The organism is Paractinoplanes abujensis (assembly GCF_014204895.1).
In the GTDB taxonomy this organism is placed as follows: Bacteria; Actinomycetota; Actinomycetes; order Mycobacteriales; family Micromonosporaceae; genus Actinoplanes; species Actinoplanes abujensis.
This window is the reverse complement of the sequence record NZ_JACHMF010000001.1, coordinates 1607716-1663156: the sequence shown is the minus strand read 5'-3', so window position 1 is coordinate 1663156 and position 55441 is coordinate 1607716. Positions and strand designations below refer to the sequence as shown.

Annotated in this window: 57 protein-coding genes (2 of these 57 running past the window's edge); 18 read left to right on the top strand and 39 right to left on the bottom strand. The window is 71.3% G+C overall.

From position 1 onward, the window contains the following. Window positions 1-234: the final stretch of a Kelch repeat-containing protein gene (locus tag BKA14_RS07055; RefSeq protein WP_184950101.1), read on the top strand. Its footprint begins 918 nt before the window's first position; only the last 234 of its 1152 coding nucleotides appear in the window; the start codon falls outside the window, past its left edge; it ends in the stop codon at window positions 232-234. On the opposite strand, the gene BKA14_RS07050 is transcribed toward BKA14_RS07055, so the two are convergent. After that, window positions 203-1279: an NAD(P)-binding domain-containing protein gene (locus BKA14_RS07050; protein WP_239092419.1), complete on the bottom strand. Its 1077-nt coding sequence runs from the start codon at window positions 1277-1279 to the stop codon at window positions 203-205. The genes BKA14_RS07055 and BKA14_RS07050 overlap by 32 nt on opposite strands. A 131-nt stretch (window positions 1280-1410) precedes the next feature. Between BKA14_RS07050 and BKA14_RS07045 the strand changes: the two genes are divergently transcribed. Beyond that, window positions 1411-2277, top strand: a complete 867-nt coding sequence (locus BKA14_RS07045) for an RpnC/YadD family protein (RefSeq protein WP_184950099.1) — start codon at window positions 1411-1413, stop codon at window positions 2275-2277. A gap of 137 nt (window positions 2278-2414) precedes the next feature. Then, window positions 2415-3554, top strand: coding sequence for an alpha/beta fold hydrolase (locus tag BKA14_RS07040; RefSeq protein WP_184950098.1), 1140 nt, complete (start codon window positions 2415-2417; stop codon window positions 3552-3554). Window positions 3555-3556: 2 nt separating this feature from the next. On the opposite strand, the gene BKA14_RS07035 is transcribed toward BKA14_RS07040, so the two are convergent. Then, window positions 3557-4555 (bottom strand): aldo/keto reductase, encoded by a 999-nt coding sequence (locus BKA14_RS07035; protein WP_184950097.1) that lies wholly within the window; start codon window positions 4553-4555, stop codon window positions 3557-3559. A 76-nt stretch (window positions 4556-4631) separates the two neighbouring features. Next, window positions 4632-5684, bottom strand: a complete 1053-nt coding sequence (locus BKA14_RS07030; RefSeq protein WP_184950096.1) for a hypothetical protein — start codon at window positions 5682-5684, stop codon at window positions 4632-4634. Window positions 5685-5888: 204 nt separating this feature from the next. Between BKA14_RS07030 and BKA14_RS07025 the strand changes: the two genes are divergently transcribed. Next, window positions 5889-6797, top strand: coding sequence for an AbfB domain-containing protein (locus tag BKA14_RS07025; RefSeq protein WP_184950095.1), 909 nt, complete (start codon window positions 5889-5891; stop codon window positions 6795-6797). A gap of 7 nt (window positions 6798-6804) precedes the next feature. Here BKA14_RS07025 and BKA14_RS07020 read toward each other — a convergent pair whose 3' ends face one another. From BKA14_RS07020 to lhgD, 4 genes are all read right to left on the bottom strand, one after another. Then, window positions 6805-7170, bottom strand: coding sequence for a CU044_2847 family protein (locus BKA14_RS07020; protein ID WP_184950094.1), 366 nt, complete (start codon window positions 7168-7170; stop codon window positions 6805-6807). Between the two features lie 16 nt (window positions 7171-7186). Beyond that, entirely contained in the window at window positions 7187-8797 is a 1611-nt protein-coding gene (locus BKA14_RS07015; RefSeq protein WP_184950093.1) for a putative bifunctional diguanylate cyclase/phosphodiesterase, read from the bottom strand. After that, window positions 8794-9657: an SAM-dependent methyltransferase gene (locus BKA14_RS07010; protein ID WP_184950092.1), complete on the bottom strand. Its 864-nt coding sequence runs from the start codon at window positions 9655-9657 to the stop codon at window positions 8794-8796. Before BKA14_RS07010 ends, BKA14_RS07015 begins: the two co-directional genes overlap by 4 nt. Before the next feature lie 198 nt (window positions 9658-9855). Then, on the bottom strand, window positions 9856-11046 hold the full coding sequence (gene lhgD / locus BKA14_RS07005) for an L-2-hydroxyglutarate dehydrogenase (protein ID WP_184950091.1): 1191 nt from the start codon (window positions 11044-11046) through the stop codon (window positions 9856-9858). A gap of 351 nt (window positions 11047-11397) precedes the next feature. On the opposite strand from lhgD, the gene BKA14_RS07000 reads away from it, so the two are divergent. Continuing rightward, a complete protein-coding gene (locus BKA14_RS07000) occupies window positions 11398-11667 on the top strand; it encodes a hypothetical protein (protein WP_184950090.1) in 270 nt (89 codons plus the stop codon). A 4-nt stretch (window positions 11668-11671) separates the two neighbouring features. Here the strand turns inward: BKA14_RS07000 and BKA14_RS06995 are convergent, their stop codons facing one another. Next, complete coding sequence (locus BKA14_RS06995) at window positions 11672-12127, bottom strand: NUDIX hydrolase (RefSeq protein WP_184950089.1); 456 nt, start codon at window positions 12125-12127, stop codon at window positions 11672-11674. Window positions 12128-12147: 20 nt separating this feature from the next. Then, a complete protein-coding gene (locus tag BKA14_RS06990; RefSeq protein ID WP_184950088.1) occupies window positions 12148-14061 on the bottom strand; it encodes a hybrid sensor histidine kinase/response regulator in 1914 nt (637 codons plus the stop codon). A 35-nt stretch (window positions 14062-14096) separates the two neighbouring features. Between BKA14_RS06990 and BKA14_RS06985 the strand changes: the two genes are divergently transcribed. Further along, window positions 14097-14288: a VOC family protein gene (locus BKA14_RS06985; RefSeq protein ID WP_203721959.1), complete on the top strand. Its 192-nt coding sequence runs from the start codon at window positions 14097-14099 to the stop codon at window positions 14286-14288. Here BKA14_RS06985 and BKA14_RS06980 read toward each other — a convergent pair. Then, the gene (locus BKA14_RS06980) at window positions 14281-15201 is read right to left on the bottom strand and encodes a S66 peptidase family protein (RefSeq protein ID WP_184950087.1); all 921 of its coding nucleotides are present in this window, start codon (window positions 15199-15201) and stop codon (window positions 14281-14283) included. The two genes, BKA14_RS06985 and BKA14_RS06980, sit on opposite strands and share 8 nt — an antisense overlap. A gap of 240 nt (window positions 15202-15441) precedes the next feature. On the opposite strand from BKA14_RS06980, the gene BKA14_RS06975 reads away from it, so the two are divergent. Then, window positions 15442-16545 (top strand): epoxide hydrolase family protein, encoded by a 1104-nt coding sequence (locus BKA14_RS06975; protein ID WP_184950086.1) that lies wholly within the window; start codon window positions 15442-15444, stop codon window positions 16543-16545. A 29-nt stretch (window positions 16546-16574) separates the two neighbouring features. Further along, window positions 16575-17165, top strand: coding sequence for a GNAT family N-acetyltransferase (locus BKA14_RS06970; RefSeq protein WP_203721960.1), 591 nt, complete (start codon window positions 16575-16577; stop codon window positions 17163-17165). Window positions 17166-17523: 358 nt separating this feature from the next. On the opposite strand, the gene BKA14_RS06965 is transcribed toward BKA14_RS06970, so the two are convergent. Next, the gene (locus BKA14_RS06965) at window positions 17524-17889 is read right to left on the bottom strand and encodes a hypothetical protein (RefSeq protein ID WP_184950085.1); all 366 of its coding nucleotides are present in this window, start codon (window positions 17887-17889) and stop codon (window positions 17524-17526) included. A gap of 373 nt (window positions 17890-18262) precedes the next feature. On the opposite strand from BKA14_RS06965, the gene BKA14_RS06960 reads away from it, so the two are divergent. Then, window positions 18263-18922 carry an alpha/beta fold hydrolase gene (locus tag BKA14_RS06960; protein ID WP_184950084.1) on the top strand — a complete coding sequence of 220 codons (660 nt, stop codon included), beginning with the start codon at window positions 18263-18265 and terminating at the stop codon, window positions 18920-18922. Here BKA14_RS06960 and BKA14_RS06955 read toward each other — a convergent pair. Genes BKA14_RS06955 through BKA14_RS06935 form a run of 5 tightly spaced genes read right to left on the bottom strand, consistent with a single transcriptional unit; the run spans window position 18895 to window position 24270 of the window. Then, on the bottom strand, window positions 18895-20421 hold the full coding sequence (locus BKA14_RS06955; protein ID WP_239092420.1) for a GGDEF domain-containing protein: 1527 nt from the start codon (window positions 20419-20421) through the stop codon (window positions 18895-18897). The genes BKA14_RS06960 and BKA14_RS06955 overlap by 28 nt on opposite strands. A 17-nt stretch (window positions 20422-20438) precedes the next feature. Beyond that, on the bottom strand, window positions 20439-21800 hold the full coding sequence (locus BKA14_RS06950) for a HAMP domain-containing sensor histidine kinase (protein WP_239092421.1): 1362 nt from the start codon (window positions 21798-21800) through the stop codon (window positions 20439-20441). Next, a complete protein-coding gene (locus BKA14_RS06945) occupies window positions 21797-22471 on the bottom strand; it encodes a response regulator transcription factor (RefSeq protein WP_184950083.1) in 675 nt (224 codons plus the stop codon). The genes BKA14_RS06950 and BKA14_RS06945 overlap by 4 nt, the downstream gene beginning before the upstream one ends. 15 nt (window positions 22472-22486) lie before the next feature. Beyond that, on the bottom strand, window positions 22487-22918 hold the full coding sequence (locus BKA14_RS06940) for an FMN-binding protein (RefSeq protein ID WP_184950082.1): 432 nt from the start codon (window positions 22916-22918) through the stop codon (window positions 22487-22489). A 14-nt stretch (window positions 22919-22932) separates the two neighbouring features. After that, window positions 22933-24270 carry a ferredoxin reductase family protein gene (locus tag BKA14_RS06935; protein WP_184950081.1) on the bottom strand — a complete coding sequence of 446 codons (1338 nt, stop codon included), beginning with the start codon at window positions 24268-24270 and terminating at the stop codon, window positions 22933-22935. A gap of 81 nt (window positions 24271-24351) precedes the next feature. Between BKA14_RS06935 and BKA14_RS06930 the strand changes: the two genes are divergently transcribed. Further along, window positions 24352-24642: a hypothetical protein gene (locus BKA14_RS06930; RefSeq protein WP_184950080.1), complete on the top strand. Its 291-nt coding sequence runs from the start codon at window positions 24352-24354 to the stop codon at window positions 24640-24642. Between the two features lie 244 nt (window positions 24643-24886). On the opposite strand, the gene BKA14_RS06925 is transcribed toward BKA14_RS06930, so the two are convergent. The 4 genes from BKA14_RS06925 to BKA14_RS06910 form a co-directional block, all read right to left on the bottom strand. Then, the gene (locus BKA14_RS06925) at window positions 24887-26311 is read right to left on the bottom strand and encodes an amino acid permease (protein WP_184950079.1); all 1425 of its coding nucleotides are present in this window, start codon (window positions 26309-26311) and stop codon (window positions 24887-24889) included. An 809-nt stretch (window positions 26312-27120) separates the two neighbouring features. Beyond that, the gene (locus tag BKA14_RS06920; protein ID WP_184950078.1) at window positions 27121-27732 is read right to left on the bottom strand and encodes a HEAT repeat domain-containing protein; all 612 of its coding nucleotides are present in this window, start codon (window positions 27730-27732) and stop codon (window positions 27121-27123) included. A gap of 136 nt (window positions 27733-27868) precedes the next feature. Then, window positions 27869-29359 carry a DHA2 family efflux MFS transporter permease subunit gene (locus BKA14_RS06915; RefSeq protein WP_184950077.1) on the bottom strand — a complete coding sequence of 497 codons (1491 nt, stop codon included), beginning with the start codon at window positions 29357-29359 and terminating at the stop codon, window positions 27869-27871. Window positions 29360-29548: 189 nt separating this feature from the next. After that, window positions 29549-30724 carry an NAD(P)/FAD-dependent oxidoreductase gene (locus BKA14_RS06910; protein ID WP_239092422.1) on the bottom strand — a complete coding sequence of 392 codons (1176 nt, stop codon included), beginning with the start codon at window positions 30722-30724 and terminating at the stop codon, window positions 29549-29551. Window positions 30725-30895: 171 nt separating this feature from the next. Between BKA14_RS06910 and BKA14_RS06905 the strand changes: the two genes are divergently transcribed. Then, complete coding sequence (locus BKA14_RS06905; protein ID WP_184950076.1) at window positions 30896-32677, top strand: peroxidase family protein; 1782 nt, start codon at window positions 30896-30898, stop codon at window positions 32675-32677. A 40-nt stretch (window positions 32678-32717) separates the two neighbouring features. Here the strand turns inward: BKA14_RS06905 and BKA14_RS06900 are convergent, their stop codons facing one another. Genes BKA14_RS06900 through BKA14_RS06890 form a run of 3 tightly spaced genes read right to left on the bottom strand, consistent with a single transcriptional unit; the run spans window position 32718 to window position 35164 of the window. Next, window positions 32718-33371 carry a hypothetical protein gene (locus BKA14_RS06900; RefSeq protein ID WP_184950075.1) on the bottom strand — a complete coding sequence of 218 codons (654 nt, stop codon included), beginning with the start codon at window positions 33369-33371 and terminating at the stop codon, window positions 32718-32720. A gap of 39 nt (window positions 33372-33410) precedes the next feature. Next, a complete protein-coding gene (locus BKA14_RS06895) occupies window positions 33411-34013 on the bottom strand; it encodes a response regulator transcription factor (protein ID WP_184950074.1) in 603 nt (200 codons plus the stop codon). Beyond that, window positions 34010-35164, bottom strand: a complete 1155-nt coding sequence (locus BKA14_RS06890; RefSeq protein ID WP_203721961.1) for a sensor histidine kinase — start codon at window positions 35162-35164, stop codon at window positions 34010-34012. Before BKA14_RS06890 ends, BKA14_RS06895 begins: the two co-directional genes overlap by 4 nt. A gap of 108 nt (window positions 35165-35272) precedes the next feature. Between BKA14_RS06890 and BKA14_RS06885 the strand changes: the two genes are divergently transcribed. Further along, entirely contained in the window at window positions 35273-36154 is an 882-nt protein-coding gene (locus BKA14_RS06885; protein ID WP_184950072.1) for an ABC transporter ATP-binding protein, read from the top strand. A 14-nt stretch (window positions 36155-36168) separates the two neighbouring features. Beyond that, complete coding sequence (locus BKA14_RS06880; RefSeq protein WP_184950071.1) at window positions 36169-36888, top strand: ABC transporter permease; 720 nt, start codon at window positions 36169-36171, stop codon at window positions 36886-36888. Between the two features lie 19 nt (window positions 36889-36907). Here the strand turns inward: BKA14_RS06880 and BKA14_RS06875 are convergent, their stop codons facing one another. Next, on the bottom strand, window positions 36908-37615 hold the full coding sequence (locus BKA14_RS06875) for a DedA family protein (protein WP_239092423.1): 708 nt from the start codon (window positions 37613-37615) through the stop codon (window positions 36908-36910). A gap of 103 nt (window positions 37616-37718) precedes the next feature. Here BKA14_RS06875 and BKA14_RS06870 point away from each other — a divergent pair, with 103 nt between their 5' ends. Next, a complete protein-coding gene (locus BKA14_RS06870) occupies window positions 37719-38369 on the top strand; it encodes a GNAT family N-acetyltransferase (RefSeq protein WP_184950070.1) in 651 nt (216 codons plus the stop codon). Here BKA14_RS06870 and BKA14_RS06865 read toward each other — a convergent pair. Continuing rightward, complete coding sequence (locus BKA14_RS06865) at window positions 38366-38815, bottom strand: 2'-5' RNA ligase family protein (RefSeq protein WP_184950069.1); 450 nt, start codon at window positions 38813-38815, stop codon at window positions 38366-38368. The genes BKA14_RS06870 and BKA14_RS06865 overlap by 4 nt on opposite strands. Window positions 38816-38817: 2 nt before the next feature. Beyond that, entirely contained in the window at window positions 38818-39879 is a 1062-nt protein-coding gene (locus BKA14_RS06860) for a spore photoproduct lyase family protein (protein WP_184950068.1), read from the bottom strand. A gap of 286 nt (window positions 39880-40165) precedes the next feature. Here BKA14_RS06860 and BKA14_RS06855 point away from each other — a divergent pair, with 286 nt between their 5' ends. Next, on the top strand, window positions 40166-41077 hold the full coding sequence (locus BKA14_RS06855) for an ion transporter (protein WP_184950067.1): 912 nt from the start codon (window positions 40166-40168) through the stop codon (window positions 41075-41077). Window positions 41078-41453: 376 nt separating this feature from the next. Here the strand turns inward: BKA14_RS06855 and BKA14_RS06850 are convergent, their stop codons facing one another. Next, on the bottom strand, window positions 41454-41591 hold the full coding sequence (locus BKA14_RS06850) for a hypothetical protein (RefSeq protein ID WP_184950066.1): 138 nt from the start codon (window positions 41589-41591) through the stop codon (window positions 41454-41456). Between the two features lie 415 nt (window positions 41592-42006). Here BKA14_RS06850 and BKA14_RS06845 point away from each other — a divergent pair, with 415 nt between their 5' ends. Continuing rightward, window positions 42007-42777: an RlpA-like double-psi beta-barrel domain-containing protein gene (locus tag BKA14_RS06845; RefSeq protein ID WP_184950065.1), complete on the top strand. Its 771-nt coding sequence runs from the start codon at window positions 42007-42009 to the stop codon at window positions 42775-42777. A gap of 51 nt (window positions 42778-42828) precedes the next feature. On the opposite strand, the gene BKA14_RS06840 is transcribed toward BKA14_RS06845, so the two are convergent. From BKA14_RS06840 to BKA14_RS06810, 7 genes are read right to left on the bottom strand one after another with little or no spacing between them, the layout of a single operon-like run. Then, window positions 42829-43284: a MaoC family dehydratase gene (locus tag BKA14_RS06840; RefSeq protein ID WP_184950064.1), complete on the bottom strand. Its 456-nt coding sequence runs from the start codon at window positions 43282-43284 to the stop codon at window positions 42829-42831. A 39-nt stretch (window positions 43285-43323) separates the two neighbouring features. Next, window positions 43324-44520, bottom strand: a complete 1197-nt coding sequence (locus BKA14_RS06835) for a sensor histidine kinase (protein ID WP_184950063.1) — start codon at window positions 44518-44520, stop codon at window positions 43324-43326. Window positions 44521-44523: 3 nt separating this feature from the next. Then, complete coding sequence (locus BKA14_RS06830; RefSeq protein ID WP_184950062.1) at window positions 44524-45201, bottom strand: response regulator transcription factor; 678 nt, start codon at window positions 45199-45201, stop codon at window positions 44524-44526. Between the two features lie 7 nt (window positions 45202-45208). Beyond that, window positions 45209-46057: a S1C family serine protease gene (locus BKA14_RS06825; protein WP_184950061.1), complete on the bottom strand. Its 849-nt coding sequence runs from the start codon at window positions 46055-46057 to the stop codon at window positions 45209-45211. A 25-nt stretch (window positions 46058-46082) separates the two neighbouring features. Continuing rightward, on the bottom strand, window positions 46083-47033 hold the full coding sequence (locus BKA14_RS06820) for a VWA domain-containing protein (RefSeq protein ID WP_184950060.1): 951 nt from the start codon (window positions 47031-47033) through the stop codon (window positions 46083-46085). Beyond that, entirely contained in the window at window positions 47030-47992 is a 963-nt protein-coding gene (locus BKA14_RS06815) for a DUF58 domain-containing protein (RefSeq protein WP_239092424.1), read from the bottom strand. Before BKA14_RS06815 ends, BKA14_RS06820 begins: the two co-directional genes overlap by 4 nt. Continuing rightward, window positions 47989-48999: an AAA family ATPase gene (locus BKA14_RS06810; RefSeq protein WP_184950059.1), complete on the bottom strand. Its 1011-nt coding sequence runs from the start codon at window positions 48997-48999 to the stop codon at window positions 47989-47991. The genes BKA14_RS06815 and BKA14_RS06810 overlap by 4 nt, the downstream gene beginning before the upstream one ends. 84 nt (window positions 49000-49083) lie before the next feature. On the opposite strand from BKA14_RS06810, the gene BKA14_RS06805 reads away from it, so the two are divergent. Next, window positions 49084-49566, top strand: a complete 483-nt coding sequence (locus BKA14_RS06805) for a cupin domain-containing protein (RefSeq protein WP_184950058.1) — start codon at window positions 49084-49086, stop codon at window positions 49564-49566. A gap of 1 nt (window position 49567) precedes the next feature. On the opposite strand, the gene BKA14_RS06800 is transcribed toward BKA14_RS06805, so the two are convergent. The 3 genes from BKA14_RS06800 to BKA14_RS06790 all read right to left on the bottom strand — a co-directional run bounded on the left by BKA14_RS06800 (window position 49568) and on the right by BKA14_RS06790 (window position 51945). Continuing rightward, a complete protein-coding gene (locus tag BKA14_RS06800; protein WP_239092425.1) occupies window positions 49568-51076 on the bottom strand; it encodes a GGDEF domain-containing protein in 1509 nt (502 codons plus the stop codon). A gap of 93 nt (window positions 51077-51169) precedes the next feature. Then, window positions 51170-51529 carry a DUF3817 domain-containing protein gene (locus BKA14_RS45660; RefSeq protein ID WP_260416423.1) on the bottom strand — a complete coding sequence of 120 codons (360 nt, stop codon included), beginning with the start codon at window positions 51527-51529 and terminating at the stop codon, window positions 51170-51172. Continuing rightward, on the bottom strand, window positions 51526-51945 hold the full coding sequence (locus BKA14_RS06790) for a hypothetical protein (RefSeq protein ID WP_184950057.1): 420 nt from the start codon (window positions 51943-51945) through the stop codon (window positions 51526-51528). Before BKA14_RS06790 ends, BKA14_RS45660 begins: the two co-directional genes overlap by 4 nt. An 86-nt stretch (window positions 51946-52031) precedes the next feature. On the opposite strand from BKA14_RS06790, the gene BKA14_RS06785 reads away from it, so the two are divergent. Further along, entirely contained in the window at window positions 52032-52985 is a 954-nt protein-coding gene (locus BKA14_RS06785) for a GlxA family transcriptional regulator (RefSeq protein WP_184950056.1), read from the top strand. Between the two features lie 80 nt (window positions 52986-53065). Here the strand turns inward: BKA14_RS06785 and BKA14_RS06780 are convergent, their stop codons facing one another. After that, window positions 53066-53740 (bottom strand): YceI family protein, encoded by a 675-nt coding sequence (locus BKA14_RS06780; protein WP_184950055.1) that lies wholly within the window; start codon window positions 53738-53740, stop codon window positions 53066-53068. A 1450-nt stretch (window positions 53741-55190) separates the two neighbouring features. Further along, window positions 55191-55441 carry the 3' end of an LLM class flavin-dependent oxidoreductase gene (locus BKA14_RS06775; protein WP_184950054.1) on the bottom strand. The gene runs 745 nt beyond the window's last position, so only the last 251 of its 996 coding nucleotides appear in the window; its start codon lies beyond the right edge, outside the window; its stop codon occupies window positions 55191-55193.

Here is a 55441-nt window from a genome sequence, read left to right as displayed (position 1 = left end):
CGGGCCGGCGGGGCCCGCACCGCCACGAGCGCGCTCTACCCCGGCCCGGCCGACGCCGTCCTCGACACCACCACCGGCACCTGGGACCGGCCCGGCGACCCCTCCAGCAAGAACGTCACCGGCCGCACAGTCGTGGCGGCGGGCCCCCGGATGCTGCTCTTCGGCGGCGCCCGGTGGAACGGCGACGACGACGCCGAGCTGCTCAACGAGACGTGGGTCTGGACGCCGGCCTGAGCTCCCTGACGATCGCGGCCACGGCGTCGCGGCCGGCTCGGTTGGCGCCCACCGTGGACTGGGAAGGGCCGAAACCGATCAGGTGGACGCGGGGGTCGGCGGCGACCTGGGTGTTGTGCATGCGGATGCCGCCGGTCTCGTTGCGCAGGCCCAGCGGGTCCAGATGCTGAAGCGCAGCCTTGAACCCGGTGGCCCACAGAATCGCGTCGACCGACGTGAAAGACCCGTCCGATTCCCGTACGCCACAAGGTTCGATCGCGGTGAACATGGGCCGGCGCTTCCCCGCCGCAACCGGGCTCCAGGGCAGGCCCGTGTACGAGACGACGCTGCCCGTGGGCCGGCCCGCCTCCACGTCAGCGGTCACCCGGGCGATGACCTCACGACCGGCCACCTCGGGATCGAACCCGTCCGTACGCCAGACCGGCACGCGGCGGGTGTACCAGAACGTGGTCGCCACCCGGTCGATCTCCTCGAGCTGCTGCAGCGCCGAGATGCCGCCGCCCACCACCGCGACCCGCCGGCCCGCGAACTGGTCGGCCGACACGTAGTCGTGGGTGTGCAGCTGCAGGCCGGCGAACGACTCCCGGCCCGGATAGTGCGACCGCACCGGGTTGGTCCAGGTGCCGGTCGCGTTGATGATCGCCCGGGTGTGCCAGCGGCCGGCGTCCGACTCGACCAGCAGCCCGTCGGCCCCCTTGTCGTGCACGCCGGACACCTGGACCGGGCGCAGGATGGGCGGGTCGAAGGTGCGCTCGAACGCCTCGAAGTAGCGCGGCACCGCCGTACGGCTGGGCTCGCCCGGGTCGACCGGGGGCTGGGCCAGGCCGGGCAGGTCGAAGATGCCGTTCACCGTGCCCATCCGGAGCGACTCCCACCGGTGCCGCCACGCCCCACCGGCCGCGGACTCGGCATCGAGCACCACGAAGGTCCGCTCCCCCACGGTCTCGAGGGCGCTGGTGAAGCCCCGCCGGGCCAGGTGATAGGCGGCGGACAGGCCCGACTGGCCGCCACCGATCACCACCACCGTGGCTGATCTCTCGCTCACAGCCAGCCCAACACCTGCCGCCGGACAGCCATTTCCTCCTGTGAGCCGCACCTCCGAACGGACGACTAGGGGTCGCTTGACTAGTAGTCGCACGTACGCAAAGCTGTCCATCAGGCCGGAAAGAGGAACCCATGACCGACAGCAACCCAACCACGGCACGCGACTTCGACGGTTTGTACAAAGCGCTGCTGGAGGCCCACCCCCGTGACGCACTGCGTCAGCTGTGCGGCGCCCGGCTGGTCGAAAGCGACTCAGTCGTCGACGGGCCGACCGAGCTGCCTCGGCAGCGCAACCGCCAAAGCGACAAGACGTTCCTGGTCCGGCACGCCGATGGCAGACCGACCGACGTTTACCACTTCGAGTTCCAGGTCCAGCGCACCGAGGACTTCCAAGAGCGAATGGTCTATTACTGGGCGTGCATGGCGCTCAAATACCGCCGCGCCGACCACCGCATCCACCAGTTCGTGCTGTGGCCGTTGGGGGGCGGGTTTTCGGGCCGCTTCCGTCGCGATCGGGCTCAGCTCGACTACCGGTCGGTCAACGTGCCCGACGATCTGGATCCCGCCACACTGCTGGACGGCCCCCTGGCGCCGCTTGCCCTGTGGTCCCAGAAACCCCCGCCCGACTTGGTCGAACGCGTCGTCGACCGGATCAAGGCAGCAGGCGCAGTCGAGGAACAGCTGGTCCAGATCGAGCTGAGTATGCTCGTGGAGGGCTCCCTGGCGGCCCAGGTCCTCGACGTATTGCAGAGGAGTGGCATGAGCAACGTTCTGGAGCAGTCGGAGATGGGCCGCGAGATCGGCCGCCGGAACCATGAGCAGGGTCTCGAGCAGGGGCGCGAACAGGCACGGTTCGAGAGCATGCGGACGGCTCTGCGGGCACGTTACGGCGACCTCGCCGACCTGGACGACCTGGCCCGGAGGCTGAGCAGTCAGGACCACGAGGGAAACATCGCTCGCATCGTCGCGGGCGTGAGCCTGGTGGAACTGCGGTCCTGAGCTGACTGCGGGCGCCTCACTGACGGCCGAGATCGGGCGCGTTGGATACGTGCGATGCATCATCCAGGCGTCACCATCACCCGATCGGGCCCGGAGCGCCTCAAGATTTGGGCCTTTTGTCGGGCTAAACCTTCGGTGTGCTGATCACTCGAATTCTCGCCGCCACCCTCAGCGGCGGCGTCGTCCTTACCGCTGCCGCGTCGCCCGCCACGGCTGCTTCGCCCGCCACCGTCGGCGAACCCGCCCCGCCCCACGTCTTCCAGTGGACCTCGCCGGAGCCGGGTACCGTGCTGAGCTCCCAGCCCCGCGCGCTGCCCGAGGGCCTGCGGCAGCTGGCCCGGGCCAAGCAGATCAAGTACGCCACCACCGACGTACGGGGAAACGGGATCTTCGCCTCGGGTCTCGTGCTCACGCCGCTGAGGAACAAGAAGAACAAGACCGTCGTCTGGGCCCACGGCACCACCGGCATCGCCGACAAGTGCGCGCCCTCGGTCAACGACGACGTCTTCTGGAACGAGGCCCGGATCGCGGTCGCGTCGCTGCTCGAACGGGGCTGGACGGTCGCCGCGCCCGACTACCCCGGACTCGGCACCGCGGGCCCGCACCCGTACCTGATCGGCAACAGCGAAGGCCGGTCGATCATCGACAGTGTCCGGGCCGCGCGCCGCCTCGACGACGACCTGTCCCGCCAGTACGCGGTGGACGGACATTCGCAGGGCGGCCAGGGCACGCTGTTCGCGAACCAGCTGGCCGGCACCTACGACAAGGAGCTGCAGCTGCGCGGCACGGTCAGCATCGCGCCGACCAGCCAGACCCGGGTGCTGGCCGAGGCCATCCCGAACACCGAGGGTCAGGGTTTCATGGCGATGGCCCTGTACGGCCTCAACGCGGTCGAGCCGTCGTTCAAGCCCGAGGCCGTGCTGACCGAAGCCGCCCTCGACAAGGGTGACGTGCTCAAGCAGGGCTGCCTCAACGAGGTGCTGGCGGCCTACGCCCCGCCGCTCAAGCTGCTCAAGGACGACAAGCTGCCCGAGGCCTGGGTCGAGAAGCTGGCCGAATACGTCGACCCGGCGCAGACGCCGCTCACCGCGCCCGCGTTCGTCGTGCAGGGCACCGACGACGCGATCGTACCGGCGGCGCTGACCGACATCCTCGTCGAGCAGCTCAAGGGCGCGAAGGTGCGCTACGACAAGCTGCCCGGCCGCGACCACGACCAGGCCGTCGTCGACTCGACCGACCGGGTCGCGGCCTGGATCGGCCAGCGCTTCGAGCAGTAACCCTAAGCCAGACGGGCCAGCTGGTCCTCGGTCAGCTTCACTTCGAGCGCGGGCAGCGCGTCCTCGAACTGCTGAACAGTGCGCGGGCCGATCAGCGGCAGCACGCGGGGTGTGGTCTGGTGCAGCAGCCAGGCCACAACCAGCTGGTTCGGGGTGACTCCGGCCTCGGCTGCGACCTCGGCCACCGCGGTCAGCCGGGCGTCGGCGTCGGGTCCGGCGTAGTTGGCCATCATCCAGTGACCGTCGCGCTTGGCCGCGCTGTCGTAGACGCCCTTGAGGATCGGTGAGTACGCCACCAGCGTCTGGTCGTCGTGCTCGGCCAGGTAGTCGAGCTGCTCGAAGTCGACGATGCCGGCCGAGTCCGCGCCCGCGTTGGGCCGCAGGTACGAGTGTTGCTGCTGGACGGCCACCGGCAGCGTCCACCCGTTCCGCGCGCACAGCTGGCGGATGCGCTCGAGCCGCCACGTACGCACGTTCGACCAGCCCAGATAGCGGACCTTGCCCTGCTGCACGAAGGAGTGCAGCGCCTCCAGGGTCTCCTCGAGCGGGGTGGCGCGGTCGTCGACGTGCACGTAGTAGAGGTCGACGTGGTCGGTGCCGAGCCGGCGGAGGCTGCCGTCGAGCGCCCTTCGCAGCGTGTCCGCGCCCGCGCCCTCGAACGTGCGCCGGGCCAGCTCCCAGTTCGGGTTGCCGTCGGCGTCCCACAGGTCGGGCGAGTGGACCGGCACGGCGCTGCCCTTGGTGGCCAGGAACACTTGGTCGCGCTTGTGGCCGTCGCGCAGCCAGCGGCCCAGCAGCTCCTCGCTCTGCCCGCCGGAGGTGCCGGGGTGCCGCCACCACTCGTAGCAGTTGGCGGTGTCGACGAAGGAGCCGCCGATCTCGAGGTAGCGGTCGAGGATGTGCACGGAGTCGCGTTCGCTGGTGGCGCCGCCCATCTGCATGGCCCCGAGCGCCAGCGCGCTGACCTGCTGACCGGTGCGGCCGAGTTCGATCGTCTGCATGAGCGGAACGCTAGGTCTTCGAGTGCCCTCGAAGTCAACTCCGGTCGAGCCCGGCCGGAGAAAAGCCGTTTCCCGGTCACAAAGGCGACACCTTCAGGGAGCCGATGCCGGCCACCGCCTCGATCGCCAGGCCACCCGACTTGTCGTCGCCGCCCCGCGAGCGCACCACCTCACCCCGGTCGACGCCCTCGTCGCGGTCGCCGTTGAGCGAGATCTCGCCGGCGCCCTTGCGCACCTTCACCTTCACCGGGAACTCGCCCTCGGTGCCGATCCGCCACTCGCGGACCCCGCCGGCCATCCGGATCTCGATCGTGCGCTCCTGACGGGGCAGAGCGAGCTCGAGCCGGTTGGCGCCGCCCTCGAAGTAGAAGTCGCGCACCGAGCCGTTCGCCATGTCGAAAGTGCCGCGCCGGACCCCGCCTTCCATCCGGATCGTCCAGGTGATCCGCTCGTCGAGCAGGACGTTCACGTCGCCCGTGCCCTTGTCGCCCTTGCGCTCGGCAGTCAGCCGCAACTCGGTGCCGTCGAGGTCGGCGTCGGGCACCACGCCGCTGCCGTCGGGCGAAGCCACCTTGGCGATGCCGTTGCGCGGCGGACGGCCCAGCGACACGTTGAGCTCGGTCAGGCCGGACGCCAGCACGAACGTGCCGGCCGCGAAGGCCGGGCCCGCGGGCGGCGGCGGTGAGGCCCGCGTGGGCGGGGCGCTGGTGGCCGGGGCCGAGGTCGGCGTCGGGGCGGGCTCGATGGCGACGGGCGGGTTGGGGGTGCCCTCGACGATGATCTCGGGGTCGGACGCGCCCGTCGGCGCGGGCTCGGCGTCGTTGCCGGCCAGGCGGGTCAGCACCACGGCGCCGATGCCGGCGAGGAGCAGGACGCCGGCCGCCACCGCGAGCAGGCGGACGCGGCGGCGGGGCAACTCCGGCGCTTCGGCAGGCAGCAGTGGGGGCGGCGGCTTCTCCGCATCGGGCCAGTAGTCCGAGATCTTCGGCAGCGACACCGTGCGGGGTTGCTCAGCCGACCCCGCGTACGTGCTGTTGTCGTACTCCCCGGTTTCGGGAACCAGGGCATACTCCCCCGTCGGGGGTAGTTCGACGTCGTCAGTCTGCGGAGGGCGGGCGGAGCCGTCCATCGCGCCTCCTCGGTGCGGCCGCGGCGGCCCGCTGATCCGGGGCGCCGTCACCGGGTGGTACGGGGCGGACCCGAGGAGAGTTCGATTCTGGTGGACGTCTTGTCGAAGCGCCCGAACCCTTGCCATTGGCCGCTTTCGCCGTAAGAATGCCTTTCCGACAGCTTAAGAGAGCCTTAGCCGGGCGCGCGCGGATCGGAAATTGACATGCCCGACGAGGATAAGCCGGACGGTCTGCGGATCGGCGGCTGGGTCCCGCCGTATCGCGACACCAACGGCCCGCTGAGTCCTCCCGTCCCACCCCGCCGGCGCGGGCCTGCCGCCGCCCTGTCGGCGGCGCTGTGGACCGGCCCGATCCGCCGCCACACCGGCTCCGGCCTGGGTCGCCGGGCGGTGGCCGCGCTGGCCACGGGCGCGGTGATCGCGATCGCGGGCCTCACGGCGCTCACCCTCGGCGGGGGTGACGACGACGCCTCGCTGTCGCAGCGGGTGGTGCTACCGCCCTTCGAGCCGTCGGCCCCGGTCGAGATCCAGCCCGCGCCCGGCGCGAGCAGCCCCGGCCCCGGCTCGGTGACCCGCACCCCCACGCGGGCCCGGGCCACCGAGGCCGCCCGCACGCGGCCGGCGACCCGGCCCGCCACCACCGCGCCCGCCACCACCGGGCCGGCCGGCCCGCCCCCGGCCCGGCTGGTGGCCGACCGCACGGTCGGGCTCGTGCCCGCCGACAACCCGGCCTACCGGCTGCGGCACCGCGACTTCACGGCCCGGCTCGACGACATCGACGCCCGCAGTTCCCGCGAGGCCCGGCAGGACTCCCGGTTCACCGTGCGGCGCGGGCTGGCCGCGCCGGGCTGCTTCTCGCTGGAATCGGCGAACTACGACGGTTACTTCCTGCGGCACCGCGACTACGAACTGCACCTCGACCGGTGGGACAGTTCCGAGCTCTACCAGAAGGACGCCACCTTCTGCGCCCGCCCGGTGCGCGGTGGCAACGCGCTGGTCCTGGAATCGGTCAACTACCCGGGCTTCTTCCTGGTCGCGCGGACCAGCGGCGTCCGCATCGAGCGGGTCGCCGCCGCGCAAGCCACAGCCTTCCTCGTACGGGAACCGCTGTGAACCCGCGTCACTCCGGCTCGTCGTCGTCGAGGTAGGGCCGGCCCACCGCCTGGCCGTCGCCCGACCACGACAGCCGCACGACCAGATGACCTTCGGTGGCCGTGCGGGCGAAGACGGCCGACTCGGCCTCGGCCTTGAACTTCACGCCGAACTCGAGCTCGACCGTGTCGGCGCCGCCGGCCCCGCCCCGGAACGCGTCGAGCGTCTTGAGGGCGATGCTGCGCACCCCGTGCAGAGCGTCCTCGAGTGTCTCGCGCGACTTGAAGACCTTGCCGTCGAACGAGACCTCGCCGAACCCCGCGTCCGGCGCGTCGATCTCCATCAGCACGGCGCTGCCGTCCTCGGCCTGCACCTGCATCAGCTCATTCGGCACGGTCGTCCCTCCCGGTTCACCAGGGCGCTGGTCGGCCCACATGGTAGCCCTGACCGTGGTCGCACCCGAGTTCGCGCAGGACGTTCGCCTGCTCGGCGGTCTCGATACCCTCGGCGGTGACAGTCATACCCATCGTGTGGCAGGCCTCGATGACATGGCGCAGCACCCCGCCGTGCCCGGCCCCCGCGAGGAACTCGGCGGCCAGCTTGGCCTCGGTGAACGGCAGGCCGGTGAGCACGGCCAGGCTGGAGTAACCGGTGCCGAAGTCGTCCAGGGCCAGCCGGACGCCCAGGTCGCCCAGCGCCGTCAGCACCGCCCGGTACGGCAGCGCCTCGGCCGTCTCGGTGATCTCCAGCTGGAGGCGGGCCGCGGGCAGACCCGTACGGTGCAGGATGTCGGCCACGTCGGCCACCAGCCCGGGCCCGGCCAGCTGCACCGGCGACAGGTTGACGCTGATCAGCAGCTCACGATCCGCCGCCGCGCCCCGCCGGCAGGCCTGCTCGAGCAGCACGCGGCCCAACCGGCGGATCAGGCCCGTCCGCTCGGCCACCCCGATGAACTGCTGGGGCCCGGGCGCGCCGGGCCGGTTCCAGCGGGCCAGCGCCTCGACGCCGATCATCACGCCGTCCGCGAGCCGCACCAGGGGCTGGTAGTGCAGCACGAACTCGCCGCGGTCGAGGGCGGCCGGCATCTCCGCGGCGAGCCGGTGCCGGCGGCGCTCGGCGGCGGCCCGGTCGGGGTCGAAGAGCTCGGGGCCACGGCGGTCGTGCCGCGCCCAGCGCAGCGCCAGCCGGGCGTCGTGCAGCCAGCCGTCGGGATCGCTGCCCGCGACCGGACCCTCGACCAGGCCGATGCAGGCGTTGACGTGCAGGCGGTGACCGTCGATCGGGAACGGCGCGGCCAGCAGCCGGCCCGCCTGATCGGCCACCTTGATCAGGTCGTCGGGGCCGGTGGTGCCGGTGACCAGCACGGCGAACCGGTCGTCGGCCAGATGCGCCAGAACGCCCAGCGGCCGCAGCCGTCGCGCGACCGCGGCCAGCAGGCGGGCGCCCTGGTCCTGGCCCACGGTGTCGGCCAGCTCGTCGTACCGGTCGAGGCCGAGCAGCAGCAGGCCCAGCCGCTGGTCGCCGTCGAGCTCGGCCAGGGTCTTGCGCAGATGCTGCTCGTTGGGCAGACCGGTGTCGGTCCGGTGCAGCACGGCCTGCTGCAGGCGGCGCTGCAGGTCGAGCTGCACGGCCCGCCAATGGATCTTCTCGGAGCGGTTCATCTCCTCGGCCGCGCGCACGGCAGCGTCGCGCTGAGCCGCGACGAAACCGACGACCAGGCTGTCCAGCAGAGCCAGGACCCGGGCGCGGACCGGGTCGCCGCCGCCGAGCGTCGCGGGCAGGTGGGCGGCCAGCAGATGGACGGTCGTGCCGAGCACCGGGGGCGCCGACATGCGGAGATCGACCAGTTCGGCGCCGATCCGATGGCCCGGGGCGGGATCGAACGGCTCCGCCCGGACGGCCGCGACGAACTCCTCGAGCAGGTCACGCAGCGCGGCGCGGGCCCGGGCGCGGACGCCGGGGACGAAACCCGCGGCCGCGACCCCGCGCAACCAGGCGTCGGTGAGCTCGTCGAGAGTCATGACGCGGCGTCTCGTTCCCCAGCGACGTCGGGTTCCCGCGCGGCATCGCTTTTCCGGCCCAGCGCGACCAGGGCGGTCGGCTGTGGCGGGTCGCCGGCCTCGTCGGGGTCGGGCTGCCACTCGGTCGCGCTGACCACACCCGGCTCGACCAGCTCGAAGTCGGCACCGAGAAGCGCGGCCACCTGCTCCCGGGTGCGGATCACGACCGGGGTGGGCGTCTTCTCGTACAACTGCCGGGCTCGCTCCTGCGCCTCGCGACCCTCGGGTGTCGGCTCGGGGCCGAGATGGGAGACGACCAGATAGCTGCCGGAGACCAGCGGCTCACCCAGCCGGCGCAGCAGGCCCGCGGGGTCGGCCTCGTCGGGCACGAAATGCAGCACGGCCACGGTGAGCACGGCGACCGGTTCTGAGAAGTCGAACAGGTCGAGCACCTCGGGGTGGTAGAGGATGCCGTCGGGCTTGCGCAGGTCGCCCTCGATCACCCGGGCGTACGGGTTGCCGGTGAGCAGGCTGCGGCTCTGCTGCACGGCGATCGGGTCGATGTCGACATACATCACCCGGGCCTCGGGGTCGGCCTCCTGCGCCACCTCGTGCACGTTGCCCAGCGTGGGGATGCCCGAACCGATGTCGAGGAACTGCCGGACCCCCAGCTCGGTCAGCCGGCGCACCGCCCGGCCCAGAAAGGCCCGGTTGGCCCGCGCGACCAGGCGCGCGCCGGGGAACATCCGCTCGGCCCGATGCCAGAACTCCCGGTCGACGGCGAAGTTGTGCACGCCGCCCAGCGCGTAGTCGTAGACGCGCGACGCGTCCGGCACCGAGATGTCCACACCCTCCGGCACCCACCCGTACGATTCGGTCATCTTCTCCCCACTCGCCTCGGGACACAGCCTAGTGGCCACAGTGGAGTGATTGCCGAATGTCGATCTGTGCGATGCCCGATCGTGCGGTGAAACCTCGCTGGAACGCGTCCTCCGTGCAGGCGTCCTGCCCCATTCGGCTCCGGGAGCGGCGCCGGCCTGGCCCGGGGCCACGCGGCCGCCTTCCGCTCGATCGGCCCCCTAAGGATCCGGACCCGCACGCCCGAAGACGGCGTCGGCGACGTAACCGGCGATGGCCATGCTCGAGGTGGCCGCAGGCGAGGGCGCGTTCCGCACGGCGGTCACCGGGCCGAGCCGGTGGATGCGGAAGTCGTCCACCAGGCTCCCGTCACGATCAAGAGCTTGCGCCCGTACGCCGTACCCGCCCCGGACCACGTCGGCCGCCCCGATCTCCGGCACGTACAGCTGGGCCCTTCGCATGTAGGCCCGTTTCGACACCGAGCCGTGCAGCTCGTGCAGCCCGGTCCGCCAGTGCCGCGCGGCCATCCGCCACGTGCCCGGCCAGCTCATGGTGGCGGCCAGGTCGGACATCGACACTGTGCCCTCACGGGCCGCGGCCAGCACGGCGTTGGGACCGACTTCGAGCCCGCCGCCCACCCGCCGGGTGAAGTGCACGCCGAGGAACGGGTAGCGCGGATCCGGAACGGGATAGATCATGCCGCGCACCAGTTGCTCCTTGGCCGGGCGCACGCGCATGTACTCACCCCGGAACGGCACGATCCTCGGCCCGTTCGTGTCACCGGCCCGCTCGGCCAGCCGATCCCCCTGCAGGCCGGCGCAGATGATCAGGTGGTCGACCCGCTGCGCCGCCCGCCGGGACCGGACCGTGGGACCGGCCTCGACCGCGTCGACGGGAAACCCGAGCCTGACCTCCCCGCCCGCCGCCACGACGTCGTCGGCGAAGGCCCGCGCGATCGCCGCGAAGTCGGTGATCGCCGTCCGCGGGGAATACAACCCGGCCAGGCCGGCGGCGTACGGCTCGATGTCCCGGATCTCGCCCGCCCCGACCCGGCGCAACCCCGGCACCAGGTTGGCGCCGGCCCGCTCGGCCAGCGCCTCCAGCCGCGTCGTCTCCCCGCTTTCGACGGCCACGACCAGCTTCCCGCATTCGTCGTACGGGATCCGTTTCTCCTGACAGAACTCCCGCAGCAGCGCGCGTCCCCGCGTGCAGAGGGTCGCCTTGAGACTTCCCGGCGCGTAGTAGAGGCCCGCGTGCACGACGCCGGAGTTGTGCCCGGTCTGATGCCCCGCGACGTGGTCCTCCTTCTCGAACACCACCACCTTGCGGCCAGGCCTTCGCCGCGTCAGCTCCCTGGCGACGGCCAGGCCGACAATGCCGGCCCCGACGATCCCGACCACCTCGTCCCGCACGGGCCCTCCCCTCACCACCACAACCACGATCGCGACCACCGCCGCCCTCGTTTCGTCCTTCCGTCCCCGTCCGGATCGCCTTCCGACTGCTGCCGAGACGACCCTAGGCCCCCTCGAAGATCATCTGCAGTTGTCCACATTGCAGAGTTGTCCACAGGCCGGCCCCGCAAGATCAGCGAAATCGGGAAGAATGGGGGGTGGCGGTGGCCCCCTGGGAGGGCGGGCTGTGCGGGCTGTGCGGGCTGTGCGGGCTGTGCGGGCTGTGCGGGCTGTGCGGCGGGTTACGCGGTGGGGGGTTATGCGGTGGGGGCGCTACCCGAGCGGGCCGAACCGGACCGGCCGGAGCGATCAGTGACGGAACCCGGCCAGGACGACCTGATCCGCGCACTGGTCGCGTTCATGCCGTTCGTGCAGCGTTGGCACCTGCCGCTCAACCCCGAGGACATGGACGAGATCGTCTACGCCCTGCTGCTCCACTCACGATCGGCGTTGTCCTGGGATGAGATCACCGCGGCCGTGCACCACCAGATCGACGAGCACGAGGAGCAGGCTCGCCGCATGTCCGAGGCGATGGGCCGGGCCGCCGCGACCGAGGCCCATGACAACGAACAGGGCGCCTGAGCGGTCAGTGCCGCACCAGTCCCCCGACCGGCACCGGCGCGACGTGCCCGGTCGCCGGCTCGTCGCGGGCCAGGGCCAGCCCGACGTCGACGAGACCCGATCGGGCCAGCCCGGTCACCTCCGCGCGCGGCGTCCACACCGACACAGCGGTCTCCCCGTCCGGTTCGGCCCGCAACAGACCGCCGGTGACCCGTACGAGGTAGAAGACGCCCACGTTGTGATGCTCGGCCCCGGCCAGGGCCTCGGCCGCCGGGATCACTCGCGAGTCGACGCCGAGCAGCCGCGTGACCGAGCCTTCCAGGCCCGTCTCCTCGGACAGTTCGCGGGTCACCGTGTCGTACGGGTCTTCGCCGGGCTCGACCTTTCCGCCGGGCAGCGTCCAGTGGCTGCCCCGGTAGTGGGCCAGCAGCACCCGGTCGTCGTCGAGGCAAACGGCGTACGCGGCCAGGCGGAAACTCACGGGCCGAGCCTAGTTCACCGTCAGACCGCCGACGGCGTGCGGTGCAGTGCCCGGTGCACAGTGGTCAGCAGGTCGTGCGCCGTGAACGGCTTCTCGACGAAGGGGGCGGCCGGGTCGAGCTGCCCGGTCGCGTCGAGCATGCCGCTGCTGTAGCCGGACATGAAGATCACCGGCAGGGTGGGCGCGCGTTCGTGCAGCAGTTCGGCCAGGCGCGGCCCGGTCATGTCGGGCATCACGACGTCGGTGATGAGGGCGTCCACCGTGCGGTCTCCCACCACCACCAGGGCTTCGGGCCCGGTGGCGGCCGCGATCACCCGGTAGCCGGCCACGGTCAGGATCCGGGTGGCCGCACGCATCAGGGCGGGTTCGTGTTCGACGACGAGGATCGTACGGCCGTCGCCGGACGGAGGCAGAGTGCCGGTCTCGGGTGCCGTCATCACTTTCACCAGCGGCAGGTTGACGCGGAACGTGGTGCCGACGCCGGGCTCGGAGTAGACGGCGATCGTGCCGCCGGCCTCGGTCACCATGCCGTAGGCGGCGGCCAGCCCCATCCCGGCGCCCTTGCCCGCCTTGGTGGTGAAGAACGGCTCGAAGACGCGGTCGGCCACGTCGGGGGGCATGCCCGTGCCGGTGTCGGAGACGAGCAGCCGGGCCTGGTCACCGGCGATGTCGGCCTCGAGCACCAGGGTGCCGCCGTCGGGCATGGCGTCGCGGGCGTTCGTGGCCAGCTGCTCGATCACCCTCTGGAGCTGGCCGGGGTCGGCGTGCACGATCATCGGGCCCGGTCCGGGGCGGGCCACGATCGTGATGTTCTCGCCGACCAGGGGTTCCAGGCGGGCGCGGGCGTCCTCGAGGGCGACGGTGAGGTCGACGTCGACGGGCCGGCCCCCGGCGCCGCGGGTGAAGGTCTGCAGCTGGCGGGTGAGGTCCTGGGCCCGGTCGGCCGCCGCTCGGACGTGCTCGAGGTCTTCCCGTACGGCGGGTTTGTCCGCGGTCTCGTCGATCGCGAACTCGGTGTAGTTGACGATGATGCCGAGGATGTTGTTGAAGTCGTGGGCCAGCCCGCCGGCCAGTTTGCCCAGGCTTTCCATGCGCTGGACCTGGTGGGCACGGTCCTCGTCGGCGCGGCGTTCGTCGGCGGCCGCCTTGAGCGCGCTGATCTCGCGGGCGGTGACCGACACGCCGGTGACCACGCCGACGGTGTCGCGGATCGGCGCCATGTTGATCGACAGTTCCAGAGGTGAGCCGTTGCGGTGCACGCGCCGGGCTTCGTAGTGGACGCGCTCGCCGTGCCGGACACGGGCGATCATCGCCATCTGGTCGGCCGCGGCCGAGTCACCCGAGAAGATCGACATGGGCTGCCCGATGGCCGAGCCCGCGTTGTAGCCGAACAACCGCTCGGCGCCGCGGTTCCAGGCGGTGACCCGGCCCTCCAGGTTCACGCCGATGATCGCGTCGTCGGTGTGCTCGACCACTGCGGCCAGGGTGGCGCGGTGCTTCTCGGCCGCGTTGCGGGCGGCCTGCTCGCGGGCGTCGGCCTCGGAGATCCGGTGCTGCTCGCCGGGCGAGGTGAAGATCGAGCCACCCAGCAGCACCTTGTAGCTGCGGCGCAGGGTCCAGTAGTAGACGCCGACGAGCGCGGTGAACAGGTCCCAGGCGGCCGAGGGCCACTCCCAGCCGGGCTGCAGATGCCCGTGCCCGCCGTCCTGCGAGGCGCGGATGGCCATGAAGGCGTGCAGCCCATGACCCACCGCGCAACTGAAGAAGATCATCGAGGTGGTCACGGCGAGCTTGTTGCTCCACAACTGTTTCGCCCGGATCACCGGCACCAGGATGGCCGTCATGATGGACGCGTACGCGACCATGATCACCAGGTTGCCCAGGATGTAGAGCTGTTCCGGCACGATCGTCTCTTCGGCGGCCGTCCGGGGCATCTGAGCCCGGACGGGAAATTCAGCCCGTCCCGGCGATGTCGTACCCCGGGGGCGGACTCCCCGGCATGCTGGTCTCCTCCGGCCTCGACGCGTCGGCCGAGGCCGTGCGCGCCGCCGGCGGCCGCGTCGTCGAGGGGCCTTACGGGTTTCCCGGCGGCCGCCGCTTCCGTTTCGCCGACCCCAGCGGCAACGAGCTGATGGTGTGGTCCGCGAAACAGCTCAGGTGACCGCGGGGCCGGCCACGAGGGTGCCGGCCTCGGTGTCCAGCCGCGCGCTGACGCCGAGGCCGACCGCGACCTGCTCGTCGCCGTGCCCGATCGGCAGGCCGCCCAGCACCGGCACGCCCAGTGCGGTGAGCTGGTCGCGCAGCACGTCTGCGACAGGCGGGTAGCTGGGGTTCCCGCCGACGCAGTTCGTGAACTGCCCGAGCGCGATCCCGCGCACCCCGTCGAGCCAGCCGGCCCGCCGCAGGTGCACGAGCATGCGGTCCACCCGGTAGGGCTCCTCGTCCACGTCCTCCAGCAGCAGGATCGCGCCGTCGGTGTCGAGCGCGTGCCGGGTTCCGACCGTCGTCGCCAGCATGGCCAGGTTCCCGCCGAGCAGCTTTCCTTCGGCCACCCCTTCCACCCGTACGCCGTGGGTCAGCTCGCCGTCGTCCGCGACCACGGTGACCGGCTCGCTCGTGGTGACCGCGCGCCGGGCGGCCCGCACGGTGAGCGATCCGGGCCCCCGCTCGAACTGCCCCGCGGTCGGCCCATGCACCGTCACCAGTCCCGCCTCCCGCCACAGCGCCACATGCAGGGCGGTGATGTCGGAGAACCCGATGACCACCTTGGGATCGTCGCGCACCGCCGCGAAGTCGACCCGATCCACGATCCGCTGCATCCCGTAACCCCCGCGCAGGCAGAACACTCCCCGCACCTCGGGATCCCGCAGCGCCGCGTTCAGGTCGGCCAGCCGCTGGTCATCGGTGCCCGCGAAGAACAGATGCCGCCCACCGGCGTGCTCCCCCAGCCGAACCCGCAGGCCCCACCCTTCCAACGCCGCCACGGTGCCGGCCACCCGCCCGGGCTCGCTGGCCCCCGACGGCGAGAGCAACACCACCAGGTCGCCCTCGACCAGCCGTCCCGCTCTGACCATGGCCGCAGCCTACTTCCCAGCCGACCCGCGCCCATATGACCCGCTCCGCCGTCCTCGATGCCGGCCGCGCCGGACCACGCACAATGCCGTCCCCGCCGCATCCACCCTGAACGGCACACCCTGCGCCTGACCGTCCGGCTCTGCCCGCTGCGCTCGCCGTGCCGGCCGGGCTACCAGCAACGGTCATCGATGGAGTGAATCGGGACAGTACGGTTCGCTCCGGACGGCTATGGTCGGCCCATGCCGAAGGTGATCCCGGCCGAGGCGGCCGCGCTCGACGATCTGCGGGCCCGGCTGCGGGCCACTCGCTGGCCCGACATGCCCGAGGAGGCGGGCTGGGAGCTCGGCATCGACGTCGCCTGTCTGCGTGACTTGGTGGCATATTGGGCCGACGGTTTCGACTGGCGTGCGCAGGAGTCGGCGCTCGATCAATTCCCGCACGTACGGCGTAACGGCGTGCACGCGATCCACGCCCGCGGCGTCGGCCCGGCACCGTTCCCGCTGGTGCTCTGCCACGGCTGGCCCGACTCGTTCTGGCGCTACCTCAAGGTGATCCCGCTGCTCACCGACCCGGGCGGGCACGGCGGCGACCCGGCCGACGCGTTCGACGTCGTGGTCCCCGACATGCCCGGCTACGGGTATTCCGCGCGGCCCGCCCAGCCGCTCAACGCGATCGACGTGGCCGACCTGTGGGCCGCCCTGATGACCGACCTGGGCCACCGCCGGTTCGGGGCCGCGGGCGGCGACATGGGCAGCCACGTGGCGCGTTACCTGGCCCTCGACCACCCCGATCGGGTCACCGCCGTGCACCGCACCGACGTGGGCCTGCCCGTCTTCACCGGCGACCCGGCCTCGCTGAGCCGCGAGGAGCGTGAGTTCCTGCGTCACGCCGCCGAGTGGGGCGCGCGGGAGGGGGCGTACGGGATGATGCACCGCACCAAGCCGCAAACAGCCGCCGTCGGCCTCAACGACTCCCCCGCCGGCCTGGCCGCCTGGATCGTCGAGAAGATGCACGCGTGGAGCGACCCCGGGTACAGCTTCACCCGCGACGACCTCCTCACCAACGTCACTATCTACTGGCTCACCGGCACGATCGGCTCGTCGATCCGGATGTATCACGCCAACGCCGCCATCGACCCGGCCCAGCTGCAGCGCCGTGTCGAGGTCCCATCCGGTTTCACCCTGTTCGCCGGCGACGTGGTCCGCCCGCCGCACGCCTGGCTCCACCGCGTCGCCAACACGGTCCGCATCAACGAGGTCCCGCGGGGCGGGCACTTCGCTCCGTTCGAGCAGCCCGAGGCGTACGCGCGCGAGCTCCGCGATTTCTTTCGCCCCTACCGCTGAGATCCCTCGTCCGACCGGAGAATCAGTTCGTGACCGCACCCCGGATCATCCCGCCCACCATCCCGTCCGGCCGCCTCGCCGCGCGTCCGCAGCCCACGCTCACCACATCGGACGGCCTGGTCCTGCGGCCGTGGAGGACGGCCGACGCGCCCGTTTTCCTGGCCGCCTACCAGGATCCCGCCATCCAGCGGTGGCACGGCCGGATCCCGGCCTCCGAGGACGAGGTCCGGACGTGGTTCGAGCAGTACCGGGAGGGCTGGCAGCAGGAACGCGGCGCCAGCTGGGCGGTCACCCGCGACGGTGACGAGGTGCTCGGGCGGATGGCGCTGGGACAGTTCGACCTGCACGAGGGTAACGCGGTCTTCGCGTACTGGGTGCTGCCCGCCGCCCGCGGCTCCGGCGTCGCCCCGCGCGCGCTGGCCGCGGTCAGCGCGTGGGCCTTCGGCGAGGCCGGCTTCCACCGCGTGGAGCTCAGCCACTCGACCCGCAACAACGCCTCCTGCCGGGTCGCCGTCAAGGCCGGTTTCGCGCTCGAAGGCACCAAGCGCAGCGAGGCCGTGCACGCCGACGGCCTCCGCCACGACATGCACTTGCACGCCCGCATCCGCGGCGACGGGTGACGTGTCCACCCCGGTGCGCGAACGCTACGACAACGACGCGCGCACCGAGCCGGCGATGCACGGCAGCACCTGGATCGCCTGGCTGAGTACGGGCGGCCCCCGCTCGACGGCTACGGCACCTGGCAGCGCGGCACCACCACCTTCACTTACGAGCAGGTCACCCGGCACGACGTGCTCGGCCCCGGCACCGGCTGGGAGCACGTCTGCGCCGTGCTGCGGGCCCTGCCCGACCGCTTCGACCCCACGGGCGTACGCCTGATCGCCTGGTTCGACTGACCCCGGCCCCGAACGGGGCGAGGCGGCCGGACCACCGGGCCGAGGCCGGCCGCCCGGTCGGCGCGGGTTGAGCCGAGGCGGGTCAGCTGTCGTTTTCCGCCTCCTGCCGGTGCTGTTCGGCTTCGGTGTGGTGGCGCTGCGCGTGCTGGTGATGCTCGGCGGCCCGGGCCGGGTCGGTGACGGCCGCTCGCTCATGGGCCTTTTCGGCCAACTCGTGTCCCCGGGCCGCGGCCAGATGGGCCGCCACCGATCGCTCCCGGCCGTCGTCGGCGTGTCCGGCCGCCCGCTCGGCGGTCTGCGCGTCCGAACCCGAACCGCCCGGAGCGTGCAGGCGCTCCTCGATCTCGGCCACCCGTTCCCGCGCCTGGGCCGCCCGCCGGCCGGCTCGCTGCCCGCGTTCATGCGCTTCCGCGGCCAGGTCGTCCCACGTTCGCTCGTCAGGTTCCATCCCGGCACTCCCTCTCCGACCACAACTCTGGTCCACCCTAGAGCCGCGCGCGGCCCGGGCCGCCGTCCGGACCCGCTCGAACTCGACGGCGGTGAGGGGCGTGATGTGCAATGGGGTGGCGTCCCCGGGGGTGAGTAGCGGCGTCTACGGCTGATGCCGTAGACGTGCTCGTAGGCCGCGACCGCCCGCCACCCGCCGGTGTCGCGGGCGTGCAGGGTCTCGGCCATCGCAGCCGTCGCGAGGAAGACGTGGTCGCGGTCGCGCTGCTCGACGTGGCGCTGGGACCACCGGCGGTCGTCGAGCTCGTCGTGGCACCACGGCCCGTGCCCGGCCATGAACCAGCGGACGCACGTCACTGCGGCACTATGAGAGCATGGCGACCTTCGCACTGATCCACGGCGCCGGCGATGCCGGGTGGTACTGGCATCTGGTCGAGGCCGAGCTGCGCGGGCGCGGCCACGACACGGTGGCCCCCGATCTGCCGTGCGACGACGACGCGGCAGGCCTGGTCGAGTACGCCGACGCCGTCGTCCGGGCGGTCGGCGACCGTACGGGGAATCTGGTTGTCGTGGGCCAGTCGCTGGGCGGGTTCACCGCGCCGCTCGTCTGCGAGCGGGTGCCCGCCACGCTGCTCGTGCTGGTCGCGCCCATGATCCCGGCGCCCGGGGAGGCGGTCACCGACTACTTTGCGAACACCGGCTACGACGAGGAGCCGGGCGGCGACACGATCGCCGTCTTCTACCAGGACGTCCCGCCCGCCCTGGCCGCCGCGGCGGTCGAGCACGGCAGACACCAGTCCGAGGCCCGGCTGGGTGAGCCGTCACCGCTCACCACCTGGCCCGGCGTGCCGACCCGCGTGGTCCTGGGCCGCGACGACCGCTTGTTCCCGCCGCAGTATCTGCGCCGCGTCACCCACGACCGGCTCGGCATCACCCCCGACGAGATCGACAGCGGCCACACCCCGGCGCTCAGTCGCCCGCGGGAGCTGGCCGCCCTCCTCGACTCCTACGTCGAGGCCGTGGCCAGGGTGTGAAGCTTCCAGCGGCCCTTGCCGTCGTGCTTGGCCGAATACATGGCCAGGTCGGCGCGGCGCAGCAGGGAGCTGGTGTCGTCGCCGGGGGCGGCGCAGGCGATGCCGATGCTGGCGTTGGCGCAGACCGCCGTGTCCTCGAACGGCACGGCCACGCCCAGTTCGCGCAGGATCCGCTCGGCCGTGGGCGCCGCGTCCGGGCCCGCGCAGTCGTGCAGCAGCACCGCGAACTCGTCGCCGCCGAGCCGGGCCACCAGGTCACCGGCGCGCACCGCGGCGCGCAGCTTCTCGCCCACCCCGACCAGCAGCGCGTCGCCGGCCGCGTGGCCCAGGGTGTCGTTGACCGCCTTGAACCCGTCCAGGTCGATCAGCAGCACCGTCGTGGGCTCGGGCCGCGCCAGCGACTGCCCCACCTCGTCGTAGAAGTGGGTGCGGTTGGTCAGGCCGGTCAGCCCGTCGGTCTGGGCCTGCCGGCGCAGCCGGGTCTCGTGCTCGCGCAGCTCGGCCAGGGTGGCGTCGAGCTGCTCGATCAGGCGCGTGTTGTCGCGGAAGGCGGCCAGCTGGCGGCACACGACGAGCACGAAGATCAGCCCGAGCCCGGTGATCGCACCCCACAGGCGGGGGTCGGGGCCGGCGGGCAGGACGACGAGCACGGCCACGAAGGCCACGGCGATCGACCCGTACGGGAGAAGGCTGTAGGGCTTACGGCGGCGCGCGGCGAAGACGGCGGCATCGGTCTCGCGCGCCACGATCTCCTGCAGCCGCGGGCCGAGCAGCAGCAGCATCGAGGGCAGGAAGCGGACGACGTAGACGTAGGCCGGCATCGGCCCGTCGGCCCCGGGGGCCAGGAAGAACCCGAGCGTGTTGACGGCGGCCGAGACGACCATCGGCGTGGCCGCGACCCGGTGCATCGGGGCGTTGCCGCTGAGCACGAGCTTGACCGCGGCGAACCCGGAGGTGAGGATGACCGCGCCGCTGGCCAGGATGCTGACGACGTCGCCCTGGGAGTCCGGGCCGACGGCGAAGCACCAGGCCACGACGGCGCCGCCGATGAGCACGGTCGTCGCGTCGAGCCAGAACGCCACCTTCTCGCGCCCGGTGCGGCCGGGCATCGGGTGCAGCAGCATGACGACGATGAGCCCGACCACGCCCAGAGCGAACAGGGCGCTCTGGGTCGTGCCGCCGACGGTCGACCACTGGTCGTGGCCGCGCAGCGCGATGACCACCTGCGTGGTGTCGCCCACGGTGAACAGGGCCGCCGCGCCGGCCAGCACGGCCCAGAAGCGGCGGGCCGGCCCGGTGGTCAGGCGGAGGACCCGCCAGGACGTGTACGCCATCAGCACGTCCATCGGGGCCTGCAGCAGCCAGAACACCTGCACCTGCCGGTTGGCCTGCCCGGTCAGGGCGAACAACGCCACGCTCCCGGCCAGGGCCCAGAGGGCGGCCGCGAGGATGACGGGGTCACGACGGAGCGCGACGAGACCCGACCGGTGCTGCTTCACTCCGTCGCTATCGACACTCAGGGATCCGGACTGAGCGTTAGCGGCAAGCGGATCGTCACGACGGTCCCGTGGGGTTCGCGCGCCGCCGCGGTCGCCGTGCCGCCGTGGTGGTGGGCCGTCTGGGCGACGATGGCCAGCCCCAAGCCGGAGCCGGGCTGCGAGCGGGCGGCCGGGGCCCGGTAGAAGCGCTCGAACACGTGCGGCAGGTCCTCGGCGGCGATCCCGGGGCCCTGGTCGGCGACGGTAAGCTCGCACCAGTGCGGCCCGTCCGGCCGCAGCCGTACGGCCACCGTGCCGCCGGCCGGGCTCCACTTGGCCGCGTTGTCGAGCACGTTGACGACCATCCGTTCGAGCTCACCGGGCCGCCCGGTGACCGGGGCCGGCGCCACCCCGGCGTCGAACGTCACGGACGGCGCGCGCGGGCGTACCCGGGACACGGCCGCCGTGACCACCTCGGCCAGGTCGAGCGGTTCCGGGGCTTCCCGGGTGGCGTCCTCGCGGGCCAGTTCGACCAGTTCGGTGGTGAGCGTGGTGAGCTCGCGGACCTGCGCGTCGAGGTCGGCCAGCAGGGCCGCGCGTTCCTGCGGGGGCAGCCGGTGCGCCTCGGACGGGCGCCGCTCCACCTGCAGCAGCAGTTCGACGTTGGTGCGGATGCTGGTCAGCGGGGTGCGCAGCTCGTGCCCGGCGTCCTCGACCAGGGTGCGCTGGGCCCGGCGCGAGGTGTCGATGGCGGCCATCATCGTGTTCACCGAGCGGCCCAGCCGGGCGATCTCGTCGGCCCCGGTGACCTCGATCGGGCGGCTCAGGTCCATCGTCACGGCCACCTGCTCGACCGAAGCGGTGAGCCGGTCGACCGGGGTCAGCCCGGCCCGCGCGACCAGCCGGCCCAGCCAGGCCGCGCCCGCGATGCCGGCGACGCAGACCACGGCGAGCAGACCGGCCAGCATGGTCAGGGTGTGCCGGGTGCGCGTCTGGTTGATCGCGACCTGCACCGCCCCGCCGTCGTCGAGCGGCACGGTCAGCATCTGGTGGGCCGTGCCGTCGATCGTCACCTCCTGCTGCCGCGGCGGGCTCGTGCCGGCGGCGACCGCGCGGGCCTCGGCGGTCACCGGGAGCAGACCCGTCGGGCTCGCCGCGACCGAACCCGAGACGTCCAGGAACTGCCAGCGCGGGCCGAAAGGCTTGTCCGCGTACGTCGGGGTGGCCTGCCACTGGCCGGGCTGGGCGGCGATCACCCGGGCGTCGGCCGAGAGCGTCGCCTCCATCTGATGGGCCTGCAGGGCGGCCACCGTGAGCAGGGCCGCCCCGGCCATCACGACCACCGCCGCCGCCACGGCGGCCGCCACCATCACGGCCAGCCGGGTGTGCAAAGTCTTCACAGCGGGTCCTCGCGCAACACGAACCCCACACCGCGCACGGTGTGCAGCAGTCGCGGCTCGCCCAGCTTGCGGCGCAGGTAGCCCAGGTAGACGTGGATGCTGTTCGACCCCTCGCCGAAGTCGTAACCCCACACCTGCTCGAACAGCGCGGCCCGGCTGAGCACCTGTTTCGGGTGCCGCAGGAAGACCTCGAGGATGCCGAACTCCGTACGGGTGAGCTTGAGCGGTTGGTCACCCCGCCACACCTCGCGCGTCTCCGGGTCGAGGCGCACGTCGGCGTACGTGAGCAGCGGCGAGGCGCTGGCGGTCAGGCCCGAGCGCCGCAGCATCGCCCGTACCCGGGCCAGAAGTTCCTGCAACGCGAACGGCTTGACCAGGTAGTCGTCCGCGCCCGCGTCGAGCCCGGCCACCCGGTCGCCCACACTGTCGCGGGCGGTCAGCATGAGCACGGGCAGGGCCATGCCCTCGGCCCGCAGCAGCCGGCACGTCTGCAGGCCGTCGAGCACGGGCATGCTGACATCGAGGATCATCAGGTCCGGCGGCACCGTGCGGACCTGGTCGAGCGCCTGCCGCCCGTCGGCCGCGGTGTCGGCCTGGTAGCCCTCGAAGCGCAGCGTGCGCGCGAGGGAGTCGCGCACGGCCGCGTCGTCGTCGACGACCAGGACCCGCATGGTGCCTCCGCTCAGCTATCCGAGTTGGGCGCTGTCCAGGGCGGCCTGCAGCGATTCCTGGTACGCGGCGCTGGTGAACGTCGCGCCCGACACCGCGTCGATGTCGGCGCTCTGCCGGGCCAAGGTCTGCTCGAACAGCGAGGGCAGGGCACCCTTGGTGACGCCGGCATCGGCCGGGTCGTCGGCCGGGGAGACCGGCGCCTCCACCTGTGTGATCTTGCCATCGGCCACGGTGATGCGGACCTGCACGGGTCCCCACCGGGTCGGCACCGCCGAGCCGTCGTACGTCCCGCCGCTGCCGTCGGCGTCCGGGGAGCCGCTGGGCGCCGGGCCCGCGGTGGCCACGGCCTCCGGCGTCGAGGCCGGGGAGTTGGTGCTGGTGCGATAGCTGAACAGCAGCACGAGGGCGGCCACGGTGGAGAACGCCCAGAGGGTGATACGTCGCATCGGTCGGCCTCTCGTCACCAGGTGAACAGTTCGGTGTGCACCCGCGCGGCCGGCACCCCGGCGGCACGGGCGGCGGTCCGGGCCTGCACGGCCCACTCCTCGGGGCCGCAGATGTAGACGCTCGCGGCCGCGATGTCCGGCGCGAGGCCGGTCAGCTCGTCGGTGCGGTCGCCGGGCAGCCACGAGCGGCCGCGCGGGCCGGTCAGGTAGACCACGCGGACCCCGCGCTCGACGGCGTACCAGTCGAGCTCCTGCCGGAAGGCCGTGGACGCGTCATCCCGTACGCGGTAGAGAAGCGTGGCCTCCCCCGGCGCGTACGGCAGCTCGCCCAGCAGGGACAGCAGCGGGGTGATGCCGATGCCGCACGCCATCAGCACGACCGGCCCACCGGTGTAGCGCTCGCCGGTGAGTTTGCCGTAGGGGCCCTCGACGAGCACCCGGGTGCCGCGTTTGAGGGTGGCCACACGGCTGCTGCCGTCACCCGAGTCCTTGACCGTGATCCGGATCTGCTCGGCCGGGGCCGCCGACAGCGAGAACGGGTTCGACCGCGTCCAGCCGGGGCCGTCGAGGAAGCGCCAGTGAAAGAACTGCCCCGCCCGTACGGGGAGTTTCCGCAGGTCGTTGCCGTTGAAGTAGACGCTGGTGACGCCGTTGGCCTCGGGCACGACCCGGTCCACGACGATCCGGTGCCGCCGGTTGCGCAGCAGGGGCACGACCACCCGGTACGCGAGAACGGCCGCCACGGCGAGCCCCCACAGACCCCACCAGTAGGCCGTGGCCACCGGCGAACCCACGAAGTCGCTGCCCGACCACAGCTGGTGCGGCAGGGCCAGGAACGCGCCCAGGTAGGCGTACAGGTGCAGCAGATGCCACGACTCGTAGCGCAGCCGGCGCCGCGCCGCGCGGATCGAGGTCACCACGACCATGACCAGCGCGAGGGTTCCGGCCGCGGCCAGCAGGAGGCCCGGGAAGTTCACGATCATGTCCCGGAGCTGCCGGAACGGGTCGGTGCCGGCGGTGGCCGCGTAGCCCAGCGTGATCAGCACGATGTGCGCCACCATCAGCCAGAACGACGTGAAGCCGGTCCAGCGGTGCCAGCGGGCCAGCCGGTCCTGGCCGAAGGCGCGCTCGGCCAGCGGGATCCGGGCCATCAGCAGCACCTGGATCAGCAGCAGGTCGGAGGCCCACAACCCGAGGAGGCGACCGGTGGCGGAGAGCGCGCCGCCACCGGTCAGATCCTGGAGGCCGCCGTGGCCCACCCACAGCGCGGTCACGACGAGCAGACTCGCCCCGGCCAGCACCGCGACGGTGTCGGGCCACCACCGCGGGGTGTCCTCGGTCAAGGTCGTCATGCACCCCACGATGGCCGCATTAGATGAAGCCTCAAGTAAATGAGTCTAAGAGCTCCCTAAGAAACCGCCACCGGTGACCGAGTGTTATTGCCCCGGCGGCAACGCCCTCATCAGCGGACCGGGGTTGATGGCGCGACGTCACGATCGTGGCGGCCGGGCCCGGCCCGCCGAAATCTCCGCATCTCCCCCGGCGGCCACGCCGGCTACCGGTACCTGCACATCCTCGAAGTCAAGGCCTACCGGGCCAAGGCCGAGGAGCGTCACCGGCGCGTGTTCGCCGGCCCGACCGCCACCGAGGCGGACAGGCAGGAAGCGGCGGCCATCCTCGCGTTGTGGCGCGAGAAGCCGGCCCAGGGCGAAGCGCAGCTCTAGGACCGGGTGCGAGGCGCGCGCACCCCGCCCGGCCGCGACGCCGAACGCCGCAGCCGGATCGGCGCCGTGTCACCCGGCCGCGTCCGCCGGCAGCCTCCCCCCGCCGCCGGGCGCGCCGCCGGGCACTGACTCCGCCGCCAGAAGAACGACCACTTCCCCAGCCCGCGCATGCCGGCTCCTCCCCACGTGGACCACCAGTCTCGGTCACGCCCGGACCGGCCGCCCACCCGGGCTCAGCCCGCTGTCAGCTTCGGTCCCGCGTGTTCAGCTTCGAGTGATGGCGGCTGTAGAAGAAGTACAGGGCCAGGCCGAGCAGGAACCAGACGGCGAACCGCAGCCAGGTGACCGGGTCGAGGAACGTGATCAGCCAGATCGAGAAGACCACGCCCACGACGGGGATCACCGGCATGCCGGGCAGGCGGAACGTGCGGGGAATCTCGGGGCGGCGGTACCGCAGCACGACGACGGCCACGCAGACCACGACGAAGGCCAGCAGGATGCCGATGTTGGTGAGCTCGGCCGCCTCCCGGATCGGCAGGAAACCGGCGATGATCGCGGACACCACGCCGGCGATCCAGGTGACCCGGGTCGGCACCCGGCGCTCGGGGTGCAACTTGCCGAACCAGGCGGGCAGCAGGCCGTCGCGGCTCATCGAATACCAGACCCGGGTGACGCCCAGCATGAAGGTGAACATCACGGTCAGGATGCCGATGATCGCGCCGACCGCGATGACGTCGGCCAGACCGGACAACCCGACCGCGGCGAACGCCGACGAGAAGCCGCTCTCGGGGTCGATGTCCTGGTAGTTCTGCATGCCGGTCAGCACAAGCGTGGCCAGCACGTACAGCACCATCGAGATGATCAGCGAGTAGATGATGGCCTTGGGCAGGTGCCGGCGCGCGTCCTTGGACTCCTCGGCCGCGGTGCTCATCGCGTCGTATCCGAAGACGGCGAAGAACACGGTGGCCGCGCCCGTGATGGCGCCGCTCCAGCCGAACGGGAAGAACGGGTCGTAGTTCGAGCTGGTGATGTGGAAGACGCCCACCCCGACCACGAGCAGGACCACCAGCACCTTGACGATCACCACGGCGGTCTCGGCGCGGGCCGCGGCCCGGATCCCGCGATTGAGCAGATAGGCGATGAGCAGGCACAGCAGCACCGCGAAAAGGTCGACGACGTGCCCGTCGCCGGTGCCGGGCGCGCCCAGCATCCAGGCCGGCAGGTCGAGCCCCAGCTCCGACATGAGGAACGAGAAGTAGCCGCTGATGCCGATCGCCACCACCGAGACGATCGCCGTGTACTCCAACAGCAGGTCCCACCCGATGAACCACGCGACGACCTCGCCCAGCACGACATAGCCGTACGTGTAAGCCGAACCCGCCTTGGGGATCATGCCCGCGAACTCGGCGTAACTGAGCGCGGCGGCCGCGCTGGCGATACCCGCGATCAGGAACGAGAACAACACGGCGGGCCCGGCCGTCTCGTTGGCCACCGCCCCGGCCAGCGCGAAGATCCCGGCGCCGATGATGCCGCCCACACCGATGGCGGTCAGCTGCCAGAGCCCCAGCGACCTGTCGAGATCGGTGTCCCGCTCGTCGGAGACGTCGTCGATGGGTTTGCGGCGGAAAATCCCCGCCCCTCGCCCGAACCGTTGCGGTGAAACGGACATGGCGGCCTCCTCGCTCAGCGCTCCTCTCGGAGTACCACGCCCGGCCGACTTTCGCATCTACAGACTTAAATGCTTAGCTTTCGTCGCGCACGGGCAAGTCTCCCGGCAGTCAACGGGAGGCCACGTCATGCGCTATTTCCTCATCGTCCTGATCGTCCTGCTGATCCTGGGCGGCATCTTCCTGCCCATGCGGGCCCGCAAGCTGGGCCGCGACCTGCGCCGCGGCTCCAACAAGCACTGACGGCCGCACGCCCGGCCACACACGGGCGCAGACAGACGCCGGCGGGCGCTGTCGCTACGCACCCACGCCGGCCGCCGCTCGGCGCAGACATGGACGAGCGCGGCCGGCGAGGGCCGGCGCTGACGAACGTGGGTACGCCACAGCAGGCACGGGCGAAGGCGGGCAGGCACGGGCGGACGGTGGCGGGCGCGGGGCGGGCCGGCCGGTCAGCCACGAACCAGGGCGACCGCGATGAACAGGCCGTAGAACACGATGAAGCCCGCGATCAACGCGATCGTCGTGCCGGGCCCGACCGAGTGCTCCTCGTCATCCACAACCCCCCAACGACCGTGCGCGCCACAATCGACACCGATTCACCCGTACGGGGTGAAGGGCCACAGTGGTAGGACGCCCCGGCGGAGCAGGATCAGACCGGGAAGCCGCGGAACCGGGCGCAGCGGTGACCGGGCACGGCACACGCGAGAGCACGCTCGCCGCAGAAGTGGGTCGTCGGCCCGTGAGCGGCGGGTCCGGGGCGCGGCCGGCACAACAGGGCCGGGCGCGACAACAGCGGTAAGGCCCGGGCCGATCAGCGGCAGAGGCGGGCGGTCAGCTCGTCGGCCGCCGCGCGCCAGGCGACCTCCGCACGGTCGGTGATCTTTTCGAGCAGGGCCGGCACCCCGTCGACCCGGCGGCGGTCGCCCGACCAGCGCAGCAGCGTGTTGGCCGCGTGGTAGCGCACGAGATACTCGGGGTCGCGGACCGCCGCCGCGAGTGTTCGCACCAGGGCCGAGCTGGGCGGGAAGCCGGCCAGCGCGGTGGCGGCGTCGAGGCGTACGAACTCGGAGGGGGCGTCGGCCAGCACCTCGGCGATCGGTGTGGCCCAGCCCGGGTCGCCGGTCAGGGCGTGCAGCGCCTCGGCCACCCGGATGCGGAACTCGTCGGTGGCACGGATCAGGGCGGTGCGCAGGATGCTCACGGCGTCGGCGGGGGCCAGCCCGGCGGCGGCCAGGCCGGTGAACGACTGGGCCGCTACGGTGTCACCGGCAGCCAGCCCGGCCCGCAGCATGCGTTCGACCTTGCGCGGGTCACGCCGGGCGGCTTCGGTCAGGGCCTCGAACCGCGGCCCTTCGTGCCACACCACGTAGGGGTCGCCGAACATCTCGCGCCGCCACCGCTGCCACTCCGCATCCCCGTCCATCGACGGACATTATTACCACGGCTAGCTGAGAGTGGTCACATCGCCACCCGAACGGTGCCCAGTCGGCACAAATGTGAAACCGCCGCGATCACCTTTCATGATCGCGGCGGTTCGGCATGATCTTCGAGCAGAGGCGTCAGTGCGCCATGGCCTTCGGCGCGTCCGGGTCGACGGCCAGCGGGCCGGTGCGGAACAGCAGGGCCGACACCACCGCGCAGGTCAGGAACAGCCCGCACGACCACCAGAACACCGTGTGGTAGCTGGCCAGTGACGCCTCGGCCATCAGGGTGGCCGACCGGGGGTGCGAGGCGGCGTAGTCGGTGGCCGCGGTGGCCGCGAACGAGCTCAGCAGGGCCGTGCCGATCGAGCCGCCGATCTGCTGCACCGTGTTGATCATCGCCGAGGCCACGCCCGCGTCGCGGTGCTCGACGCCGCTGGTGGCGGCGTTCTGCGTGGGCGCGAACACGAGCCCGAGACCGAGACCGATCACCAGCAGGCCGGGCAGCACCCCGGAGGCGTACGTGGAGTCGAGGTCGAGCCGGGTCAGGAAGGCCATGCCGCCCGCCGCGACGAGCGCGCCCAGCGGTACCAGCGGGCGCGGGCCGATCCTGGGCGTCAGCATCGAGCCGGCAGTGGTGGCCGACAGCATGATCGAGCCGAGCATCGGCAGGAAGGCCAGGCCGGTCTGCACGGGCGTGAAGCCGAGGTTGCCGACCAGGTAGTAGGTCAGGAACAGGAAGATGCCGAACATGCCCATGCCGGAGATGCTGATCGCCGCGTACGAGCCGCCGCGGTTGCGGTCGAGCACGACGCGCAGCGGCAGCAGCGGGTTGGTCACCCGCAGTTCGATCACCACGAAGGCGACCAGCAGCACCACACCGCCGATCATCGGCACCAGGGCGGTGGCCGAGGACCAGCCGTCGGTCTCCACCTTGCCCAGGCCGAAGACGAGCCCGACCAGACCGGCGACCGACGTGATCACGCCCGGGACGTCGATCCGGGCCCGCGCCCCGACCGGCTCGTCGGTCAGTTTGAGCAGGGCGCCGGCCACGGCGACGGCCGCGATGACCAGGTTGACGAACAGGCACCAGCGCCACGAGGCGTACTCGGTCAGCACGCCGCCCAGCAGCAGGCCGACCGCGCCGCCCGCGCCCGAGATGGCGCCGAAGATGCCGAAGGCCTTGCCGCGCTCGGCGGGCTCGGTGAACGTGGTCGACAGCAGCGACAGCGCGGCCGGGGCCAGCGCCGCGCCGAAGGCGCCCTGCAGCGCGCGGGCGATGATCAGCATCTCGAGGCCGTCGGCGGCGCCACCCAGGGCCGAGGCCAGGGCGAAGCCGACCAGGCCGATGAGGAACATGCGCTTGCGGCCGAAGAAGTCCGACAGGCGTCCGCCCAGCAGCAGCAGGGAGCCGAAGGCGAGCGCGTACGCCGTGACGACCCACTGCCGGGAGGCGTCGGAGAAGGCGAGGTCGGCCTGGGCCGTGGGCAGCGCGATGTTCACGATGGTCGCGTCGAGCACGACCATGAGCTGGGCCATAGCCAGCACGACGAGCGCCCACCAGCGCCCGCTCGATGCCGGGGGCGCGGCCGGAGGATGCTCCGGACGGGCCTGGGTGTCGGTGGTCATCCGTAACCTTCCACGTACGCGGGTTCGAGTCACATCCCGCATCGGCAGAGGGCCACGCGTTCATAAGCCACCTATCGACGAAAGCTACCGATCGGCAACCGGACCGCCCCGAAGAGCGTGCCGGCCCTGAAGGCCGCGACGTACGGGCCGGGCCGGCACGCCCTCCTGCTGCGTGGGGGCGCCGCCCGGCTAGGAGGCGAGCAGCTTGCCCACGTTCTCCGGGGCGAAGAACTCGGCCGGTGAGGTGACGCCCGAGTTGAGCCGCGCGAAGGCGTCCATGGCGGGCTGCTTGCCGGCGATCCCCGACACCAGCTGGATCATCTGCTCGTCCGGCGGCTGCAGCGACGCGATGCCCAGCGTCATCTGGTAGTGCGGCATCGCCCGCGCGTCCCGGCGGCTCTGGTATCCGCCCAGCGCGTCGTCCCAGGGCTGCGCGCCGTCCAGCGTCGCGGCGAGCGCCCCGGCCAGGCCTTCCGCGTCGAGGAAGGCGTCGGTGATGCCCTGGGCGGTGATGAAGTCGCGCGAGTAACCCGCGTCACCGACGAGCGCCCACCCTTTCCCGTACGGGACCCGGAAGTAGTTGGGGACGGACGTGCCGGCCAGTTTCTCCTCGCGCTTGGCGTCGCGGATCCGCTCGGCGAACTCGGGTGACGACGCGAACATGGCCATCAGCGTGCCCTCGACGTCGTTGCGGTGCTCGGCCAGCTCGGCGTGCGGCCAGCCACCGATCACCAGCGTGAGGTCGTCGTTGGTGGGGCACACGGCCCAGCCCCGGCCGGGCCGGCTGTACGCCTCGAACGTGTCGGTCGGCAGGTTGCTCCAGTACGAGTAGTAGCCCACGGTCAGCGCTGGGACCTCCTCGTACGCGGGGGCCTGGATCGCCTTGGCCACCACGGAGTTGCGCCCGTCGGCCCCCACCACGACCCGCGCCCGCTCGATCTGCCCGTTGCCGCCCCGGATGCCCACCACCCGGCCGTCCTCGACCAGAACTTCCTCGACGGAGAAGCCTTCGCGCACCTCGGCCCCCGCGGCCGCGGCCGCGTCCACGAGGATCTTGTCGAGCAGCTGCCGCCGGGGCGCGTACGCGTACGGGGATTCGGGGGTGCCCGGCGCGCCCGCCAGCTTGAGCGGCCCGAAGTCGAACGAGTACCGCCCGACCGGCGGCACCCCGGTCGCCACCACCTGGCCGAGCAGGCCCCACCGCTGCAGCGCGGCCGCGCCCGGCGGGTGGATCACGTGGGTGGACACCGTGTCGCTGGGGAAGGTGGCCCGGTCGACCAGCAGCGCGCGCAGACCTCGCCGGGCGAGCAACATGGCCAGCGGCGACCCGGCGCAGCGGGCCCCGATCACTATGACGTCATACACCACGCCATAGTGGACGACGGTCCTGCCGCTGTCGATCCCCGGACAGCGCAATGGTCAGTCGTTTCGGCCCGCTTGTCCGTTTGAGGACACAACCCTGGTGACCATTGTTGAGCAGAGCAAATGTGGTCACGCGCCCTCTGCGGACGCTTCCACACGGGAGGGGAACTGACCATGACCGCACCAGACAAGAAGCAGTACCGCCGGATGCTGTCCCACATCAGGCACGGCAGCCAGGTGTTACCCGACGCCGCCCCCGGAGCGCAGCAGACCGCAGCCGGCCTGGAAGGCGCGACCCTGCTCAGCGCGGCCGCCGACCTGCCGCTGGCCGCCCAGGCCGAGATCGCCGAGGTGACCAGTCCCTTCGACTACCTCTTCGGAGACCTCGCCGAGCAGTTCCCGGCCCACCATCTCGCGGGCGACCCGGCCGACGTACGCCGGCAACTGACCGCCCTCGGCACGGCGATGGCCAAGGAGGAGCCGGGCGACGCCGGCACGTCGGTGATTCCCGCGGTGTACACGTACTGGGGTCAATTCATCGACCACGACATCACCGCGAACACCGATCGGATGAACGCCTTCACCGATCTGCGCCAACCCGACCTGACGCCGAAGAACCCGGCCGAGGTACGGGCGAATCTGAGCAACCTGCGGCAGCCCGCGCTCAATCTCGACTCGCTCTACGGCGACGGCCCCGATTTCGCCGGCGTGCACACCCCGTCGGCCGCGCTCTACAACGGCATCGAACTGCGCGTCGACGACGTCTTCGTGAGCGATCAGATTCCCGGTGTCCGCATTCCGCCGGAGGACGACCTGCAGCACGACCTGCCCCGGCAGCTCGACGACGGGCTGCCCGCCGACGCCACCGGGGAGCAGCGGGCGAAACACCGGACCACTGCGGTCATCGGCGACGCCCGCAACGACGAGAATTTGGTCGTGGCCCAGTTCCACGTGGCGTTCCTGCGGTTCCACAACAACGTCGTCAAGCACCTGCGCGAGACCAGCAACGGCTATCAGATGAGCGACCAGGAGCTGTTCCTGCAGGCTCGTGATCTCGTGCGCTGGCACTACCAGTGGCTGGTGGTCCACGACTTCCTCAAGACGATCGCCATGCCGGGCGTCGTGGACAAGGTGCTGCTCGACGGGAACCGGCACTACGTCCTCGAGCCGGGCCAGGAACCCTACATGCCCATCGAGTTCTCGGTCGCCGCGTACCGGTTCGGGCACAGCATGGTCCGCGGGGCGTACGACTTCAACCGCAACTTCGGTCGCAACGAAACCGGGCGGCCGGTGCTGCCCTCGGCGCCGTTCGGCCTGTTGTTCGCGTTCACCGGTGGCCACAAGCAACCGTTCAACAATTCCAGCGATTCGACCCTGCCATTCAACTGGGTCATCGAATGGGCGCGGTTCGTCGACAAGGGCGACGGCATCTCGGACCACTTCGCCCGGCGGATCGACACCAAGCTGGCCCCGCCCCTGGCCGACATGCAGAAGGAGATCTCGGCCGCGGACGAGAACGCCCCGGACGAGATCAAGACGATGCTCAAGGGCCTGGCCATCCGCAATCTGCTGCGCGGCTACCACCTGGCCCTGCCGACCGGTCAGGCCGTCGCCGCCAAGATCGGCGCCCGGCCGCTGAGCGCCGACGAGTTGCAGCGCGGCAACTCGCCGGAGCTCAACGACGCCCTGCAGCCGTTCCTCGAGCACACACCGCTGTGGTTCTACGTGCTCAAGGAGGCCGAGATCCGCTGCCACGGCAACTTCCTGGGCGAGGTCGGCAGCCGCATCGTGGCCGAGACCCTGATCGGCCAGCTCCGCGCCGACCCGGAGTCCTACCTGGGCCAGTACCGCGGCTGGAACCCCGCCAAGGGCGTCCGCCTGCCCAACGGCGAGCCGATCGTGACGATCACCGACGTGTTCCGCTACGCCGGCGTCTTCCCGATCGACCCGACGTAGGCGTTCGCGCCGACCGGTCCCGTCACGGCGGCGGGGCCGGTCACGGGCGCAGGCACGTGCCCGACGTGAGGCGGCCGACCGGGGGCAGGTGCACGGTTCCCTCGCCGATGCGGGCGTAGGCGACCAGGCAGGCGGACTGGTCCAGGGGGACGCCGTAGAGGACGCTGCTCAGCGGGACACCGTCGGCCGGCTCGGGCAGCCGGACCTCGGCGGCCGGGTAGCCCAGCCCGTCCAGGGCGGCGCGCACCTTGCTCACGTCCTCGCCCGATTTCTGCCGGGCCTGCGTACAGGCGGCAGGGTCGGGGCAGATGGCCCGGTCGACACCGGTGTTGATCTGCTCGGCCTTGGCAGTGACGAGCCACGGGTCGGCGAGCTGGAGCCGGTCGGGGTCGTCAGCCACCAACGGGCCGCAGTGCTGCGCCTCCCAGCGAAGTTTGCCCTCGACGAGCTTCCTCGCGTCGAGCGGCTCCGCCGAGTCGTACAGGGAGATCGACAAGCCTGCGTCCTGAACGTTCTGACGGCAGACGGCCAGCGGATCGAGCGACCCCGCCGGGGTGGGCGCGGCCGTCTCACTCCCGCGCTCCGGGTGCCACAGGGCGGCCGCCACCGACAGCGCGACCACCAGGGCCAGCACCCCCAGCGTGACCGGGCCGAAGCGGCGGGCCGAGCTGTCCTCATCGCCGAAGACGAACACCCGGACACTCTAGAGGCGTTTTGTTGCAGAAAGCGCCGATCACAACCAGTCATGCTCGCGGGCGTAGCGAGCCGCCTCGTGCCGGGTCTGGGTGCCCGTTTTCTGCATGGCGCTGGACAGGTAGTTGCGCACCGTGCCCGGCGCCAGGTGCAGCCGCTGTGCGATGTCGGCCACCGAGTAGCCCTCGCTGGTCACCCTCAGCACGTCGAGTTCGCGGTCGGTCAGCGGGACGTCGTCCATCACGGCCAGGGCCGAGACGTCAGGGTCGATCCAGCGCTTGCCGTCGTGGAGGGTGTTGATGACCGTGGCGATGTGCGACGGATCGGCCGACTTGCTCACGAAGCCCTGCACGCCGAGCTTCAAAGCCTTCCGCAGTACGCCGGGACGGGCGTGGCGGGTGAGCATGAGGATCACCTGGTGCGGCCGCTCGCGGCGGATCTCGGCGACCGCCCCCAGCCCGTCCACGTTCGGCATCTCCAAGTCGATGACGAGCACGTCCGGGCCGTGCCGCAGCGTCTCGGTCACGGCCTGGGCGCCGTCGGACGCCTCGGCCAGCACGGTGATGTCACCCTCGAGCGGCAGCAGGGCGGCCATCGCCTTGCGCAGCAGCACCTCGTCGTCGGCCAGCACCACGCTCGTCATCGCACACCCCCCGCGGGATAGGCCGCCGCCGTCGTGAATTCCCCAGCCGTACGGGTGGCGACCAGCTCACCGCCGTCGTCGGCGATCCGTTGCCGCAGCGCCGACAGCCCCCGCAGTTCGAGTGTCCCGTGGCCCGCGGCGCCGTCGTTCACGATAGTGATCCCCGAGGCGGTCAGCACGACGCGCACCTGAGTGGCCTGGGCGTGCCGCAGAATGTTGGTGGTCGTCTCGCGCAGCACCTGGCCCAGCATCTCGCTCGTCCGGGCCTCGGGTTCCGACTCCCGCGTGATGCGCACCCGGATCCCGGCCGCCTCGAACAGGTTCTTCGCGTTCTCGAGCTCGGCCGACAGGTTGAGCCGCCGTTGCGCGTACGCGAGCTCCTTGGTCTGTCTGATCGTGTCGCTGACCAGGTCGTTGATCTCGCGCAGCTCGTCGGCGGCCCGGTCCGGATCGCTGTGCACGAGCTTCTGCGCGAGGGCGGTCTTCAGCTTCACCACGTGCAACGTGTGACCCTGGATGTCGTGCAGGTCACCCGCGAAGCGCACCCGTTCCCGGATGACCGCCAGCTCGGCCTCGCGTTCCCGGGAGGTCTCCAGCTCCTGCACGATGTCGTAGAACCGTTCCCCGACGAAGGAGAGCACGATCACCAGAAGGGTCACGCCGGTCGGGAAGAGCACGAACTTCAGGAACACGTCGTCGGCCCCGGACAGCAGCCGGAACACGCCGATCGCGGTCTCGGCCGGGTCGATCAGCAGGCGGCTGGCGCCCACGCCGGCCACGAAGGCGACCAGGGCGGCGGCGGCCAGGTACTGATGGCGCGGCATGCGGGGAATGGCCAGGGAGGCCACGCTGGTGACCCCCCAGTACGCGTTCGGGCTGCCCACCACGAGGGCGCCCAGCGGCCACACCGCGGCCGCCACGGTCAAGCAGGGCAGCGCGACCCGGCCGATGTCGTTGGCCGTCCACCGCTCGAAGGCGACCAGCGCCGCGATCACCCCGGGCGCCAGCACCAGCACGTGCCACCAGGTGTGCACGTCCACCGCCACCACCACGAAAGCGGCCAGCATGATCGGTGGCAGCGCCGTGTACAGATTGAGCCGGCGCAGCCGCCCCTGGGTGGCCTCCGTGATGTGCAGCGATCTTGCCCTCACCCCACCAGTATTGGGGGGAGTCATCCCGGCGAGTAGTGACACCACGTCATATCGGGTCGTGACACAGCGACACTGAACGATCGGCCGCCGCGCTGGTGTCATCTAGTCATGTCCACTACGCCAGTCATCGAAGTCGAACGCCTCAATCTCACCTATGGCGACTTCCACGCCGTCAAGGACCTGTCGTTCGAGGTCCGCCCGGGCGAGCTGTACGCGCTCCTGGGCACCAACGGCGCCGGGAAGACCTCGACGCTGGAGACGATCGAGGGGCACCGCACCCCGACGTCCGGCACCGTGCGCGTCTTCGGTCACAGCCCGGCCGACCGTCAGGCCGTACGGCCCCGGATGGGCATCATGTTGCAGGAGAGCGGCTTCTCCCCCGAGCTCACCGTCCGCGAGTCGGTCGGCCTGATCGGCAAGCTGACCCGGCGTACGGACGACGTGGACCGGGTCATCGACATCGTCGACCTGACCCGCAAGGCCGGAACGCAGGTGGGCCAGCTCTCCGGCGGCGAGAAGCGGCGCCTCGACTTCGCCACCGCCGTCTACGGCACCCCCGAGCTGATCTTCCTGGACGAGCCCACCACCGGCCTCGACATCCAGTCGCGCGACCACCTGTGGAACGCCGTCGACCGCCTGCGCGAGAACGGCTCCACCGTCGTGCTGACCACGCACTACCTGGAGGAGGCGCAGCAGCGCGCCGACCGGATCGGGCTGATGCACCAGGGTGTCTTCCACCGCCAGGGCACGGTCACCGAGCTGACCCGAGCGCTGCCCGCCGTCATCAAGTTCACCCTGACCGCCCCCGCGCCCGCCCTGCCCTTGCAGGCCACCGTGGCCGCCGACGGGTCGGCCCGGATCGAGACCTTCAACCTGCAGAAGGACCTGCACCTGCTGCTGGCCTGGGCGCAGGACAACGCCCTGGAACTGGGTGAGCTGTCGGCCGGACCGACCCGGCTCGACGACGTCTTCCGCGCTATCGAATCCTGAGAGGGATCACTGACATGTTCGCCATCGCCCGCTCCGAGCTCCTGCAGATCTTCCGTAACCGGCTGGTGCTGGTCACCAGCTTCATCATCCCCGTCGCGATCAGCGCGTTCTTCATCTACCGGCACGAGGTGTTCGCGCAGCTGGGCAGCCTCGGCTACATCGCCGCGATCGTGATGTTCACGGTGGGCGCGTTCGGCCTCTACACCTCGACCGTGACGACGCTGGCCTCGCGCCGGCAGAACCTGTTCCTCAAGCGGCTGCGCTCCACCGCCGAGAGCGACGCCGGCATCCTGGCCGGGCTGGTCCTGCCGGCCACCGTGGTCGCGATCGTGCAGCTCATCGGCATCCTGACCGTGTTCGGCGTGGTGGTCGGGCGGCCCGACAACCCGCTGCTGCTCGTCGTGGCCGTCGTCGCCACGGTGGCCATGATGCTCGGGCTGGCCCTGGCCACCGCCGGCGTCACCAACTCGCCCGAGCACGCCCAGGTCACCACGCTGCCGGTCAGCCTCGGCGTGATCGCGGTGGCGAGCTGGGTCGGCATCACCGGCACCGAGGAACTGGCCCGGATCAAGCGGATCCTGCCCGGCGGCGCGGCCACCGAGCTGGTGCTCAACGCCTGGAACGGTGGGGTGGCCCTGTCCGACTCGCTGATCCTGCTCGCGCCCACGTTCGCCTGGGTCGTCGTCGCGGTGTCGTTCGCGCGGCGCATGTTCCGCTGGGAACCGCGCCGGTGAGAGCGCCCTCCGCCACCCTCTAACGACGGTGGCTGCGCGGGCGCTCGCGCACCACTGGGAGAACCACCGTGGCGTCGGTGTCGGCGACCCCGAGACGGCGGGCGCGCAGGCGCTGCCAGACGAAATACCCGACACCGATGACCACACCGGCGATGACGATCTTCTGGAAGACGCCGGCGTACCCCTCGACGCGGTGCCAGTTCTCCCCCAGCACGAAGCCGGCCGTGACGAAAATGGTGTTCCAGATCAGGCTGCCCAGCGTGGTCAGCACGGTGAACTTCCAGAAGCTCATCCGCTCGACCCCGGCCGGCAATGAGATGAAACTGCGGAACAGCGGGACCATGCGGCCGAAGAAGACCGCCTTGGTGCCGTGCTTGGCGAACCACTCCTCGCACCGGTCGAAATCCTGCACCTTGACCAGCGGGATGTAGGCCACCAGGCTGCGGGTGCGTTCCCGGCCGAGCAGCGCCCCGGCCCAGTAGACGATGATCGCGCCCAGCACCGAGCCCAGCGTCGTCCAGATCAGCGCCTCGGGCAGGCTGAACACGCCCCGGCTGGCCGAGAAGCCGGCCAGGGGCAGCACCAGCTCGCTCGGGATGGGCGGGAACAGGTTGTCGAGCCCGACGATCAGGGCGGCGCCCGGGCCACCGAGCGACTCCATGAGGCCGACGGCCCACCCGGTCAGCCCTCCGGAGTTCTCAGGGGCGGCTTCGGCGAGCACGGTCACAAAACGCTCCTCACAGTCGTCGGCCGCTCATGGCCATCGACACGCCAGTATCGGGGGACTCCCTGAGAGTTCCCTGCCAACCGGCTGGTGATCTAATTCCCCCGTGCGCGATCTGATCGAGCGGTGGCAGCGCGGCTGGGCGGTGGCCCGTTCCCTCGACCCGGCGACGGATGTGGGCGACGGCCTGCGCAGCGAATGTCACCAGCCGGGGCGTGCGGTGGAGTACGTCGCGCTCGGCGTGGCGGCCCTGCCCGCTCTGTGCGAGCTGGTGAAACAGGAGGAGCAGGTCACCTGGCTGACCGTGCCCGCGGCCGAGCCCGACGCGGCCGCCGCGGTCCTCGAGGCGAACGGGCTCGTGCTGCTCAAGCGGTCCGAGCAGCTGATGACGATCAACCTGCACAAGCACCCCACGGCCGAGCCCCCGGAGCCGTACCAGGTCGAGACCTGGCTCTCCGACGACGTGATCAAAGTCGAGGTGCTGCACGGCAACGAGGTCGGGGCGCAGGGCACGGTGGGCCTGGCCGACGCCGACGCCGTGGCCGACCGCATCGAGACGCAGCCCGAGCACCGCCGGCGCGGCCTGGCCAGCGCGGTCATGAGCGGCCTGGCCGGCGCGGCGGTCGACGAGGGCGCCGACCACGGTCTGCTGATCGCCAGCGAGCAGGGCCAGCACCTCTACACGGCGCTGGGGTGGCGGCCGGTCGCGAGCATCCTCATCGCGACCACGCCGGGCCACACCTACCCGGCGTCCTAGAGCCCCCGAACCGTCCGGCTCACGCTGTCGTAAGTGCGTGCGGCGACCAGCGACCCGCCCGCCGGACCGCTCAATCCCCCTGCCCGTGTCCCGTCCGGGAAACGCAGGGCCAGGCTGATGTGCGGCACCCATTCCGCCGGTGGAGGCCACGCCTCGGGCAGCTTCGACCACACCAGGGAGTGCAGTTCCCGCAATGCCGCATCGGGTACGACCGGCAGCACCAGCGCCCGCCCCAGCATGCGCGGCGGCTCGAATGCGACAGCGATCGGCAACGACAGTTCCGGCAGCCCGTCCAGCGACGCCGCGTTGACCACGGTCAGATGCGGACGGTTCGTCGGGTGCGGATGCGAGGCCAGCGACGGCAGCCCCCGGTCGAGCAGCCCCACCCACATCTCCCGTACGAGGGAATCCAGCTCGTCGTCCGGCAACAACTCGACGGTGTGCATCGTCAGAACGCGTACCGGACTCGGCAATACGGAAGCCGCTCACCGATCAGGCCGACCAGAGCGGCCACGTATTCGCCCTTGGCGCCCGTGCGGTAGCGCACGTTCAACGACCCGTTCTGCGACCTTTTCGGCTGCTGCAGATCGGGCCGCCAGATCAGCTCCTCGGCCTTCGGGTGCCAGCCCAGGTTGACCTCGTGCAGCTCACGGTTGTGGGTCAGGAAGATGACCTCGGCCGCGAGCTGCTGCCGGGCGGCCGGCCCGATCGCGGCGTCCAGGTCGCCGAGCAGCTCCGCCCAGTCCTCCAGCCAGCCGTCACGCACCACGACCGGGCTGAAATTGACGTGCACCTCGTAGCCGGCCGCCACGAAATCGTCGATGGCGGCCATCCGCTCGGCGATCGGCGAGGTGCGGATGTCGAGCAGTTTGGCGTCACGCTGCGGCATCAAGGAGAACCGGATCCGGGTGCGCCCCTGCGGATCCCAGTCGAGCAGATCCCGGTTCACATGCTTGGTCGCGAACGACGCCTTCGCGTTCGGCATCCACCGGAACAGCGTGACCAGATCGCGCACGTTGTCGCTGATCCGCGCGTCCACGCTGCAATCGGAATTCTCCCCGATGTCGTAGACCCAGGCCGTCGGATCACATTCGTTCGGCGCCGGCTTGACCCCCTGCTTGGCCGCGTGCCGCTTGAGGTAACCCTCGATGCGGTCGATGTTGGCGAACACGGTGATCGGATTGCTGTATCCCTTGTGCCGCGGCACATAGCAGTAGGCGCAGGCCATCGCGCACCCGTTGGCCGTCGACGGCGCGATGAAATCGGCCGACCGCCCGTTGGGCCGCGCCGCGAGCGTCTTCTTCACCCCGAGCACGAGGGCTTCCCGCTTGATCCGCACCCACCGGTTGACGTTGGTCTCGTCGCCGTACACCTCGTCGATCCGGTTGTGGCTCGCCACCTCGACGAGCTGCGCCTGCGGGAACTTCGCCAGCACTTCCTTCCCCCGCGGCAACTCGGCCGCCGCAGCCTCGAAATAGATCCGGCGAATATCCAGCAGTCCAGAACTCATAACCTTCCCAGCATATCCACCCGAAACGCCCGCTCCCGGTTCCCACTCGCTCCCGACCCGTACGGATACCCGGCCGTCGCACTCGAACACCCGCGACCGCCCAACTCACCTTCGGCCACCCGGCCCACCCTTCGCCGTTCCGCGCACCCTCCACCGCCCGGCATGCCCGCACACCCTCCACCGCCCCGCCGCCTGGGGCGTCCTCCGTCACCCGGCACACCCTCTGCCGCCCGCCCGGCTGTGACCGAGGCCCCGGCCGCAGCGCAGTCTCCGTAGGCTGACCCGCATGCTCGACCTGACGCGTGTGGCCCGCCGATGTTCGCGAATCGTCGACTCCCGCGCGTTCGAGGTGACGATCGTCGTCATGATCGGCCTGAACGCGGCACTGTTGTGCGTCGAGACCTACCCCATGGCTGCCCGGCTGACGTATCTCCATTGGCTGGAGTGGTTCTTCCGCGCCGTGTTCGTCACCGAAATCGTCGTCCGGATCCTCGCGTACGGCCGCCGTCCGCAGGACTTCTTCAAACACGGCTGGAACGTCTTCGACTTCATCGTGATCGCCGCCGTCTTCATCCCCGGCCTGCACGGCGACACGGCAGCCCTGCGCATCATCCGCATGGCCCGGGTGGTCAGGCTCGTTCGTTTCTCCCCCGGCCTGCGCACCATCGTGTCCGCCCTGCTGCGCAGCCTCCCCGGAGTCGGCGGCTTCCTGGCGCTGGCCCTGGTCACGTTCTACGTCTACGGAATGACCGGCTGGCTGATCTTCGGCGAAACCTACCCCGACGAGTACGGCACCATCGGCCGCGCCGTGATCACGCTGTTCGTGCTCCTGTCACTGGAGACCCTGCCCGACCTGATCGAGCAGGGCATGCAGCTGTCCCCGTGGACGCTCGTCTACTACATCAGCTACGTCCTGATCACAGTCAACCTGCTGCTCAACATCCTGATCGCGGTCATCGTCAACTCGATGGAGGAAGCCCGCCGCCTGGAAATGACCGAAAGCCTGTCCGTAGACGAAGACCACGACGGCATCCCCGACAACATAGACCGCATCCTGATCAGCCAACGCCTCGACGACTTACGCACAATGATCGCCGAACTAGAACGCGACCTCCGCATAGACCGCGACGCCCGCCCAACCACCCCCCGCCGAAGCCCCACCCACTCCGTGGTCCCCACCACGAAGGACAGCCCGTAACGCCGCACGCGCTCATCACTCACCGCCCGCGCAGCATCAGACAACCCCGCGCACCTCACGCACCACCGCGCACCTCGCGCAGCACCCGCACACCACGCACAGCACCCGCACACCACGCACAGCACCCGCACACCTCGCGCAGAACCCGCGCACCATCACGCAGCACGCGCAGCATCAGGCACCACGCGCTGCATCACGCACCTCCCGCAGAAATCGCGCACCTCGCACACCATCAGGCAGCACGCGCAGCACCCCGCACCTCGCGCAGCATCACGCACTTCCCGCAGCACCGCGCACCTCGCGCAGCATCACGCAGCACGCGCTGCATCACGCACCTTTCGCAGCACCCGCGCAGCATCACACAGCACGCGCATCATCAGACAGCACGCGCCGCATCACGCACCTCCCGCAGCACTCGCGCAGCATCACGCACCTCGCGCAGCATCCGCGCACCACGCACAGCATCGCGCACCACCCGCGCACCACCCGCAGCATCGCGCACCACGCGCAGCATCGCGCATCACGCGCAGCATCGCGCATCACGCGCAGCACCCGCGCACCACGCGCAGCATCGCGCACCTCTGCGCAACAAACGCATCGCGCAATGTGCGCACCCACGCGCAGCAAACGCACCACGCAACATTCGGATCCCGGCCCAGCATGCGTACCCCGCTGTATGCACCCCTCGCAGCGGGCCCCCGCGCATGCTTCCGAGCGCATGCGCCCCGCGCTCGGCATGCGCCCTCCGCGCCGCGATGGGCGACATCGCGCACCTTGGTTGGCGCACTTCGGCTGGTGCCTTCAGGGCGTTGATCAGGGGGTTCGCTTGATTTAAGGATGTTTAAGGTTGCCGTTCTGATCCGTGATCATGGCGCCGCTCGTACTTGTCGGTACCTGCACCGAAGCAGTCCGACACTGAAGGAGCCACGATGTACCGGACCCAGCGCCGCAAGATGTCCTCGACGACCCGCAAGGTGGTGCTGGGCGCCTCGGCCGTGGTGCTCGCGGGCGGCGCCTTCGCGATCAGCACGGGCATGAGCAGCGCGGGTGAGAACTGCGCCGGCCTCGATCAGGCGTTGCGGCAGAACTTGCAGTTCATCGCGGGTCAGCGGGCGGCGCCGGACGCCCAGTCGGAGGCCCGCATCGCGAACCGCCAGGCCGTGGTCGACCTGATCAACCAGCGCCGCGGCGTCGCCGGCTGCACCGCCGACGTGGCCGGCGAGGTGCCGGGCGCGGCCGCGGGCAACCAGGGCGGCGGCAACCAGGCCGGTGGCCAGCAGGGCGGCGGCAACCAGGCCGGTGGCCAGCAGGGCGGCAACACGGGTGGCCAGCAAGGCGCGAACCCCCCGGCCGCCACGAAGCCTCCCGCTGCCCCGCCCGCCGCGGGCAACGGCAACGGCGCGGGCAACGGCAACGGCAACGGTCAGGGCAACGGCGCAGGCACCGGCGCGGGCGAGGTCGTCTGCGCCGGCTCCACGGTGACGCTGTCCGGCGAGGCGGGCGCCCCGTTCGCGTCCAGCGGCACCTTCCCGATCGGCACGACGCTCAAGGTCACCAACCTGGACAACAACAAGAGCATCACCGTCAAGGTCGAGACCACGTCGGGCAGCTGCATCCTGCTCAACAACGCCGCCTTCGAGGGTGTGCGCGAGCCGGGCAAGTTCCTGATCCGCCGGGCCGTGATCGAGCGCATCGGCTGACCCGGCCCCGTTCGACGAGCCCGGCGAGCAGTGCCGTCTCGCCGGGCTCCCCTATGCGTAGTAGCGGTAGATGGGCTGGGCCACGCAGGCCGGCTTGTCCACTCCCTCGATCTGCACAGTGAAGTCGAGCGTCACTTGCAGGCAGCGCCGGGCCACCTCCTCGATGCCGGCGATGCGCGCGGCCAGCCGGATTTTCGACCCCACCCGTACGGGGCTGGGAAAACGCACCTTGTCGAGCCCGTAGTTGACGCCCATCTTGACCCCGTCGACCTGCAGGATCTCGGCGAAGAACGGGATCACCAGCGACAGCGTCAGGTAGCCGTGCGCGATGGTGCCTCCGAACGGCCCCGCCTGGGCCCGTTGCACGTCCACGTGGATCCACTGGTGGTCACCGGTCGCCTCGGCGAACGCGTCGACCCGTTCCTGCGTGACCTCGAGCCACGAGCTGTGCCCGAGGTCCCGGCCCGCCATCGTCCTGAGCTCGTCCAGTCCGGTCACGGTGATCATGCGGGTCTCCTTGTCGTCGGCTGCGTTCCCGAGGACACATTAGATCGGGCTGCCGCCGGGCGGTGGTTCCTCGTCGGTGCGGTCGGCCGCCGGCAGCCAGAGCACGAACGTGCTGCCGTGGCCGGGCGGTGAGAACGCGACCACCCGCCCGCCGTGCGACTCGACGATCTGCCGCACGATCGCCAGTCCGAGCCCGGTGCGGCGCTCCCTGCGTACGCCGGGAAGTTCGGCGTTTTCGCCCCGCCAGAAGCGATCGAAGACCCGTGGCAGATCGGCCGGGGCGATGCCGGGGCCCTCGTCGGCCACGGCCAGCCACAGCCACGACCCGGCCTGACCCGTCGCGACAGTCACCGTGGAGTGCGAGGGCGCCAGCCGTACGGCGTTGGAGAGCAGGTTTCCCGCCGCCCGGCGCAGCGCGTCGGCGTCGCCGATCAGCCGCAGCCCGGCCGCTGTGTCGTAGCGCAGGTGCAGCGGGCGGTCGGTGACGAACGACTCCTCGCCCGCCTCGCGCGCCACCATCGACAGGTCGACCTCGGCGTCGGCAGTGGCGTCGGAGTCGCGCCGCGCGGTGGCCAGCAGGTCCTCGACGAGCCGGGACATGCGGGTGGTGGCCCGGTCGACCACCGCCACGGCCCGCGTCCGTTCCTCCGGCGTGGCGTCGGGCGCGGTCAGCGAGGCGTCCAGGTTGGTCCGGATGATCGCCAGCGGGCTGCGCAGTTCGTGCGAGGCGTCGTCGATGAGCTGCCGCTGGGCCCGGAACGCGTGGTCGAGCCGGTCGAGCATCGAGTCGATCGTGTCGGCCAGGTCGCGCAGCTCGTCGGGCGGCCCGTTGAGCCGGATCCGCCGGGACAGGTCGGTGGCCTGGATCTCCCGGGCCGTACGGGTGATGGCTCCGACGGGCCGCAGCGCGCGCCCGGAGAGCACCCAGCCGATGCCCAGGCTGGCCACGAACAGCCCGCCCAGCCCGATGAACGACCACCGGCGCAGGCTGGTCAGCGTGCTGTAGTTGACCGCCTCCTCGATCTCGCTGACCTCGGCGACCGTGGTGGTGCCGAGGTATTCGCGGTCGGTGTTGTAGACCTTCGCGATGCGCTCGGTCACCGGCCGCGGTGACGTGCTCTGCGCGACCGCGAGGTAGACCACCCCGAGGGTCAGGCCGGCCAGCGCGAAAAGCACCGTCGAGTAGATGACGGTGAGCCGGAACCGGATCGACCGGAACACCTCAGGGCGCTTCACGACTTATCCCTCCCGCAGCCGGTAGCCGCGGCCGACGACCGTCTCGATCGAGCCCTCGCCGAGCTTGCGCCGCAGCGTGCCGACGGTGACGCGGACGGTCTGGGTGAACGGGTCGGCATTGGCGTCCCACACGTGTTCGAGCAGTTCCTCGCTGGAGACCACATGCCCGGGCCGGGTCATCAGGTATTCCAGCACCCCGAACTCCTTGGGGGTCAGCGCCAGCGGCCGGCCGGCCACGGTCACCTGGTGCCGCGCCGAGTCCAGCACGATGTCACCCACGGTGAGCCGGGCCGATCCGCCCCCGGTGTCGCGGCGCAGCAGGGCCCGTACGCGGGCCTGCAGTTCCGCCAGGTGGAAGGGTTTGACCAGGTAGTCGTCGGCGCCGCCGTCCAACCCGCGGACCCGGTCGTCCAGCCCGCCGCGGGCGGTCAGCATGAGCACCCGCAGGTCGCCCTGGCCGGGCAGGTCCATCTCGCCCGACCGTAGCGAGCGGCACAGCGTGAACCCGTCGCCGTCGGGCAGGTTCACGTCGAGCAGCATCAGGTCGTACTCGTTGACGGTCAGCCGGTCGTAGGCCTGGGCGGCGTCGAGCGCCACGTCGACCGCGTATCCACTGCGGGCTAGCCCGACGCGCAGGCCCTCCGCCAGATCCTCTTCGTCCTCCACCACCAGCAACCGCATCGGTCAACTATCCCCGCGCGATGAGCGAATCGGCCACCTGGCGGGCCCGCTCGATCGGCACCGCGAAGCCGATCCCGATCGAGCCGCCGCCCTCCAGGGTCGCGATGGCCGTGTTGACCCCGATCACCTCGCCCCGGGCGTTGACGAGGGGTCCGCCGGAATTGCCGGGGTTGATCGAGGCGTCCGTCTGCACCGCCGTCTGCCGTGTCTGACCTCCGAGCCGTACGGGCCGGTCCAGCGCGCTGACGATGCCCGCGGTCACGGTTCCGCTGAGCCCCAGCGGCGAGCCCACGGCCAGCACGGACTCGCCGACCCGGGTCCCGTTGGGGTCGGCCAGGGCCAGCGGCGCCGGCGGGGAGCCCCCGGTGACCCTCAGCACCGCGATGTCGCTGCCCGGGTCGGTGCCGACGACCTCGGCCGGGCGGCGCTGACCGTCCTGCCCGACGATGGTGACGTCGCCGCCGCGGCCGGCCGCCACGACGTGGTTGTTGGTGACGATATGTCCGCGGTCGTCGAAGACGAACCCGGAGCCGGAGGCGCCGCCCTGACCGGTACGCACCTGCACCGACACGACGCCGGGCAGCACCCGGGCCGCCGCCCCGACCAGGTCGGCCGGGATGTTGCCCTGGGGCAGCGGGGCGGCCGTGGCCGCCTCCTCGGCATCGTGGCCGGCGACGTAACCGGCCATCCCACCGGCGCCGGCCGAGAGACCGACGACGGCCAGAGCGGCGAGGGCGGCGGCGGGGAGGCGCTTGCCACGGGTGGCCGCATGCGCCGGGGCCGGTGCCGCGGCGGGCGCGGTGGCCCAGTCGGGCGAGTGGAACTCAGGTCCACGAGGTGACCCCAGTCCAGACATGGTGTTCCTTTCCGTGCGGGGAGGTTCAGGGCAGGCGGGCGAACCAGAACATCGAGGCCAGCGCCGCGATCACGGCGAGCACCAGCCCGATACCGATGAACCAGGCCGACACCTCCCGGACCTCGGTCTGGTAGCCGACCGAGCTGCCGATGTCGGCGTACGCGTTGTTCAGTTCCTCGGTGTTGGCGGCCTCGAAGTAGCGTCCGCCGGTGGCCTCGGCGACCGACCGCAGGGTCTCGCCGTCGACCGGCACCTGCTGGCCGTCGCCGATGGTGCCGGCGGCCGTGCCGAACGAGATGGTGTCGACCGGCACGCCCAGTTCGTTGGACATCCGCGCGGCCTCGGCCGGGTCCAGGCCCGATGTGTTGGCGCCGTCGGAGAGCACGATCACCCGGGCCGGCGGCACGTCCTCGCCGGCCTCCGCGTCGACCGAGCGGATCTGTTCCAGCGCCGACGAGATGGCGTCGCCGATCGCCGTGCCGGCCTGCCCGGCGGCGCCGTCGGCGAGCCGGTCGATGCCGGTGCCGAGCTGCGCGCGGTCGGTGCCCGGCGGGACGAAGACCGAGGCCTGCCCGGCGAACCCGACCAGCCCGACGTTGAACTGCTCGGGCAGGTCGTCGACGAAGCCGCGGGCCGCCTGCTTGGCCGCGTCGAGCCGGTTGGGCGCGACGTCGGTGGCCAGCATCGAGCGGGAGATGTCGACCGCGACGAGCACTGTCGCGCGTTCGCGGGGAACGCGCACTTCCGCCTGGGGCTGCGCGAAGCCGACCACGAGCAGGCCCAGCATGGCCAGGAAGAGCGACGCGGGCAGGTGCCGCCGCCAGCCTGGACGCTTGGGGGCGACCCGGTCGAGCAGCTTGAGGTTGGTGAACCGGACGGCGTACCGGCTGCGGCGGCGCTGCGCGACCACGTACGCCACGACGAGCGCGACGACGCCGAGCAGCAGCCACAGTCGTTCGGGGGAAAGCCAGGTCATGACGGTGTCCTTTGTGGTTTCGCCGCGGCCCGGCTCAGCCGCCGGCGCGCGTGCACGTGACGCACGATGTCGGCGACCCAGTCGCGGTCAGTCCGCAGGGGAAGGTGTGCGGCGCCCGCCCGTTTGACGGCGGCCGCGATGGTGGCCTGTTGCTGGGCGGCGGCGGCCGCGTATTTGGCGCGCAACTTCTTGCTCGCGGTGGGCACCTCACGCCGGCGCCCGGTCTCCGGGTCGACCAGCGTGAGCAGGCCGACGTCGGGCAGCTCCTGCTCGCGCGGGTCGCCCACCTGCACCGCGAGCACCTGGTGGCGGGCGGCCAGCCGGCGCAGCGGTTCCTCCCATTCGGGCGCGCCCGGTCCCAGGCCGTCCTCGTCGAGACCGTCGAGGAAGTCCGAGACCACCACCACCAATCCCGTACGGGGGGTCTGGCGGTGCAGCGCCTCGATCCCGGCGCCCAGCGACACGGGATGCTGGTTGCGCGGCGTGAGCATCATGGCGCGCAACAGAGCGAGCAGAGATGGGCGTCCGCCGCGCGCGGGATACCGCCGTACGGCGTCGCCGGACAACAGATGAGCGCCCAGCCGGTTGCCGTTGCCCAGGGTCAGGAAGCCGACGGCCGCCACGGCGGCCAGGGCCAGCTCCCGCTTCTCCAGGTCGGCGGTGCCGAAGTCCATGCTCGCGCTGGCGTCGACCAGCACGTGCGTGGCCAGTTCCCGGTCGGCGTCGACCGTACGCACGTGCGGCACGGTGGTGCGCGCGGTGACGGCCCAGTCCATCCGGCGCACCTCGTCCTCGCCGGGGCGGTACTCCTTGCTGCCGGCGGGCTCACTGCCGATGCCGGGGAGCAGGCCCAGGTACGAGCCGTGGAGCAGCCCGTCGAGACGCCGCGTGATCATCAGTTCGAGCCGCCGGAGCCGCCGCTCGGGGACGAGCTCGGGCGCGAAGCCACCCTCGTTCACGCGGCCGTCCCCAGGCCGGGGCCGCTCAGCTCCTGCTGCGGCGCGATGATCGGCAGCGGGACGGCGTCGACGATGCGGCGCACGATCTGCTCGGGCTGCACGCCGTCGGCGACCGCGTCGAACGAGAGCACGAGCCGGTGCGCGAGCACGTCGGGGGCGATGTCGAGCAGGTCGGCCGGCAGCACGTAGTCGCGGCCGCGGAGCAGCGCGAGGGCCCGGCCGGCGGCGACCAGACCCAGCGTGGCGCGCGGGCTGGCCCCGTACGCGAGCTGGCCGGCCACCTCGGGCAGGCCGAAACGCTCGGGTTCGCGCGTCGCGAGCACCAGACGGACAACGTATTCGGCCAGCGCGTGATGCACGAACACTGCGCGCGCGCGAAGCTGCAACTCGTGCAGCGTCACCGGGTCGAGCACCGGCTGCGCCACCGGCCGCGCGCCGCCCATCCGGTAGAGGATGCCGAGCTCCTCCTGCTCGCTCGGGTAGCCGACGACCACCCGCATCAGGAAGCGGTCGCGCTGGGCCTCGGGCAGCTGGTAGACGCCTTCGCTCTCGATCGGGTTCTGGGTCGCGAGGACCAGGAACGGCTGCGGTACGGGATAGGTCTGCCCGCCGATCGAGACGTGGCCCTCGGCCATCACCTCCAGCAGCGCCGACTGCACCTTGGCCGGGGCCCGGTTGATCTCGTCGGCCAGCACGATGTGCGCCATGATCGGGCCGAGCTCGACGTCGAAGCTCTCCTTGCCGGCGCGGTAGATGCGGGTGCCGAGGATGTCGGACGGCACCAGGTCCGGTGTGAACTGGATGCGGTGGAAGCTGCCGCCCACCGCGACGGCGAGGGTCTCCGCGGCCAGCGTCTTGGCCACGCCCGGCACTCCCTCGAGCAGGCAGTGCCCACCGGCCAGCAGCGCGGTCAGGAGCCGCTCGACGAGCCGGTCCTGCCCGACGATGACCTTCTTGACCTCGAACAGGGTCCGCTCGAGCCGGCGGTCCGTAACGTCATCTGTCATGTGCCGATGACATCAATCAGCCCCGAAAGCGGGCCGAAGCGTCACCGAAAGAAAACCGAAGGATCACCGGGCAGAATGGGGTTCATGACGTATCCACCACCGCAGTACCACGGGGAAACCGGAGAAGTCAGCGCCACCTACCGGCCGGAGGGGACGCCGCCCGAGCTGGTCTATCCGAACGGGACGAAGGTGCACTACCTGTCGAGCGGGGCTTCGACGGGCGGGCTGTTCGGGCTCTACCGCTGGGAGTGCGGGCCGGGGGTGACCGGACCGGACCCGCATTTCCACCGCTCGATCTCCGAGTCGTTCTACACGCTGACCGGCAGCATTCGCATCTACACCGGCGAGAAGTGGATCGACACCGAGCCCGGCGACTGGGTGCACGTGCCGATCGGCGGCATCCACGCCTTCAAGAACGAGTCGGGCGAGCCCGCGTCGATGCTGCTGCACTTCTCCCCGGGGGCGCCGCGCGAGGCCTACTTCGAGGGCCTGGCCCACCTCGGCGAGATGAGCGAGGACGAGAAGGTGAAGTTCTACCTGGAGCACGACAACATCTGGCTCGACTGAGCTACCGGGCGGGGCGCGTGGCCAGCATGCTCGGATCGTGCCGCAGCCACGTGCCCTTGCCCCGGTGCTTGGCGGCGTACATGGCGATGTCGGCCTCGCGCAGCAGCGAGTTGACGTTCGCGCCGGGGGCGGCCGAAGCCACGCCGATGGAGGCGGCCGCCCGTACGGGAACGCCGTCGATCTGCTCGGGGACGGTGAGCGCGGCCAGGATCCGTACGGCGGTCTGGTCGGCCTCGGCCGGGGTGCAGCCCGGCAGCAGCACAGCGAACTCGTCGCCACCGAGACGAGCGGCCACGTCACCGGACCGGATCGCCCCGCGCAACCGGTCGGCCACCCCGATCAGCAGGGCGTCGCCGGCTGCGTGCCCCATCGTGTCGTTGACCGCCTTGAAACCGTCCAGGTCGACCAGCAGCACCGACACCGAGGCGGGGGTGACGGCGAGCGCCTGCTCCACCTGCTCGCTGAAGTGCCCACGGTTGGCCAGCCCGGTCAGCCCGTCGAAGTGGGCCTGATGGCGCAGCCGGCTCTCGTGCTCGCGCAGCCGCGAGATGAGGGCCTGGTTGTCGTGGAACGCGACCAGTTGCCGCCAGGCCACCAGCGCGCAGATCAGCGCGAGCCCGGCCACCACACCCCACAGCCGCCCGTTCACCCCACCGGGCAGCGCGAGCGCCAGCACACCGAAAGCGACAACCATCGCCCCGTACGGGAGAAGGCTGTACGGCTTGCGGCGGCGCTCACCGAACGCCGAGCGGTCGCTGCTCGCGAGCAGCAGCTGCACGCGCGGACCGGCGCACAGCAGCACGGTGGGCAGGTAGCGCACGAAGTAAATCACCGGGTGCGTCTCGCCGCCGGCCGGGGCGAGGAACATGCCGACGCTCATCACCATGGCCGCGCCGATCATCGGCATCGCGGCCGCCTTGTGCATGGGCGCGTTGCCGCTCAGGATCATCTTGACCGAGGCGAACGAGGCCGTGATGGCCACGCCGGTCGCCGCGAGCACGGCGAGCATGTCCGATCGGGTGTTGCCGTCCGGTGTCACCAGCGAGCACCACGCGACGACGGCCCCCGCGACGAGCACCGTGGCCGAGTCGAGCCAGAAGCCGAGCCGTTCCCGGCCGGTCCGGTTCGGGTGGGGATGGATGAGCATCGCCGTCACCACAGCCGTCATGCCGATGCCGAGGCAGACGGTCTGCACACTCCCGCCGTTGGTCGACCACTGCCCCGGCAGGAACGTCAGGACGGACTGGGTGGTGTCGCCGATCGCGAACAGTGCGCCGGTGACCGTCAGGACCAGCCAGAACCGCCTGATCGCGCCGGTCGCGAGCCGGGCCACCCGCCACGAGAAGATCGTCAGCAGCAGGTCGGCGCCGGGCTGGAACAGCCAGAAGAGCCGCACCTGCCATACGGTTTCCCCGGCCAGGGCGGTGAACACGAGAAACGTGAGACCCGTCCAGACCAGCAGGCCCAGCAGCCATGGGTCACGGCGCAGCGCGCGGTTCACAAGCGCCACGCGGCCTCACTCTCGGGGTCGGCAGGGACCACACCGGTCCATGGTGGTCCCCATCGACACTGCGCGGGTCGCGTTTAGGAATCGCCGCCTGAGTTACACCTGTGTGTTCCCTGCGCCGTTCCTGGCGGCGCTCGTTGCGGTGTTCCCTGCGCCGTTCCTGGCGGCGCTCGTTGCGGTGTTCCCTGCGCCGTTCCTGGCGGCGCTCGTTGCGGTGTTCCTTGCGGCGCTCCTTGCGGCCAGGGCACCTCCGATTCCGGGGATCAGTGCGAGCAGGCGTGGTCTCGTGCGTCCGGTGGCGGCGAAGGTCGCGCCGATCACGACCAGGTAGGCGCAGCCGTGCAGCGGGCCGAGCAGGGTGGCCACCCCGGCGACGTGCACGGTGGCCAGGTTGGCCAGCAGCACGAGCAGCGAGAGCAGTTCGACGCGGGCGGCGGTCCTCAGCAGCACCGTCACGCCCCGGTGGTCGAGCCGGGCCGCACGATCATCAGCACGACGACGGTGGCCCAGAGCAGGTTGAAGATCCCCGACACCATGCCGAGCCGGCGGGCCGGCACAGCCTCCGCGGTCAGGGCCGCAGCCTGGCCCGGAAGGATCGCGTAGGCCAGCACAACAGCGGCAACAGCGGTCAAGGCGATCGAGACGAGCAGCCAAGCGTCGGTGAGGACGCCCAGCGACGCCGCCGTGGCGAAACCGAAAACCGGGACGGCCAGCCCCAGTACGGCATAGACCCGGCAGATCCGGTGCAGCGTGCGCATCTGGGCGAGATCAGCGCGGCGGACGGCCGCGGGGAACATGCTGGCCGCGACGGTGACCGGGCCGATGGCCACGATCGCGGCCAGGACATGCAGGGAGAGCAGCACTTTTGTCACGATCACCGACCGTATGGCCGGACGTGGCACCAAAACAGTGGCGCGAATGCCATAGGTCAACGGATTCTGGCCATACCCTGGTGGGCATGCACCGCATCGTTGTTCTGGCCCTCGACAACGTCGTCGCGTTCGACCTGGCCACGCCGCTCGAAGTGTTCGACCGGGTCCGCCTGGCCGACGGCACACAGCCCTACGACGTACGGGTGTGCTCCCCCACCCCGTCGGTGAGCGCCGGAGCCTTCACCGTGCAGACGCCGCACGGACTGGAAGCGCTCGGAACGGCCGACACGATCATCCTGCCCGGCTGCCACGACCCCGTACGCAGCATGACCCCGGCGGTCGCCGACGCGCTGCGAACTGCCGCCGCCCGCGGCACCCGGATGGCTTCCGTCTGCGCGGGCGCGTTCATCCTGGCCGCCACGGGCCTGCTCGACGGCCGCCGGGCCACCACGCACTGGGTCGGGGCGGCCGACTTCGCCGAGATGTTCCCCCGTGTCGAACTGGACCCCGGGGTGCTCTACGTCGACGAAGGCCAGTTCCTGACCTCGGCCGGGGCGGCCGCCGGCCTCGACCTGTGCCTGCACCTCGTCCGCCGGGACCACGGCTCGGCGGTGGCCGCGCAGGCCGCCCGCCTGTCGGTGATGCCGCTCGAACGCGAAGGCGGCCAGGCCCAGTTCATCGTGCCCGAACAACCCCCGGCCCCGCGCGGCTCCGAACTCGAACCCCTGCTGCGCTGGCTGTCGGAGAGCGCCGGCCGCGACGTGACCCTGGACGACATCGCGGCCCGGGCCGGCATGAGCACCCGCACGCTGAATCGCCGCTTCCGCGAACAGACCGGCACGACCCCGCTGCAGTGGCTGCACCTGTCCCGGATCCGGCAGGCCCAGCACCTGCTGGAGACGACCGCCCACCCGGTCGACCGGATCGGCGGCCTGGTCGGCTTCGGCTCCCCCACGGCGTTCCGTGACCGTTTCAAGCGCGTGGTGGGCACCAGCCCGCAAAGCTGCCGCCGCAGCTTCCGCGAACCCGCAGCCCGCTGAGCCTGAAGCCGACGCCCACCGGCCCGGTGTCGTCGTGCGCGCAATGCCCCGGCCCCTGCTCACCGGGACGGCCTTGGCTCTCAGGCGGCGGCCGGGGTGTCGAGGATGGCCTCACCGGCGATCTCGACGCGTACCGTCTTGCCCACCAGAACGCCGCCGCTCTCCAGCACCACGTTCCAGACCAGGCCGTAGTCCTCGCGCTCGAACTCGGCCCACGCGCTGAAACCGAAGATGTCCCGCCCGTACGGGTCGCGGCGGGCGCCGCCGTACTCGACGTTCAGGTCGACCGGGCGGGTCACGTCCTTGATCGTGAGCAGGCCGTGCACCACGAACTTGCCGCTCGGCTTGGCCGCCGGCAGGGAGGCGGCGCTGGGCCGGCGGGACAGCGGGTTGTTGCGCAGCCGGGCCCACAGGAAGATCGCGTCGTTGTTCTCCTGCCACTCGACCCCGGTGCTGCGAAACTCGAGCGTCGGATACTTCTGCACATCCAGGAAGTCGGCACTGGACAGGTGCGTGTCGCGATCCGGGTTGTGCGTGTTGAGGCTGGTGGCGTCGATGGTCGCGGTGACCGACGAACGAGCTGGGTCCTCGGCCACGAAGATGGTCGCGCTGCCCCGCGAGAATTCGCCCCGCACCGGGCTCACCATCATGTGCTGGGCGTGAAAACCGAGCCGTTTGTGAGCCTCGTCCAATTTGTACACGCCCGGGTCGGGAATGGTCAGCCCGTTCCACTCCCGGATCGGCCGGTCGACCATCGCTCCACTCCATCCCTCGGGCACGTCAGCTCAGAATGCATTCTCCGAATTCAAAGGATCTTAGGCGCAAGACACGGGCTGTGGTTTACCGCCCGGCCACTCTCGGTACGGACGCGCAGCTCACAAGCCCGAACGGCCGTCACATTAAGCCAGTAATCACCCGATTTACCCGGCGACCGGGGTCACATTTTTCAGGCTCCCGTGACGCACTGTTTCATCCACTGAAACAAAGGCGTTCGGGTGATGATGAACACCCACGCTGCCACCGTTCGACCCCTTTCAATATCCCTCCGTGTCGGCCACCCGACACATAACATGAACATCCATTCTGGACTCGAACAACCGCCATATGGGAAACCTGCAGCAGCGGTGCGTAAATACAGTCACCGCCAGACCCCGGCAGCCCAGGCCTTCCGAGCCTCACCCACGGCAGGACCGCCCAAACAACAGGCCCAGTCTCGTTCGACGCCGCCGCCACGCCTAGACGGTGCACCAAACGCCCAGACAGCGGCACAAGCGCGCGGCGCTGCGCCCGCGCACACAACGCTGCGCAAGAACGCGCGAGGCCGAGCCGGGATGCGCGATGCTGCACGCGGGCCGGCCGGGATGCGCGATGCTGCACGCGGGCCGGGCCGGGATGCGCGATGCCGCACGCGGGCCGGGCCGGGATGCGCGACGCTGCACGGGCCGGGCGAAGATGCGCGACGCTGCACGAAGACCCGAGCGCGCCCGCATCATCGTGCACAACGACGACGCAATGCTGGGCGCCGGCCGGGCCGGGATGCGCGACGCTGCCCGAGGATCAGCGGAATGCGCGATGCTGCGGCATACGCTCGGTTGCCCAATGCTGAACGAAGGCGCGGGATGCTGTGCAAGGATCGGACAGCGAAACGCGACGCCGCAATGGGAAACGGACAGGATTGCACGCTGCTGTGCGGGCTAGGTGAGCGATGTCGCGCTGCAGGCGCTACGCGACTGCGCCACCGAGCTGCGAGGTTGCGCGGGGCGCGCGAGGTTGCGCGGGGTTGCGCGGGGTTGCGCGGGGTTGCGCGGGGCGCGCAGGTTGCGCGGGGCGCGGGGCGCGCGGGGCGCGCGGGGTTGCGCGGGGTGCGCAGGTTGCGCGGGGCGCGAGTTGCGCGGGGCGCGCGAGGTTGCGCGGGGTTGCGCGGGGTGCGCAGGTTGCGCGGGGCGCGCGAGGGCGCGCGAGGGCGCGCGAGGGCGCACGATGATGCGCCAAGGGCGCGCCACGTCGCGTGGGGACCGGGCTGAGTGCAGGGTGCATGGATGCGCTCGGGTGCGCGTCGTTGCGCGAAAGCGCGACTCTGCGCGCCGGCCCCCGCGTAGTTGCGCCGGGATGGGCCGGGTGGGTGGGCGGGGTTGCGCTCGCTGGGTCAGGCAGCGCCCCGCCGGCGGGTGGCGGCAAGCGGCTGCGGGACGGTGAGGGGCCCGCTCACACGGATGTGGTGAGGGCCTCGCCGGTCAGTTCGATGGAGCGGATGCGGTCGGGGAGGTCGGAGGCGTGGTGGGCGGTGATCAGTTCGTCGGCGCCGGCTTCTGTGGCGAACTTCAGGAGGTATTCGCGGACCTCGTCGGGGGTGCCGGTGGCCGTGTAGCGCGTCATGTTGGACAGGGACGCGCCTGCGGGTGAGGCCAGGAAGGCGTCGATCTCGGCGTCTGTGAAGTTGCCGCCGCGGGCCCCGC

Coding starts and splice junctions, on each gene's coding strand:
- BKA14_RS07045 (WP_184950099.1), top strand. CDS start 1,411: ATGACCGACAGCAACCCAACCACGGCACGCGACTTCGACGGTTTGTAC.
- BKA14_RS07035 (WP_184950097.1), bottom strand. CDS start 4,555: ATGCAGACGATCGAACTCGGCCGCACCGGTCAGCAGGTCAGCGCGCTG.
- BKA14_RS07030 (WP_184950096.1), bottom strand. CDS start 5,684: ATGGACGGCTCCGCCCGCCCTCCGCAGACTGACGACGTCGAACTACCC.
- BKA14_RS07025 (WP_184950095.1), top strand. CDS start 5,889: ATGCCCGACGAGGATAAGCCGGACGGTCTGCGGATCGGCGGCTGGGTC.
- BKA14_RS07015 (WP_184950093.1), bottom strand. CDS start 8,797: ATGACTCTCGACGAGCTCACCGACGCCTGGTTGCGCGGGGTCGCGGCC.
- BKA14_RS07010 (WP_184950092.1), bottom strand. CDS start 9,657: ATGACCGAATCGTACGGGTGGGTGCCGGAGGGTGTGGACATCTCGGTG.
- BKA14_RS06990 (WP_184950088.1), bottom strand. CDS start 14,061: ATGCCCCGGACGGCCGCCGAAGAGACGATCGTGCCGGAACAGCTCTAC.
- BKA14_RS06985 (WP_203721959.1), top strand. CDS start 14,097: ATGTCGTACCCCGGGGGCGGACTCCCCGGCATGCTGGTCTCCTCCGGC.
- BKA14_RS06980 (WP_184950087.1), bottom strand. CDS start 15,201: ATGGTCAGAGCGGGACGGCTGGTCGAGGGCGACCTGGTGGTGTTGCTC.
- BKA14_RS06975 (WP_184950086.1), top strand. CDS start 15,442: ATGCCGAAGGTGATCCCGGCCGAGGCGGCCGCGCTCGACGATCTGCGG.
- BKA14_RS06965 (WP_184950085.1), bottom strand. CDS start 17,889: ATGGAACCTGACGAGCGAACGTGGGACGACCTGGCCGCGGAAGCGCAT.
- BKA14_RS06960 (WP_184950084.1), top strand. CDS start 18,263: ATGGCGACCTTCGCACTGATCCACGGCGCCGGCGATGCCGGGTGGTAC.
- BKA14_RS06945 (WP_184950083.1), bottom strand. CDS start 22,471: ATGCGGGTCCTGGTCGTCGACGACGACGCGGCCGTGCGCGACTCCCTC.
- BKA14_RS06940 (WP_184950082.1), bottom strand. CDS start 22,918: ATGCGACGTATCACCCTCTGGGCGTTCTCCACCGTGGCCGCCCTCGTG.
- BKA14_RS06935 (WP_184950081.1), bottom strand. CDS start 24,270: ATGACGACCTTGACCGAGGACACCCCGCGGTGGTGGCCCGACACCGTC.
- BKA14_RS06925 (WP_184950079.1), bottom strand. CDS start 26,311: ATGTCCGTTTCACCGCAACGGTTCGGGCGAGGGGCGGGGATTTTCCGC.
- BKA14_RS06920 (WP_184950078.1), bottom strand. CDS start 27,732: ATGGACGGGGATGCGGAGTGGCAGCGGTGGCGGCGCGAGATGTTCGGC.
- BKA14_RS06915 (WP_184950077.1), bottom strand. CDS start 29,359: ATGACCACCGACACCCAGGCCCGTCCGGAGCATCCTCCGGCCGCGCCC.
- BKA14_RS06905 (WP_184950076.1), top strand. CDS start 30,896: ATGACCGCACCAGACAAGAAGCAGTACCGCCGGATGCTGTCCCACATC.
- BKA14_RS06895 (WP_184950074.1), bottom strand. CDS start 34,013: ATGACGAGCGTGGTGCTGGCCGACGACGAGGTGCTGCTGCGCAAGGCG.
- BKA14_RS06885 (WP_184950072.1), top strand. CDS start 35,273: ATGTCCACTACGCCAGTCATCGAAGTCGAACGCCTCAATCTCACCTAT.
- BKA14_RS06880 (WP_184950071.1), top strand. CDS start 36,169: ATGTTCGCCATCGCCCGCTCCGAGCTCCTGCAGATCTTCCGTAACCGG.
- BKA14_RS06865 (WP_184950069.1), bottom strand. CDS start 38,815: ATGCACACCGTCGAGTTGTTGCCGGACGACGAGCTGGATTCCCTCGTA.
- BKA14_RS06860 (WP_184950068.1), bottom strand. CDS start 39,879: ATGAGTTCTGGACTGCTGGATATTCGCCGGATCTATTTCGAGGCTGCG.
- BKA14_RS06855 (WP_184950067.1), top strand. CDS start 40,166: ATGCTCGACCTGACGCGTGTGGCCCGCCGATGTTCGCGAATCGTCGAC.
- BKA14_RS06850 (WP_184950066.1), bottom strand. CDS start 41,591: ATGCTGCGCGTGGTGCGCGATGCTGCGGGTGGTGCGCGGGTGGTGCGC.
- BKA14_RS06845 (WP_184950065.1), top strand. CDS start 42,007: ATGTACCGGACCCAGCGCCGCAAGATGTCCTCGACGACCCGCAAGGTG.
- BKA14_RS06840 (WP_184950064.1), bottom strand. CDS start 43,284: ATGATCACCGTGACCGGACTGGACGAGCTCAGGACGATGGCGGGCCGG.
- BKA14_RS06830 (WP_184950062.1), bottom strand. CDS start 45,201: ATGCGGTTGCTGGTGGTGGAGGACGAAGAGGATCTGGCGGAGGGCCTG.
- BKA14_RS06825 (WP_184950061.1), bottom strand. CDS start 46,057: ATGTCTGGACTGGGGTCACCTCGTGGACCTGAGTTCCACTCGCCCGAC.
- BKA14_RS06820 (WP_184950060.1), bottom strand. CDS start 47,033: ATGACCTGGCTTTCCCCCGAACGACTGTGGCTGCTGCTCGGCGTCGTC.
- BKA14_RS06810 (WP_184950059.1), bottom strand. CDS start 48,999: ATGACAGATGACGTTACGGACCGCCGGCTCGAGCGGACCCTGTTCGAG.
- BKA14_RS06805 (WP_184950058.1), top strand. CDS start 49,084: ATGACGTATCCACCACCGCAGTACCACGGGGAAACCGGAGAAGTCAGC.
- BKA14_RS06785 (WP_184950056.1), top strand. CDS start 52,032: ATGCACCGCATCGTTGTTCTGGCCCTCGACAACGTCGTCGCGTTCGAC.
- BKA14_RS06780 (WP_184950055.1), bottom strand. CDS start 53,740: ATGGTCGACCGGCCGATCCGGGAGTGGAACGGGCTGACCATTCCCGAC.